The sequence below is a fragment of the Bordetella muralis genome, assembly GCF_054781015.1.
Genome location: NZ_BAAGVF010000008.1, coordinates 570992 through 627855, shown reverse-complemented (window position 1 = coordinate 627855; position 56864 = coordinate 570992). Strand labels below are relative to the sequence as shown.

General features: G+C 57.2%; 53 protein-coding genes and 2 pseudogenes (1 of these 55 cut by a window edge). 32 read left to right on the top strand and 23 right to left on the bottom strand.

The window, feature by feature from the left end:
- Positions 1–22 precede the first annotated feature (22 nt).
- Both ACYVIT_RS20640 and ACYVIT_RS20635 read left to right on the top strand, forming a co-directional pair.
- Positions 23–628, top strand: a complete 606-nt coding sequence (locus tag ACYVIT_RS20640) for a TetR/AcrR family transcriptional regulator (RefSeq protein ID WP_415804346.1) — start codon at positions 23–25, stop codon at positions 626–628.
- Between the two features lie 88 nt (positions 629–716).
- Positions 717–1403: a type 1 glutamine amidotransferase domain-containing protein gene (locus tag ACYVIT_RS20635; RefSeq protein WP_415804345.1), complete on the top strand. Its 687-nt coding sequence runs from the start codon at positions 717–719 to the stop codon at positions 1401–1403.
- A gap of 150 nt (positions 1404–1553) precedes the next feature.
- Here ACYVIT_RS20635 and ACYVIT_RS20630 read toward each other — a convergent pair whose 3' ends face one another.
- The 3 genes from ACYVIT_RS20630 to ACYVIT_RS20620 form a co-directional block, all read right to left on the bottom strand.
- Complete coding sequence (locus ACYVIT_RS20630) at positions 1554–4646, bottom strand: efflux RND transporter permease subunit (protein ID WP_460478286.1); 3093 nt, start codon at positions 4644–4646, stop codon at positions 1554–1556.
- The gene (locus ACYVIT_RS20625) at positions 4643–5740 is read right to left on the bottom strand and encodes an efflux RND transporter periplasmic adaptor subunit (RefSeq protein WP_415804343.1); all 1098 of its coding nucleotides are present in this window, start codon (positions 5738–5740) and stop codon (positions 4643–4645) included. The genes ACYVIT_RS20630 and ACYVIT_RS20625 overlap by 4 nt, the downstream gene beginning before the upstream one ends.
- Before the next feature lie 75 nt (positions 5741–5815).
- On the bottom strand, positions 5816–6433 hold the full coding sequence (locus ACYVIT_RS20620; RefSeq protein WP_415804342.1) for a TetR/AcrR family transcriptional regulator: 618 nt from the start codon (positions 6431–6433) through the stop codon (positions 5816–5818).
- Between the two features lie 97 nt (positions 6434–6530).
- On the opposite strand from ACYVIT_RS20620, the gene ACYVIT_RS20615 reads away from it, so the two are divergent.
- From ACYVIT_RS20615 to ACYVIT_RS20600, 4 genes are all read left to right on the top strand, one after another.
- Positions 6531–8021 carry an efflux transporter outer membrane subunit gene (locus tag ACYVIT_RS20615; protein ID WP_415804341.1) on the top strand — a complete coding sequence of 497 codons (1491 nt, stop codon included), beginning with the start codon at positions 6531–6533 and terminating at the stop codon, positions 8019–8021.
- 165 nt (positions 8022–8186) lie between these two features.
- A complete protein-coding gene (locus tag ACYVIT_RS20610; RefSeq protein WP_415804340.1) occupies positions 8187–8891 on the top strand; it encodes an SDR family oxidoreductase in 705 nt (234 codons plus the stop codon).
- 12 nt (positions 8892–8903) lie between these two features.
- A complete protein-coding gene (locus tag ACYVIT_RS20605; RefSeq protein WP_460478285.1) occupies positions 8904–10166 on the top strand; it encodes a multidrug effflux MFS transporter in 1263 nt (420 codons plus the stop codon).
- A gap of 31 nt (positions 10167–10197) precedes the next feature.
- Positions 10198–11382 (top strand): acetyl-CoA C-acyltransferase, encoded by a 1185-nt coding sequence (locus ACYVIT_RS20600; RefSeq protein WP_415804338.1) that lies wholly within the window; start codon positions 10198–10200, stop codon positions 11380–11382.
- 309 nt (positions 11383–11691) lie between these two features.
- Here the strand turns inward: ACYVIT_RS20600 and ACYVIT_RS20595 are convergent, their stop codons facing one another.
- Entirely contained in the window at positions 11692–12618 is a 927-nt protein-coding gene (locus tag ACYVIT_RS20595; RefSeq protein ID WP_415804823.1) for a LysR family transcriptional regulator, read from the bottom strand.
- Between the two features lie 140 nt (positions 12619–12758).
- Between ACYVIT_RS20595 and ACYVIT_RS20590 the strand changes: the two genes are divergently transcribed.
- The 4 genes from ACYVIT_RS20590 to ACYVIT_RS20575 all read left to right on the top strand — a co-directional run bounded on the left by ACYVIT_RS20590 (position 12759) and on the right by ACYVIT_RS20575 (position 16111).
- Positions 12759–13772, top strand: coding sequence for a zinc-binding alcohol dehydrogenase family protein (locus ACYVIT_RS20590; RefSeq protein WP_415804337.1), 1014 nt, complete (start codon positions 12759–12761; stop codon positions 13770–13772).
- 24 nt (positions 13773–13796) lie between these two features.
- A complete protein-coding gene (locus ACYVIT_RS20585) occupies positions 13797–14219 on the top strand; it encodes a GlcG/HbpS family heme-binding protein (RefSeq protein WP_415804336.1) in 423 nt (140 codons plus the stop codon).
- A gap of 281 nt (positions 14220–14500) precedes the next feature.
- Positions 14501–15691 (top strand): L-dopachrome tautomerase-related protein, encoded by a 1191-nt coding sequence (locus tag ACYVIT_RS20580; protein ID WP_415804335.1) that lies wholly within the window; start codon positions 14501–14503, stop codon positions 15689–15691.
- 135 nt (positions 15692–15826) lie between these two features.
- Complete coding sequence (locus tag ACYVIT_RS20575) at positions 15827–16111, top strand: DUF1330 domain-containing protein (protein ID WP_415804334.1); 285 nt, start codon at positions 15827–15829, stop codon at positions 16109–16111.
- Positions 16112–16428: 317 nt separating this feature from the next.
- Here ACYVIT_RS20575 and ACYVIT_RS20570 read toward each other — a convergent pair whose 3' ends face one another.
- The 4 genes from ACYVIT_RS20570 to ACYVIT_RS20555 all read right to left on the bottom strand — a co-directional run bounded on the left by ACYVIT_RS20570 (position 16429) and on the right by ACYVIT_RS20555 (position 19760).
- Positions 16429–17136 carry an alpha/beta fold hydrolase gene (locus ACYVIT_RS20570; RefSeq protein ID WP_415804333.1) on the bottom strand — a complete coding sequence of 236 codons (708 nt, stop codon included), beginning with the start codon at positions 17134–17136 and terminating at the stop codon, positions 16429–16431.
- Positions 17137–17157: 21 nt separating this feature from the next.
- Positions 17158–18069 (bottom strand): DMT family transporter, encoded by a 912-nt coding sequence (locus ACYVIT_RS20565; protein WP_415804332.1) that lies wholly within the window; start codon positions 18067–18069, stop codon positions 17158–17160.
- A 62-nt stretch (positions 18070–18131) separates the two neighbouring features.
- Positions 18132–18749, bottom strand: a complete 618-nt coding sequence (locus ACYVIT_RS20560) for a TetR/AcrR family transcriptional regulator (protein ID WP_415804331.1) — start codon at positions 18747–18749, stop codon at positions 18132–18134.
- A gap of 123 nt (positions 18750–18872) precedes the next feature.
- Entirely contained in the window at positions 18873–19760 is an 888-nt protein-coding gene (locus ACYVIT_RS20555; protein ID WP_415804330.1) for a LysR family transcriptional regulator, read from the bottom strand.
- A 225-nt stretch (positions 19761–19985) separates the two neighbouring features.
- Between ACYVIT_RS20555 and ACYVIT_RS20550 the strand changes: the two genes are divergently transcribed.
- Positions 19986–20645 carry a glutathione S-transferase family protein gene (locus tag ACYVIT_RS20550; RefSeq protein WP_415804329.1) on the top strand — a complete coding sequence of 220 codons (660 nt, stop codon included), beginning with the start codon at positions 19986–19988 and terminating at the stop codon, positions 20643–20645.
- Positions 20646–20938: 293 nt separating this feature from the next.
- On the opposite strand, the gene ACYVIT_RS20545 is transcribed toward ACYVIT_RS20550, so the two are convergent.
- Positions 20939–22177, bottom strand: coding sequence for a zinc-dependent alcohol dehydrogenase family protein (locus ACYVIT_RS20545; protein WP_415804328.1), 1239 nt, complete (start codon positions 22175–22177; stop codon positions 20939–20941).
- A gap of 118 nt (positions 22178–22295) precedes the next feature.
- Here ACYVIT_RS20545 and ACYVIT_RS20540 point away from each other — a divergent pair, with 118 nt between their 5' ends.
- The 3 genes from ACYVIT_RS20540 (at position 22296) to ACYVIT_RS20530 (ending at position 25454) form a co-directional block, all read left to right on the top strand.
- On the top strand, positions 22296–23057 hold the full coding sequence (locus tag ACYVIT_RS20540; protein ID WP_415804327.1) for an SDR family oxidoreductase: 762 nt from the start codon (positions 22296–22298) through the stop codon (positions 23055–23057).
- 34 nt (positions 23058–23091) lie between these two features.
- Positions 23092–24018 (top strand): SDR family oxidoreductase, encoded by a 927-nt coding sequence (locus ACYVIT_RS20535; protein ID WP_415804326.1) that lies wholly within the window; start codon positions 23092–23094, stop codon positions 24016–24018.
- Between the two features lie 65 nt (positions 24019–24083).
- Positions 24084–25454, top strand: a complete 1371-nt coding sequence (locus ACYVIT_RS20530) for a lactonase family protein (RefSeq protein WP_415804325.1) — start codon at positions 24084–24086, stop codon at positions 25452–25454.
- Positions 25455–25641: 187 nt separating this feature from the next.
- Here ACYVIT_RS20530 and ACYVIT_RS20525 read toward each other — a convergent pair whose 3' ends face one another.
- Positions 25642–26607 carry a LysR family transcriptional regulator gene (locus ACYVIT_RS20525; protein WP_415804324.1) on the bottom strand — a complete coding sequence of 322 codons (966 nt, stop codon included), beginning with the start codon at positions 26605–26607 and terminating at the stop codon, positions 25642–25644.
- Between the two features lie 311 nt (positions 26608–26918).
- Between ACYVIT_RS20525 and ACYVIT_RS20520 the strand changes: the two genes are divergently transcribed.
- The 6 genes from ACYVIT_RS20520 (at position 26919) to ACYVIT_RS20495 (ending at position 32067) form a co-directional block, all read left to right on the top strand.
- Positions 26919–27515, top strand: a complete 597-nt coding sequence (locus ACYVIT_RS20520; protein ID WP_415804323.1) for a TetR/AcrR family transcriptional regulator — start codon at positions 26919–26921, stop codon at positions 27513–27515.
- Positions 27516–27880: 365 nt separating this feature from the next.
- On the top strand, positions 27881–28474 hold the full coding sequence (locus tag ACYVIT_RS20515) for a cupin domain-containing protein (RefSeq protein ID WP_415804322.1): 594 nt from the start codon (positions 27881–27883) through the stop codon (positions 28472–28474).
- Between the two features lie 154 nt (positions 28475–28628).
- A complete protein-coding gene (locus ACYVIT_RS20510) occupies positions 28629–29159 on the top strand; it encodes a cupin domain-containing protein (RefSeq protein WP_415804321.1) in 531 nt (176 codons plus the stop codon).
- 66 nt (positions 29160–29225) lie between these two features.
- Positions 29226–30215, top strand: a complete 990-nt coding sequence (locus ACYVIT_RS20505) for an NADPH:quinone reductase (RefSeq protein ID WP_415804320.1) — start codon at positions 29226–29228, stop codon at positions 30213–30215.
- Between the two features lie 285 nt (positions 30216–30500).
- Positions 30501–31415 (top strand): LysR family transcriptional regulator, encoded by a 915-nt coding sequence (locus ACYVIT_RS20500; RefSeq protein ID WP_415804319.1) that lies wholly within the window; start codon positions 30501–30503, stop codon positions 31413–31415.
- 148 nt (positions 31416–31563) lie between these two features.
- Positions 31564–32067 (top strand): nuclear transport factor 2 family protein, encoded by a 504-nt coding sequence (locus ACYVIT_RS20495; protein ID WP_415804318.1) that lies wholly within the window; start codon positions 31564–31566, stop codon positions 32065–32067.
- Positions 32068–32166: 99 nt separating this feature from the next.
- On the opposite strand, the gene ACYVIT_RS20490 is transcribed toward ACYVIT_RS20495, so the two are convergent.
- A complete protein-coding gene (locus ACYVIT_RS20490) occupies positions 32167–33132 on the bottom strand; it encodes a Bug family tripartite tricarboxylate transporter substrate binding protein (protein WP_415804317.1) in 966 nt (321 codons plus the stop codon).
- A gap of 636 nt (positions 33133–33768) precedes the next feature.
- Between ACYVIT_RS20490 and ACYVIT_RS20485 the strand changes: the two genes are divergently transcribed.
- Entirely contained in the window at positions 33769–38955 is a 5187-nt protein-coding gene (locus tag ACYVIT_RS20485; RefSeq protein ID WP_415804316.1) for a trifunctional serine/threonine-protein kinase/ATP-binding protein/sensor histidine kinase, read from the top strand.
- Positions 38956–38957: 2 nt separating this feature from the next.
- Here the strand turns inward: ACYVIT_RS20485 and ACYVIT_RS20480 are convergent, their stop codons facing one another.
- The 7 genes from ACYVIT_RS20480 to ACYVIT_RS20450 all read right to left on the bottom strand — a co-directional run bounded on the left by ACYVIT_RS20480 (position 38958) and on the right by ACYVIT_RS20450 (position 44484).
- The gene (locus ACYVIT_RS20480) at positions 38958–39392 is read right to left on the bottom strand and encodes a response regulator transcription factor (protein ID WP_415804315.1); all 435 of its coding nucleotides are present in this window, start codon (positions 39390–39392) and stop codon (positions 38958–38960) included.
- A 35-nt stretch (positions 39393–39427) separates the two neighbouring features.
- Complete coding sequence (locus ACYVIT_RS20475) at positions 39428–40162, bottom strand: response regulator transcription factor (RefSeq protein WP_415804314.1); 735 nt, start codon at positions 40160–40162, stop codon at positions 39428–39430.
- Between the two features lie 108 nt (positions 40163–40270).
- Entirely contained in the window at positions 40271–41113 is an 843-nt protein-coding gene (locus tag ACYVIT_RS20470) for an alpha/beta fold hydrolase (RefSeq protein WP_415804822.1), read from the bottom strand.
- A gap of 265 nt (positions 41114–41378) precedes the next feature.
- A complete protein-coding gene (locus tag ACYVIT_RS20465) occupies positions 41379–42824 on the bottom strand; it encodes a catalase (RefSeq protein ID WP_415804313.1) in 1446 nt (481 codons plus the stop codon).
- 63 nt (positions 42825–42887) lie between these two features.
- Complete coding sequence (locus ACYVIT_RS20460; RefSeq protein WP_415804312.1) at positions 42888–43526, bottom strand: HD domain-containing protein; 639 nt, start codon at positions 43524–43526, stop codon at positions 42888–42890.
- Positions 43527–43556: 30 nt separating this feature from the next.
- Positions 43557–43712: a hypothetical protein gene (locus ACYVIT_RS20455; protein ID WP_415804841.1), complete on the bottom strand. Its 156-nt coding sequence runs from the start codon at positions 43710–43712 to the stop codon at positions 43557–43559.
- 34 nt (positions 43713–43746) lie between these two features.
- Positions 43747–44484: an SDR family oxidoreductase gene (locus ACYVIT_RS20450; RefSeq protein ID WP_415804311.1), complete on the bottom strand. Its 738-nt coding sequence runs from the start codon at positions 44482–44484 to the stop codon at positions 43747–43749.
- A gap of 331 nt (positions 44485–44815) precedes the next feature.
- Between ACYVIT_RS20450 and ACYVIT_RS20445 the strand changes: the two genes are divergently transcribed.
- The 4 genes from ACYVIT_RS20445 to ACYVIT_RS20430 are packed head-to-tail and all read left to right on the top strand — an operon-like array spanning position 44816 to position 46215.
- A complete protein-coding gene (locus ACYVIT_RS20445; protein WP_415804310.1) occupies positions 44816–44989 on the top strand; it encodes a hypothetical protein in 174 nt (57 codons plus the stop codon).
- Positions 44990–45030: 41 nt separating this feature from the next.
- Entirely contained in the window at positions 45031–45450 is a 420-nt protein-coding gene (locus ACYVIT_RS20440; RefSeq protein WP_415804309.1) for an ester cyclase, read from the top strand.
- Positions 45451–45509: 59 nt separating this feature from the next.
- On the top strand, positions 45510–45734 hold the full coding sequence (locus ACYVIT_RS20435) for a DUF2798 domain-containing protein (RefSeq protein ID WP_415804308.1): 225 nt from the start codon (positions 45510–45512) through the stop codon (positions 45732–45734).
- Positions 45735–45783: 49 nt separating this feature from the next.
- A complete protein-coding gene (locus ACYVIT_RS20430; RefSeq protein WP_415804307.1) occupies positions 45784–46215 on the top strand; it encodes a hypothetical protein in 432 nt (143 codons plus the stop codon).
- A 46-nt stretch (positions 46216–46261) separates the two neighbouring features.
- Here the strand turns inward: ACYVIT_RS20430 and ACYVIT_RS20425 are convergent, their stop codons facing one another.
- Positions 46262–47167 carry a LysR family transcriptional regulator gene (locus ACYVIT_RS20425; RefSeq protein WP_460478284.1) on the bottom strand — a complete coding sequence of 302 codons (906 nt, stop codon included), beginning with the start codon at positions 47165–47167 and terminating at the stop codon, positions 46262–46264.
- 196 nt (positions 47168–47363) lie between these two features.
- Here ACYVIT_RS20425 and ACYVIT_RS20420 point away from each other — a divergent pair, with 196 nt between their 5' ends.
- The 4 genes from ACYVIT_RS20420 (at position 47364) to ACYVIT_RS20405 (ending at position 50926) form a co-directional block, all read left to right on the top strand.
- Entirely contained in the window at positions 47364–47918 is a 555-nt protein-coding gene (locus tag ACYVIT_RS20420; RefSeq protein ID WP_415804305.1) for a 2,4'-dihydroxyacetophenone dioxygenase family protein, read from the top strand.
- A 76-nt stretch (positions 47919–47994) separates the two neighbouring features.
- Positions 47995–49293, top strand: a complete 1299-nt coding sequence (locus tag ACYVIT_RS20415) for an MFS transporter (RefSeq protein WP_415804304.1) — start codon at positions 47995–47997, stop codon at positions 49291–49293.
- A gap of 212 nt (positions 49294–49505) precedes the next feature.
- Positions 49506–50276: an SDR family NAD(P)-dependent oxidoreductase gene (locus ACYVIT_RS20410; RefSeq protein ID WP_415804303.1), complete on the top strand. Its 771-nt coding sequence runs from the start codon at positions 49506–49508 to the stop codon at positions 50274–50276.
- 29 nt (positions 50277–50305) lie between these two features.
- Entirely contained in the window at positions 50306–50926 is a 621-nt protein-coding gene (locus ACYVIT_RS20405) for an NIPSNAP family protein (protein ID WP_415804302.1), read from the top strand.
- 151 nt (positions 50927–51077) lie between these two features.
- On the opposite strand, the gene ACYVIT_RS20400 is transcribed toward ACYVIT_RS20405, so the two are convergent.
- Positions 51078–51545, bottom strand: a complete 468-nt coding sequence (locus tag ACYVIT_RS20400) for a MarR family winged helix-turn-helix transcriptional regulator (protein ID WP_415804301.1) — start codon at positions 51543–51545, stop codon at positions 51078–51080.
- A 220-nt stretch (positions 51546–51765) separates the two neighbouring features.
- Between ACYVIT_RS20400 and ACYVIT_RS20395 the strand changes: the two genes are divergently transcribed.
- Entirely contained in the window at positions 51766–53142 is a 1377-nt protein-coding gene (locus ACYVIT_RS20395) for an MATE family efflux transporter (protein ID WP_415804821.1), read from the top strand.
- A pseudogene (locus ACYVIT_RS20390) lies at positions 53139–53254 on the top strand (2-dehydropantoate 2-reductase N-terminal domain-containing protein); the annotation flags it as partial. The gene ACYVIT_RS20395 and the pseudogene ACYVIT_RS20390, both read left to right, overlap by 4 nt.
- Positions 53255–53467: 213 nt before the next feature.
- Here the strand turns inward: ACYVIT_RS20390 and ACYVIT_RS20385 are convergent.
- Positions 53468–55036: a sulfatase-like hydrolase/transferase gene (locus ACYVIT_RS20385; protein ID WP_415804300.1), complete on the bottom strand. Its 1569-nt coding sequence runs from the start codon at positions 55034–55036 to the stop codon at positions 53468–53470.
- 16 nt (positions 55037–55052) lie between these two features.
- A complete protein-coding gene (locus ACYVIT_RS20380; RefSeq protein WP_415804299.1) occupies positions 55053–56018 on the bottom strand; it encodes a Bug family tripartite tricarboxylate transporter substrate binding protein in 966 nt (321 codons plus the stop codon).
- Positions 56019–56150: 132 nt separating this feature from the next.
- On the opposite strand from ACYVIT_RS20380, the gene ACYVIT_RS20375 reads away from it, so the two are divergent.
- A complete protein-coding gene (locus ACYVIT_RS20375; RefSeq protein ID WP_415804298.1) occupies positions 56151–56675 on the top strand; it encodes a MarR family winged helix-turn-helix transcriptional regulator in 525 nt (174 codons plus the stop codon).
- Positions 56676–56779: 104 nt separating this feature from the next.
- Here the strand turns inward: ACYVIT_RS20375 and ACYVIT_RS20370 are convergent.
- Positions 56780–56864 (bottom strand): annotated as a pseudogene (locus ACYVIT_RS20370) (DNA/RNA helicase domain-containing protein); its annotated part runs 26 nt beyond the window's last position; the annotation flags it as partial.

Here is a 56864-nt window from a genome sequence, read left to right as displayed (position 1 = left end):
TAATTGGTGCTACATTACGCCCATGAACACTGTACGCACCACCGAAACCAACGACGTTCGCGAGAACATCCTTGCTCACGGCCAACGCATCATGGCCGGCAAGGGCTTTTCCGCTGTCGGCATCAACGAGATCCTGGTCGCCGCCGGCGTTCCGAAGGGCTCGTTCTACCACTACTTCGGCTCGAAGGACGCCTTCGGCGAAGCACTCCTCGAGAGTTACTTTGAAGACTACTGGGCCGAACTCGATGCCACCTTGAGCGCGCCGGGCCTGACCATGGCACAACGCCTGATGAACTACTGGAAGAACTGGCAGGACACCCAACTGTTCTACGACTGCCAAGGCAAGTGTCTGGCCGTGAAGCTGGGTGCGGAGGTGGCCGACCTGTCTGAGGCCATGCGCCTGACGTTGCAGCGCGGGACCGCCGGCATCATCGATCGCCTGGCGGGCGCCATCGAAGCTGGTGTAGCAGAAGGCTCGGTGTCCATAGAGGGGGCGCCCCATGACGCCGCCCAAAGCCTCTACCAGCTATGGTTGGGTGCCAGTGTGATGGTGAAGATCGTCCGTACCCCTCAGCCCTTTGAAATGGCCATGGCGACCACTCGCCAGGTCCTGCACCCTCCTTCCTGATTGGGAAGAGGCATTGCCCTCCGTAGGGGGGCTATTTTTGCGTCTCTTATTGAGACGACCGGTCTAATAACTCTCTTTGGAGAATGAAATGAAAGTCCTAATGGTTCTGACCTCGCATGACCAGCTCGGCAACACAGGCCGCAAGACCGGCTTCTGGCTCGAAGAGCTGGCAGCCCCGTACTACATCTTCAAGGACGCCGGTGCACAGATCGTGCTGGCTTCGCCCAAGGGTGGCCAGCCGCCGCTCGACCCCAAGAGCAACGAGCCTGATTTCCAGACCGACGCGACCCGCCGTTTCGAGGCGGATGCCGAAGCCAAGAAGGTACTGGCGAATACCGTGAGGCTGGCCGACGTGTCCGCGGATGACTTCGACACGGTTTTCTATCCTGGTGGCCATGGTCCGCTTTGGGATCTGGCCGAAAGCAAGGACTCGTCCGACCTGATCGAGCGCTTCATCGCGGCGAACAAGCCGATTGCACTGGTCTGCCACGCGCCGGGCGCACTGCGTCACGTGAAAACTGCCGAGGGCCGCCCGCTGGTGGAAGGCAAGAAGGTGACGGGTTTCGCCAATACCGAGGAAGCGGCAGTCGGTCTTACCGAGATAGTGCCGTTCCTCGTCGAGGACGAACTGAAGGCCAAGGGCGGCATCTACTCGAGCGGCCCCGATTGGAGTTCTTACGTGGTGCAAGACGGCTTGCTGATCACCGGCCAGAACCCGGGCTCGTCGACCGCCGCCGCGCAGCGACTGGTCGAAGAACTCGGTGCATCGAAATGACGCGTATGTCGTCTTCGTCCGTGAAACGGTGACCGATGACAAGGCGCTCGATCGCTGTCGGGAGCAGACGCCCAGCCCGAGAGCAACGAATAGTGTTATCGACGTTGGCTGAAGCATGTGTTTGTTGCCGGTCACAGCCAATTTGGTCACCTACTCTTCTTCACGGATGTCCTGATCCGACAGATCCTTGACCGTGTCCTTTCGAATCCTGAACCACAAGGCGTAAAGGGCCGGCAAGAAGATCAGCGTCAGGATGGTTCCACCAATGGTGCCACCGATCAGGGTGTAAGCCATCGACCCCCAGAACACCGAGAGGGTGAGCGGAATGAAGGCGAGCACGGCCGCCAACGCCGTCAGGATGACAGGACGCGCGCGTTGGACAGTCGCCTCCACGATCGCGTCGTACGGACGCATGCCCTCATGCTCGTTGAAGTGGATCTGCCCGATGAGGATCAACGTGTTGCGCATGATGATGCCAGCCAACCCGATGATGCCCAGAATGGCGTTGAAGCCGAACGGCTGGTTGAACAACAGCAGCGTCGGGACGACGCCTACCAGTGCGAGTGGGGCGGTCAACAAGACCATCAGCATCGCTGAAATGGAGCGCACCTGAAAGATGATCACGATCATCATCAATGCCAGCATTGCCGGGAACACGGCTGCCAGTGCCGTGTTTGCCTTGCCGGCTTCTTCGAGCGCCGCGCCGGTCTCGATCCGGTAGCCTTCCGGCAACTTGTCCACCAGCGGCTGCATTTCGGCGATGATCTGCATGGCGACGTCAGGCGGCTGGAGCGCGGCATCGATGTCGCCCTGTACGGTGATCGTGATCATCCGGTCACGCCGCTTGATGATTGGGTTCTCGAATCGCACTTCGAGCGAGCCGATCTGATCAAGAGGCACCCGCTGCCCGTTACGCCCCATGAGGGTGAACGCCTGCAGCTTGGCCGGGTCAAGGCGCTCGGTGCCGGCAGAGCGAGCGATGATCTCGACCGAACGGATATCCTCGCGCACTTGAGTTACCGGGATGCCCGTCAGCAGGAATTGCAATTGCTGAGCAGCCTCCTGGGACGACAAGCCAATTGCATTCAGTCGATCTTGGTCCAAGACAAAATGCATGCTCGGCACGCGTTCGCCCCAATCGTTATTGACTTGGCGCATCGCCGGATTGTTCTGCATGATGGTTTTCAACTGCCCGGCGATCTCACGTACCTTTCCTTCCTCGGGGCCCATCACTCGGAAGGCCACTGGGAACTGCGAGTACGGGCCGAACACCAGGTAGTTCAGACGGATGCGGGACTGCGGTGCAAGACCATCGGCAGCGGCGCGCCGGGTCTTGTTGATCAAGGTTTCACGTTCCTTCTCGCTGTCGGTGAGGATCACGATCTTGGCAAAGGAGGGGTTGGGTAGCTCCGGTGCCATTGCCAAATAGAAACGTGGTGCGCCAGCGCCGATATAGCTGGTCACCAGCTTGGATTCGGGCTGCTTGCGCAACCACGCCTCGACTTCCTCCACGGCCTTGCTGGTCTCCTGGATACTGGTGCCCTGGGGCATCTGAACCTCTACCAGGACCTCCGGACGATCCGAAATCGGGAAGAACTGTTGCTTGACGAAGCCCATGCCGAAGAAGGCAAAAAGGAAAATACCGATGACGGCCAGTACAACCTTCTTTTTGTGATCGACCATGCGGCTGATGAAATCGCGCAACCTGCGGTAGTTGGGCGTTCCGTAGATCGCTTCGTGGCCGCCTGCGATCGGCTTGATCTTGGGCAGCAGCTTTACGCCGAGGTAGGGTGTGAACGCACCGGCGACGACCCATGAACATAAGAGTGAGAACATCACCACCCAGAAGATGTTGCCGGCGTACTCGCCGGCAGTCGACTGTGCGAAACCGACCGGCATCAGCGCGATCGCCGTGACCAACGCGCCGGCCAGGCGAGGCGCCGCGGTCGTCGTCCACGCTTGCGCGGAGGCATGGACTCGATCCAGGCCCTCCTCCATCTTCACGACCATCGTTTCGACCACGATGATGGCGTCGTCCACCAAAAGGCCAAGCGCCAGAATCAGGGCCCCAAGGGTAATGCGATCAAAATCCCGTCCCGAAAGCAGCATGACGATGAACACGGCCGCCAGCGTCAGCGGCACCGCCGCTGCCACCACGATCCCTTCCCGGAACCCGAGGCTGAGCAAGCTCACGGCGATCACCACCACCAAGGCCACGAAGAACTTCATCATGAATTCGTCGTAGGCTTCACGGATATTGACGGACTGATCCGTGACCTTGGTGAAAGTCATGCCCAAGGGCATCTCGTTCTGGATGGCGCCAGCCTCTTTTTCCAGCGCGGCGCCCAGGTCAAGACCGTTGTACCGATCCTTCATGACCACGCCGAGCATCACCGCGGGCTCGCCTTCGCTGCGCAACAGGAATGACGGCGGATCCTCGTATCCACGGCGCACGTCGGCAATGTCGGACAGCTTCAGCGTTCGTCCCGCCGCGACGATCGGCGTTGCGCGAACTTTCTCCAGATCGTCCAGGGCACCATCCAGGCGCACGAATACGGACGGTCCGTGGGTTTCGACGGTTCCTCCCGGCGTCACCACGTTCTGGCGATTCAGTGCCTCGAATATGTCAGGAACGGAAACGCCCAGATTGGCCAGCTTTTCATGCCCGAACTCGACGAAGATCTTTTCCGGCTGCTCGCCGATGATGTTTACCTTCTTGACCCCTGGGACCTGCAGTAGCCGCTGGCGCAGTTCTTCCGCTTTGCGAGCCAGCAGGCGCAGGGGTTCGCCCGGCGCCTTGAGTGCATACAGGGCAAAGGACACATCGGAGAATTCATCGTTGATGAAGGGGCCTATGACGCCAGGCGGTAGTCGCAGCCGTTCATCGCCGAGCTTCTTGCGGGCCTGGTAGAACTCCTCTTGTACATCCCCCGGCGGCGTGCTGTCGCGCAACGTCACGGTGGTAAACGCGAGGCCCGGACGGCTGAACGTCTCGGCGCGTTCGTACCACTTGAGTTCCTGCATGCGCTTTTCGAGCGGCTCGGCAACCTGATCCTGCATTTCCTGGGCGGTTGCGCCGGGCCAAACGGAATAGAACGTCATTACCTTTACGGTAAAGCTCGGATCTTCCGCACGTCCAAGTTTCAGGAACGCGTAGGCACCTGCGATGACGATGGCGACAATGAGAAACAGCGTGATCGAGCGCTCACGGACCGCGAGGGCGGAAAGGTTGAAGCCGCTCATTTGCGATCACCCTGCGGCTGGCCAGCCAGGCGGACACGATCGCCCTCGTGCAGCAGATGCGCACCCAGAGCAACAAAGCGCTCGCCCGGCTTCAGACCATCTTGAACGCGCGCGGTTTCCTCGGAGATCGAGAGCAGATGGATGGGGCGCCAGGTCACCTTCAGCGGTTCGCCGCCGATCACCCAGACGCCGGGCCCTTTGCCTTGCGGGTCATGTACGGCCGCCAGCGGGATGGACAAGGACGGTGAAGCGTTGCGGTCAGGCAATTGCAACGTCACCGTGGTGCCCAACGGGGCCTGCGCGGCGACGCCGTCGAGGACATAGCGGGCTTCGAAGGTCCGCGTGACCGGGTTTGCGCGGTCGGACAACTGCCTGAGGCGGGCGGCGACATCCACTTTATCGCCGGCATACAACGTGGCCCGTGCGCCGCTGCCGATAGCCGGCCGCATGGTTTCCGGCAGATCAATGCTCGCTTCGCGGGGACCGGAACGCGCCAGGCGCACGACGATCTGGCCTGCCGTGACGACTTGACCAGGTTCTGCCATGGCTTCCATCACCACGCCGTCGGCGTCTGCCCGTAGCTCGGCGTAGTCCATTTCGTTGCGTGCAATCTTTGCTTGCGCCTCGGCGGCACGCAATTGCGCCCTGGCCGATTCGGCCGCCGCCTTTATCTGGTCATACGAAGAAGCCGATACGGCACCAGCAGAGACCAAGTCGCGAAACCGTTCTTCGTCCGCCGACGTTTGCAGAGCGCGTGCTTTTGCGGCAGCGACTGCCTCTTCCAGCGCCCTGTTGGCCAGAACGAGATCGGAAGAGTCGATGCGCATCAGCGCTTGGCCCTTGCGAACACTCTGCCCGGTGTCGACCAATCGCTCGACGATCTTCCCTGGAACACGGAAACCCAAGTCGCTTTGAACTCGGGCAACAACTACTCCGGTGAAGGAGCGGGATGCCTCTGTAGGCGTTTCGACGGTCGCCACACGCACGAGTTTGGTTTCTGTGCGTGGGTCGTCTGAAACCGATGGTGTGCATGCGGATAAACCGAGCAACGATGCAGATAGCAATACGAACGAAAACTCGCGATGACGACGCACAGGAGGACCTCTCAGGAACGCAAAGAGGGGCCATTCTGTACCTAATGACCAAAAACGTCAATGGTCACTAGTTAATTACGGAGCCAAACTTCGCAGGACCAGGCCCGCAATTTCTTTCGGTGCTTCGTCGATGAGATCCAGGTTGTGCTGCAGCAGCAATGGCTTCACGAAGGGCTGCATGACCAGGAAGATTGCTCGCGCCGTTTCATCCAGGGGCGTCTTGCGCTCGAACTCGCCGCTCTCCCTGCCTTCGCGCAAAATCTCCAGCAAGATACCCCGGATCTGCTCTTCATAATTCCGCGACGATTGCCAACCTTCAGAGCTGGAGTAGGCGGCAACCTCGTAGAGCTGCCGATCATTGAAGAAGAGCTCGGACGTCCGCGCAACCAGCGTCTGGAAGAGGCGGCGGAACTTGTCCGTTGCGGACTTTCCCTCTGCGACCGAGGTGTGAACCGACGCCAGCACGGTGCCTAGGCACTGACTGCAGATGGCCTCGCCGATAGCCTGCTTCGAGTCAAAGAACTTGTAGATGTAGGCCTTGGAAAAACCGATCGCCTTAGCGAGATCGGACACAGTGGTTTTGGCATAGCCGAAGTGACCGAAGTGCTTGTTGGCAGCAGCCACGATCTGGTCACGAATATCGTGGTCAGCCGGCCCACGTTGGCCGGCTGAGGAAGATGCAATTTCATTCATTTAAATCTTATACCCCGTACGGCACGAGTTGACAATAAGTGACCAAATTGTATACTCGTCACTAGTCACTTTCGTTTTACTTTCTCGGATGGTCTTCATGCGCGCCTGCAAAAAAACGTCTGTCTTGCTGCTCACGCTTTTCATGAGCGGCTGCGTCGTTGGGCCGGATTACGTCAAGCCGGCAGCGCCCGAGTCGAAAGAATACTTAGGCCAAGCCGCGATCGATCAGCGTCAGAAGGCCGGTGCTCCCAACTTGGAGACCTGGTGGCTAGGGTTCAATGATGCGCTGTTGAATCGTTTTGTGAAATTGGCGCTTGCGCAGAACTTGGACATTGCCCAAGCAAGTGCTCGCCTGGAGCAATCAAGAGCGTTGTTGGGGGCGGCCAATGCGGCCCTATTGCCCTCGGGGAATGTCAACGCGCAAGGCGTCAAGTCGTACCAGTCCGTACAAACGCCTTTGGGCAAGCTGCTCAATGCAACGCCTGATTTCGACCGCAGCGGCGAGTACTACGAAATAGGTGCCGGCGCGAGCTGGGAACTTGATCTCTTCGGTGGCCTTCGACGCGGTAAAGAAGCGGCTTCGGCCACATACGAGGCGTCGGAAGCAGGAGCTGTCGCAATCCAACTGGCCGTGACCGCGCAGACTGCCGACACCTACGTTGCGATCCGTGGATTACAGGCGCGCCTGGAGATCGCAAGGCAGCAGGCTGCGAATCGGCGGCGGATGCTGTCCATCGTCGAACTCCAATACCAAAAAGGCGTAGCCCCCGAGTTGCACGTGCGGCAGGCGCAAGGTGCACTCGCTCAGGTCGAAGCGAGCGTGCCGGTTTTTGAGGCTGCGCTGGACTCGGCAATGAACTCATTGGACGTGCTGCTTGGCGTTCAACCTGGAACCCATCGCGAAGACTTCCGCGAGGTCATAGCGATTCCTGATGCCCCCGCTATCGGCCATGCGGGCACGCCCGCCGACCTGATTCGTCGACGGCCAGACCTCATCGCTGCCGAGCGCCGGTTGGCGGCAGCAAACGCTCGCATCGGTATGGCCATATCCGAGTACTTCCCCAAGTTCTCGCTTGGCGCCTTGCTGGGCACGGCCACCACTGCTTCGGGCAACCTTTTCACTGATGGCGCATCGCAAGCCCAAGGAGTGCTTGGACTGCGTTGGCGCTTGTTTGACTTCGGTCGTGTTGACGCACAGATCGCCGCAGCGCGTGGACAGACTGCCGAGGCGCTGGCCGCCTACCGCCTCGCTGTACTCCGAGCATCGCAGGATGTCGAAGATGCCTTCATAGCTTTAGTCAAGCGCGAGGAGCAGGAACGCACCTTGGCGCAGGGGGTCGACTCCTTCGCACATGCCAACAGAATGGCTCTCACAGCCTACCAGAGCGGCGCGGCAAGCCTGATCGAAGTATTAGACACAGATCAGAATCTGCTGCAGACACGTGATGCATATGCCCAAGCTCAGACAGAAGCTGCACGAGCGGCCATCGCGTCATTCCGAGCTCTCGGCGGTGGGTGGGAATTGCCAGAAGACGTGGCAGTTGCAAGGGCGCAGGCTCGCACTCTTGACGAAGAGGTAGCCCGATGATCGATAGAAGCAAGCGCGTCGTCGTGACAGGCCTCGGCATCGTCGGAGCATGTGCGCGCAAAGGCACACATCCCACCGACATGCCAGCGGAGGCGGAGTTTTTCACGGCCGTAAACATTACGTCCGTCATATCAACGAGAAGCGCTCAGCGCAGAAGGATTTCCCATGAAGCTCAAAGGTTCTGTTGCTCTGGTCACCGGGGCCAATCGTGGTCTCGGTCTTGAGTTCTCCAAGCAATTACTGGAACGCGGTGCCGCGAAGATCTACGCTGCGGCGCGCAATCCAGCCTCGGTCACGCTCCCCGGCGTGGTGCCGATCCAACTGGACGTGACCAAGCCGGAAGAGGTCGCGCAAGCCGCACGTGCTTGTGGCGATGTCACCGTGTTGATCAACAACGCAGGCATCGCCCGGTTGGGGGGGCTCCTAACTGACAACTCCGACGCGCTGCTGCGCGAGCAACTGGAGACGAACCTTTTCGGCGCGCTGGACACGAGTCGCGCTTTTGCGGGCATCCTGGGGCGCAACGGCGGCGGCGCGCTGGTGAATATCCTCTCCATCGCGAGTTGGATCAATTCGCCGGCAATCGCCGCCTATAGCGTCTCGAAGGCAGCCGCCTGGTCGTTAACCAATGGATTGCGCCACGAGCTGCGGGCCCAGGGTACCCAGGTCTTGGGGTTTCATGGCGGCTTCATCGACACCGACCTCGTGCGCGATTTTGACGTTCCCAAGGCCAAGCCCGCGGACGTGGTGTGCCGCACGCTGGATGCGCTCGAAGCAGGCGAGGAAGAAGTCACCGTCGACGAACCGTCCCTCCAGGTCAAGCACGGCCTGTCGCATGGCGTCTACCTCAACGACATGGCTGCCGGCTGATTGGAGATGCCCATGCCCGGACAAACCACGGAGAGTCCCAATCTGCAGACAGTGCCGAGCAGTACGGGCCTCGACGCTCACCGATTACCAACCCAGCGTCACTTGACCGGTTCGCTGCTCTTCCTGCTGGCCGGCTTGGCCGCGCTGGGAACGTTGTCGACCAACATCATCCTGCCCGCGTTTCCAGACATGGGGAGCGCGCTCGGTGTCTCGACCAACGATCTCGGCGCCACTCTCAGCAGCTTCTTCGTCGCCTTCGCGGTAGGGCAGCTCTTTGTTGGGCCGCTGTCGGACCGCTTCGGTCGGAAATGGCTGGTGTTGGGCGGGCTTGTTGTGTTCCTGGCGGGCAGCGCGTTGTGCGCGCTGGCGACGAGCCTACCCTGGCTCGTCGTTGGCCGCGTCGTGCAGGCTCTGGGCGTCTGCGCAGCTTCCGTATTGTCACGCGCCATCGCACGTGATCTCTTCGAAGGGGAAGCGCTCGCTAAGACCCTGGCACTGATCATGGTGGCAATGGCTGCCGCGCCGGGCTTCTCGCCGCTGCTCGGTGGTGCGCTGAACAGCGTGGTCGGCTGGCGCGGTGCCTTTATGTTGGTAGGTGCGCTCGGACTCGTACTCGCGGCGCACTACATCATCAGTACCGGCGAGACGCACCCTGCTGATCGACGTGCGGCAGTCTCGATGGCCGCCATCGTGAAGGGCTATGTGCAGTTGCTGCTCGATCCCCTGTTCATCGTGCCAGCTGTATCGGTGAGCTTTGTCGTTGGCGGGCTTTACGGCTTTTTCGCGACGGCGCCAGCGATCCTGATGGACGGCCTGGGCTTCTCTTCGCTCGGGCTTGGGATGTTCTTCGCCACAACCGTGTTCGTGGTATTTGCCGCCGGCCTGCTGGCGCCGCGGCTGGCGCATCGCTGGGGTCAGAAGCCAATGGCAACGGCGGGTATCGTCATCGCGCTTGCCGGAGGCACCCTGCTGCTGGCAAGCCCGCAGACCGTCACGATGTTCAGCCTGTCGCTCACGGTCTTCCTGTTCGGCATGGGCATGGTGAACCCGCTGGGCACCGCGATCACGCTGCAACCATTCGGCCACCAGGCGGGGACGGCCTCGGCGCTGCTCGGCTTCCTCCAGATGGGTAGCGCGGCACTCACCATCAGTATCGCCAGCACGTTCGATGTGACGGCTTACACCGCGCTGGGCCTCGTCCTTGCCGGCTGCACCGCACTGTCCCTCATCGTCTTCGCCGCTGGCTTTCGTCAACGGCACTCGACCGCGCCGTAGGGCACGCGCAACCCTTACCAAGGAATCAACCATGTCTGACCCCATCGTCATCGTCGCTGCAACACGCACACCGCTTGGCCGCTTTCTTGGCGACCTGGCGCCCGCATCGGCCGCGCAGCTTGGCGCACACGTCATCCGCGCCGCCCTGGAGCGCTCTGGACTGCCGGCCAACCGCGTGGAGGAAGTCTTGATGGGCTGCGTCCTGCCCGCTGGCCAGGGGCAGGCTCCAGCCCGCCAGGCAGCGCGTGGCGCGGGCCTTCCCGATGCGACGGGTGCGACCACCATCAATAAGGTCTGCGGCTCAGGGATGAAGGCCACGATGCTGGGGCACGACCTGATTCTGGCCGGAGCCGCCGAAGTCGTCGTCTCTGGTGGCATGGAGTCGATGTCGAACGCGCCGTACTTGCTTGCACGTGCGCGCAGCGGCTACCGCGCCGGGCACGACCGAGTGTTCGACCATATGATGCTCGACGGCCTGGAAGATGCCTACGAGCCAGGCCGGGCGATGGGCGATTTCGGGGAGGCTACAGCTAAATCCTACGGCTTCACCCGCGCCGACCAGGATGCCTATGCCGTGCAGACGCTGATGCGCGCCCGCACGGCCATTGAGAACGGCGCCTTCGCCGGCGAAATTACTCCGATCACGATCGAGGCCAAGGGTGGCGCCAGAATCGTCGCGAATGATGAGCATCCGCTGAAGGTCTCGCCCGACAAGATCCCGACGCTCAAGCCCGCCTTCCGCGCCGACGGCACGATTACGGCCGCAAGCGCGTCGGCCAACGCCGATGGTGCTGCGGCGCTGGTTCTCATGCGTCGCTCGCGGGCCGAGCGGGAGTCCTTGCCGATCCTGGCCGAGATCAGGGCGCACGCCACCCACAGCCAGACGCCGGCCTGGTACACGACGGCGCCAATTCCAGCGATCCGCAAGCTGCTCGACAAGACGGGCTGGACGTTGGGTGACGTCGATCTGTTCGAGATCAACGAAGCATTCGCCGTGGTCGCCATGGCTGCGGCCAAGGAGCTCGGCATCGAGTACGAGCGCCTCAACGTCAATGGTGGCGCCTGCGCGCTCGGCCATCCCATTGGTGCGACCGGCGCCCGCTTGATCGTCACCTTGCTGCATGCTTTGCGTCGGCGCGGCCTGCACCGCGGAGTGGCGTCGCTGTGCATCGGTGGCGGCGAAGCGACAGCCATCGCCATCGAGATTCCGCGCTGAATCGGGCCCAACCACCTTGCACAGGAGGCGAAGGGGGCGTGGGAGGTTGGAGTGCGGCGAGGGCTGTCAGTGGGTAACTGAAGAGGTGGCATGGCAGCGCCGGACCAGCGCGACGCGCAATGCGGTAGCCTATCTGGCGTTCAATCGTCCGCAGGATGGGCGGGCTTAAGGGCCGCGCGGCTCAACTAGCGTGCTTTGACCACATGATCCAGCGACTGGTCGAAGAACTCGGTGCATCGATATGACCGCGTATGTCGTCTTTCCAGAACGGCATTTGCTTCCGGTATAGCCCCTTGCCGCTCGGCCAACTCAGCCAATCTCGTCTTGGGGTGGGTGGCTGGCCAATAGGGCGGCGCAACGTTCCCGCAGGAAAGCATGCAATTGGCTGATCGCGGGTGTCAGTCGTGAACGGTGGGCACAGATGAGGTGCAACGGGGCAGGCTCGCAATGCGTGTGGGGAAGCAGCTCCACCAGCCGGCCCGCCTTCAGATCGTCAATGAGGTCCAACCGCGATTTGTAGACCACACCTTCGCCGGCGACGCTCCAGCGACGCACGGCATCGGCATCATCGCTGACTCGGTTGCCCGTGACCGCCACGGTGCGATCTCCACCGGGCAATGTAAAGCGCCATCGATCATAGATCTGTTCACTCCAGACATACCGGAGGCAGTTGTGACGCCGCAGGTCGTCGAGCTTGATCGGGGTGCCGTGCCGCTCCAGGTATGCCGGTGCGGCGCACAACGCACGCCGGTTGTGACTGGCCAGAGGCAGCGCCAGAAGCGACGAGTCGGCCAACGTGCCGTAGCGGACGACGGCATCCAGCGGCTGGCGGATGAGGTCAGCAGGGCGGTCGCTCATTCTCAGGTGCAGCGACAGCCCCGGGTGCTCGTGCTGGAATTCGTCCAGCCACGGCAGCAGCACGTTGCGCCCGCAATCGGAAGGCATCGACAGCCTTAGCGGGCCGCTCAGTGCCGAGCGGCCGTCGGCCAAGGCCTGTTCGCCTTGTTCCCGCGCGTCAATCATCGCCCGCGCATGGGGCAGGTAGCGCTCGCCGGCCTCCGACAGTTGCATGCTGCGTGTGGAGCGTGTGAACAAACGGGTATCGAGCGTCCGTTCGAGCCTTTGTACAGACGCGCTAGCCACGCCGGGCGCGATGTTCAGCTGACGTGCCGCTTCCGAGAAACTGCCGGCGTCCGCAGTGCGTACAAAGATTTGAACGTCATCGAGTCGAATGATTTTCATCAAATCAAAGAAAGTGTTTAGGTTTTTAGCGGATTTATCTGGAGATTGAAGAAAGTTAGCATGAAGTCCGTCTTCCCAGTTAGCCAATGACCTTCTGGGATCCCATCATCTTCAGCTATCCCAGGAGTCCTCTCATGAAGGCCATAGGCTTACACCAAAATCATCCCGTCACGCACCCACAGGCCCTGCAAGACATTGAGGTGCCGGTGCCGGAACTGCGTGACCACGACCTGCTGGTCGAGGTCAAAGCGGTATCGGTCAACCCGGTTGACACCAAGGTTCGGCTCGGTGGCGATATTCCCGCGAATGGCGCTCGCATCCTTGGTTGGGACGCCGCCGGCATCGTCCGTGCCACCGGGCCGCTGGCTACGCGCTTTAAACAGGGTGACCGCGTGTGGTACGCCGGTGACATCACGCGTCCGGGCAGCAACAGCGAACTGCACGCTGTCGACGAACGCATCGTTGGACCGATGCCGACCTCGCTGGATTTCGCCGAAGCGGCATCGCTGCCGCTGACGGCCATTACCGCTTGGGAATTGCTGTTTGACCGCCTGCGTGTGCAGGAGGCAGACCCCACGGACAACAATGTCCTGTTGATCGTTGGCGCCGCTGGCGGCGTCGGCTCCATCCTGACGCAATTGGCGCGCACCTTGACGGGCCTGACCGTCATCGGCACAGCGTCGCGCAAAGAAACCCGCGACTGGGTATTGGCGCATGGCGCGCACCACGTGATCGATCATAGCCAGCCCTGGGCACCGCAATTGGCCGAGCTCGGTATCGAGCACGTCTCTCATGTCGCCGGTTTGACCCACAGCGCAGCCTATGTGCCACAGATCGCCGCGGTGCTGCGCCCCGAGGGTCAGTTCGCGCTCATCGACGATCCCGTGGATCTGGATATCGGACCATTCAAGGGCAAGTCCATTTCGATCCACTGGGAACTGATGTTCACGCGAGCCATGTTCTCCACCAAATCCATCGCTCGCCAACATGCCTTGCTGCGCCGGGTGGCTGATCTGGTCGATCGAGGTGATATCAAACACACCCTCACTCAGCGCATCGATGGCATGAACGCCGCGAGTCTGATCCAGGCGCATGCATTGGTCGAGGCCGGCAGCATGATCGGCAAAGTCGTGATCGTCAACTCCTGAACGCTATTGAAAAGAAGCACGCAAATGACATCGCAAATCATCAATACGGCGACGATCAGCTTGGATGCCGCTCAAGCATTGCTGGCAGAGGCGCGTCGCGCTTGTGCCGAGCGTGGATTCGCCGCGACCATCGCCATCACTGATGCAGGAGGGCATCTGCGTGTCTTTGAGCGCGCAGATACGGCCCCTTTCCTCACCGTTGGTGTGGCGACGGACAAGGCCTGGACGGCTGCCTCGTTTGGCCTGAGTACACATCAATGGAACCAGCACATGGCAGACCCCACTGTGGCCGCGCTGGCGCATCACCCACGCATGACGCCGGTCGGCGGTGGCGTACCCATCATTCACGAAGGACAGATCCTGGGCGGCATCGGTATATCCGGCGGGACTTCCACCCAAGACCACGAGGCTGCCGAGGACGCTTTGCGTCACGTCGGTTTTCTGTAACGAGGCCAGTGCCTGGCAATCCTGAATGGCGCGAATAGATACCGGGCCGTCTCTCTATCCACATGAAATAAAAATGAAGAAAACACTTTCTTGCGCGCTGTCCCTCGCGATCGTTGCGACCTCTACCCTGATCGAACATAGGATAGCCAGTTAATCTCGTTGCCGTCGAAGGACGAGGCGCTGGCCCGGGAATACAGCGTGGCCGAGCTGTCGCCGGTCTTTGACCGTTCGCCACGCTAATTACTTGAATAACCTATTACTGCAGGCCCAGGAGGCCGCTCATGTCCTTGACGTCTCGCTTTTTTTCATCATCCTTGCTCGCCTTGGCGATTGCAGCAGCAAGCCAAGCCAGCTTCGCCACCGAAGCCACGCCGTTGCCTGCAGATGCGCCGGCAGATAAATCCATTGGCCAGCTCGATCAGGTGTTCGCCTTTCATGACGCGATGCCCACCGGTATCACCGTCACCGATAACGGACGCCTCTTTGTCAATTTCCCGAAATGGGGCGACGACGTTGCATTCACGGTCGGAGAAATCCGTGAGGGTCAGGTCTTTCCTTATCCCGATGCCGCGTTCAACCGGGAGGATGCTAGCGATCCCGCCAAAGGCCTGATCAGCGTGCAAAGCGTGGTCGCCGATGGCAAGGGTCGCGTCTGGCTGCTCGATACCGCGGCCCCCGGCTTTGCGGCGCCGAAGCCAGGCGGCGCGAAACTGGTGGCAGTGGATCTGGCCAGCAACAAGGTCGTCAAAACCCTGGTGTTTCCGGCTAACGTGATGCGGACCAGCACCTATGTAAATGACATGCGCTTTGACTTTCGCGTCGGCAAAGAGGGCACTGTATACGTCACCGACTCGTCCGTCTCCGGTCCTGGTGCCATCATCGTTATGGACATCGCCAGCGGCAACGCTGTACGACGCTTGAATGGCGCCAAATCGACTTCTCCGGATCCGGATTTCATTCCTGTGGTCGAGGGGCAGCAAGCACTGGTCACCAAGGGGCCGGACGGCAAGCCGAAGACGCTGACCGTGGCATCTGACGGCATTGCGTTGTCCGCCGATGGCAAGACGCTGTACTTCAGTCCTTTGTCCAGTCGCCACCTGTACTCTGTGTCTACCGCGCTGCTGCGCGACCCGAGCGTCAGCGAGGCTCAACTGTCAGCCGCGGTGAAAGACCTGGGGGAAAAAGGAGCCTCCGACGGCCTGGAAGCCGACGCCAATGGTGCCATCTACGCCGGTGATTATGAACACAACAGCATCCGCAAACGATTTGCTGACGGACGCTGGAAGACCATCGTTCATGATCCCCGGGTCCTGTGGCCGGACACGCTGTCGATCGGGCCTGACGGTTACTTGTACTTTGTTGCCAACCAACTCCATCGTCAGGCAGGTTTCCATGATGGCGAGGATCTGCGCGATAAACCCTACAGCCTGCTGCGCGTGAAAATCGACGCCGCCCCGGCTCCAACTCACTGATACCCGAGGCCACCATGAGAAAGGGGAAGGAAGCAGCGTTTTCTGAGGGCTCGATTACGGACTCGCCCTGCATTGCTCCTGCGGCCGTTCTACTAGTGGCGACACCTTTGGCCATATCATCGAAAGGATATTGAATTGTCAGCCTATATCATTTTCACGAGAGAAGAGACGCTCGATCAAACGGCGTTGGATACTTATTCAAAGATTCCCGACAAACTACAAGGACACCCCGTCACTGTGCGAGTAGGCTATGGCGAGATTGAGGTGCTGGAGGGACCTCCAATCGAGGGTGTGGTCGTTCTTGAGTTCCCCGATACAGATGCGGCCCGTAACTGGTATCACAGCCCGGCCTACCAGGCGGCCGCACAGCACCGATTTAAAGGGGCGCGTTATCGCGGCTTCATTGTTCAGGGAATGTAGATTGAACAGGCGGCGTGAGGTGCTAAAAACTCATAACGCCTCGCCATTCCAGTCGACTGACATTGGCAGAGACGTCTGTGGGCAGCATTAACGCATTCACGCCATATCGCCACATAAGCGTGCTCCAGCCCGTTCGGGATGTTCAACCATTACCTATTCCTGAGTGCGACCGCGTCACGCGGCCGCCGTCATTCTTATCCGCGATCAGTCAGGCATGAGACGCGCCAGCTAGGTTCGGCTACCTGAAGGACGGCTGATTAGCGTTCACATTCAGGGCACACGCCACCCGGTCCAAAGGTGGCGTGTGAGGGTCCCTCTCAATTCGTCGCTTCAGCCGCTAGCAACGCCGCCAGTTCATCGGGGCGATCCAGCATGATCGAATGCCCACACGCAATGTCGTGAACAGTCCACCTGGGGTCGGATTTCAGACGAGCGTGCGTCTGTGCAAACCAATCGCCACCATTTTTTGTCGCAAAGACATAAGTGCGATTGGCTACCTGTAATGAATCGACGCCTACCTTCACGCCCTGTACAAACGTGGCCAGCGGCTGTGGCACCGACATTTTGTCAACCCAGGCGGCGTCCGCGTCATTCACATTGAATGCTGCGGCCGGAATAGGGGGGATCATTCCGGCATTCCGATTTGCCTGCGAGAGAAAGGCCAGTGCGGTTTGGTTGCCCGTGATATCGATGAGAGACTGTCCGTCGTCGGGCGCATAGGCATCCAGGTAGAAGAGCGTGCGGATACGTTCACCGATTTCATTCGCGACGCCAGTGATCACTTGTCCGCCATACGAATGACCGCATAGTATTGCGTCGGAGATATCCTCGCACCTGAATACGTTCACAATGTCTTGAATGTGCGTGTCCAGATTGATTGCCCGGTCGGCCAGGTGAGCGCGTTCTCCCAGGCCAGTCAGCGTGGGTGTGTAGACGTCGTGTCCTGCGTCACGAAGCTTGCGGGCCACCCTTGCGTACACCCAGCCGCCCTGGAAAGCCCCGTGAACTAGAACAAATTTGGCCATGATTGATTCCTGTTGTTTGCGTTAAACCTGCTGCGTGGCGCTATCCGGCGTTGCGCGCCGGGCTTTATCTCTTGCACGCCGTCCAAAGGGTGCGGACCACTGACTGATCGCGACTCCTGATACACAGATCACGGCACCCAGAATCAGCAACAGGGTGACGGGCTCGTGCCTGAAGATGACGCCAGCGGCTATCGCGAAGAAGGATTGAAGCAATGCATAGGGGGCGACGCGCGCCATTGAGAACCGGGCGATTAGCCAAAGCCATGTGACGAAGGCGACGATGCCCCCTAACAGGACCGTGAAAGCGAAAGCCAGCCATTCAGAACGTGATGCGCTTTGTAGCGCCTGCATCTGGTGGCTCTCCATGATCAGCGAAAGCCCGAGAAGCTGAAATGCCGTGAAAAAGGATATCCAGGCGAAAAGCCTCACCGGCTCGAATGGTCCGAATTTCTTGGCGAGTACGTTTCCGATCGCCAGGCCGACGGCAGAGGCAAGCACAAAGAGCATCGGAACGACCGGGATTTTCAGCCCAGGATCGACCACCGCAATTGCGACACCAAACAGGGCGATGCCGACACCGAGTATCACCCGAGCAGAGGGCTTCTCGCCCAGCATGGGCCATGCAAGCACCAAGGTAAAAGGGGTCCAAAGCTGGTTGGTAATCCCGGCAACGCCCGCTGGCGCCTCGGTCAAGCCAATGAATGCGCCCGCGAAGTTTACGCCGCCCATGAAAAGAGAAATCAGAAAGATCGGCTTTATCTCCGACTTCCGAATGCGACCCGCGAATGGGATAAGGATCGCCGCGATTACCGCAAAGCGCAGGCCGGCAAAGAGCAACGGGGGCAGCACAGTAAGGCCGGCTTTGATGACGACATACTGAGCCCCCCACAGCAGCGGAACAAGTAGCGCCGCTGCGATGTGAATTAAATTCATTTAAAAACCATTCGGTCCAAAAATAATCAAAAATGAATGCCTCGCGTCATGACCGTCAGTGATCAAGCTGCGAGGCAGCTAATAAGCGTTTGCGCGGCAGCCCGGGCTTTGTGGGGTGCGCCCTTTACCTTGCGAACGACACGCAATCCCTCGAGAAAGCAAACCACCATATAAGCCGCCGCATCTGGGCTGACATGCTCGCCCAAATGTCCTTCTTTTTGAGCACGCGACAAGGCTTTGCTTATGCGAACCCGCATTGATTCGAAAAAATGCGCAATCCGGGTCGACGTCTCCTGATCCCAAGCCGCGATTTCCATGGCCGTTGCCACCAGCAAGCAGCCGCGTTGGCCCGCAACGCCGTCGGTGCGCGCGATATAGCCGTCTACGCAGGCTTTGAGTCCCTCCAGGGCATTCACGCCCGAGGTGAGTTCGTCATCCACGCGCTGGAGTGATTGAGCGATGTAACGATCAAGGGCGAGCAAGAAAATGCCATGCTTGTCGTTGAAAGCGGCGTATAGGCTTCCTCGGGATAGCCTGGTTGCCTCCATGAGGTCCGGTAGAGATGTGCCTTGATAGCCCTTCGTCCAGAAGATCTGCATCGCCTGTTCGACAACCTGGTCGGCGTCGAACTCACGGGGGCGACCTCGCTGCCGGTCGGAGAGGGTGGTCGTATTAGCCATTTTCGAATTATAGACTTATCAGTTTAAAAATGGCAATGTAAATTGCAATCAGCGAGTACTCGATTTGCAGATCCGTCCAACAACTGCGTATCGCCGCATCAACGACATTGCGGTGATCGTGAGCTAATTCGCCAGCGCGAATGTGAGGTGATTGACCAGCGCGCGGACCTTTGTCGACGGTCTGGGGCCCGACGGAAATACAGCGAACGCCTTCAAGGGCTCAAGTTCGTAGTCGGGTAGCAACTGTACAAGCTTGCCTTCACGCCGCTCTTGTTCTGACATGATTGTGGTGACGTTGGCTATCCCCAGGCCTGCCAATGCAGCAGCCAGGACGCCTGGCGCCGCGTCAACCTTGACTTTCCCACGCAGAGTCACCACCTGCGCCGTTCCTCCTTTCAGCATCTTTAACGTGCTTTTTTCCGGGAAGCTTTGTTCGTGCAAGATCGTATCGTGGCTTGTTAATTCTGCTGGCGCTCGAGGTGTGCCTCGCTTGGCCAGGTAGGACGGCGAAGCGACTAATAATCTTTCCACGGACGCTATTTGTTTGGCACCGAAAGTTGAGTCTTCGAGGGTGCCCATCCGGATGGCCATGTCGACGCCGGCGGCTACGAGGTTCTGACGCTCATCTCGCATCGTTATTTCGACTCGCAGATCGGGATAGCGCTCCAGAAAGCTGGCTAGCGCGGGAATGATCGCCCGAGTGCCGAACACAATAGGCACCGCGAGGCGGATAGTGCCGCGCAGAGAATCGATTCCCCGAACCGCATCCTCGGCCTCCTCCAGATCGGCTACCGCTTGGCGAGCTTTATCTAGAAATGCAGCGCCTGCCTCAGTCAAGGTCACATTTCTGGTCGTGCGAAGCAGAAGCTTGACGCCCAACCGTGCTTCCAAACCCGTGATGATTCTGGAGGCGGAGGGCTGTGACAGCTCAAGCTGCTGAGCCGCGCGAGAAAAGCTCCCCGACTCGGCCACGCGCGTGAAAACCTCGATTTCAAGCCATCGGTCAGTCATTTGCTTTCCAAATAAGTGTTCTGCAATTTTAGGGCATTATTTTCTTTGAAGAATCAGTCTACGATGGCCTCCTTGCTAACAGCCTGCTCCATGCGACAACCCCGTCACATGGCACGACTGGGGCGTCTCGAGCCCGCCGCTGGCCCTCGCTTTCTATCGAGGAGGGGGAGGGAAGCCCCAATTGCAGCGCTGATCACCCCCCTGCATCTACATGAGAGAGCAACTATGACCATTAAAATCTACGGCGACCCGGGCTCGGGTAGCCTTCGTCGTGTAACGACTGCTGCAAAGATCATGGGCGTCGACATCCAACGGATGAATGTCGATTTGTTCAAGGGCGAAAGTCATACCCCTGAATTTTTGCAGCTGAATCCGCACGGACTGACTCCCGTGCTTCAGGATGGCGATACGGTTATCTGGGAAGCCTCTGCCATTAATCTTTATCTCGCCGAAAAAGCGAACTCCGACCTGCTTGGCCGCACTCATACAGAACGGTGGGAAGTGCTGCAATGGATGTTCTGGTCCGGTGAGCAATGGCGGGTCTTTTCAACCCTGCTCTTTAACGAATGGGCGGGCGCGACGCTCATGGGCAAGCCTCGGACCGATGCCATCGTGGATTTGCTTACGACGAACATCCGCAATGCCGCCGCTGTCCTGAATGCACACCTAGAGAAACGAAGCTTCATTGTCGGCGATGCGTTGACCCTTGCCGATATCGACATCGCTGCGCCATTCTCGCAGTACAAGCGAACTGGAGCGCCGTTCGACGAGTTCCCCAACCTCATTGCCTGGCAGGAGCGGCTATTGCAAACCGTGCCGGCGTGGGCCGCTACGAGGGATGAAGTTGAGCAACGCATGACAGGTGTACTTAACGCCGTGGGCTGAAGCATGTGCTGTAAAAATTGAGGGCCCGTCGAGAAACTCTGGGACCACCGAGGGTGGAGTTAGTCGACGCCCTATGGAGCAAAAAAGCCGCTCTGCGATGCAGTGGCGGCTTTTTCTATTGCTGGTGCCCGGGGGCCGGGATTGAACTGGCACGCCTTGTGGGGGATTTTGAGTTGGCGGTTTACAGTGTTTGTACAGGGGAATGAGGCGAAGTCAATGAAAAGTATCGGCCTCCCCGGCGACATCCAAGGCCTGTACATCTTCGTGAATGACGATAGCGACCGATCTCCCTTTCATTCCGCAACCTTAATAACGACCTTGCCAAACGGGCCACGTGCCAGATGTGCATATGCCTGACACGCCTCGCCGAACGAGTAAACCTGGTCAATAACCGGCGTGATGCCGTGCTGGTTCAGGAACACATTCATGCGTTCGAACGAAGCTCTGTGCCCCACCGCGATACCCCGTATCGTCGTTTGGCGAAACAGTAGGGGTATGACATCCAAGGTAGCTTGTAGGCCGCTCAGGAAGCCGATTTGAGCAATGAGGCCACCGGCTTTCGTTGCCGCTACAGACTGATTCAGGCCATTTCCGCCTGCGACGTCAAGGAGCAGATCAACGCCCTTGCCATCAGTCAGTTCGAGAACGGCTTTATCCCAGTCGGGTCGCTGTCTGTAGTTGATACCCTCATGAGCGCCAAGAAGCTTAATCTTCGCCAAGTTTTCATCACGACTCGATGTAGCGATGACGCGTGCACCAAGCGCGGCGGCAATTTGCGCGGCAAAAATGGACACACCGCCTGTGCCCTGGAGCAGTACTGTTTGGTCAGGCTGAAGCTTGCCAAACTCCATCAGAGAGAACCAAGCGGTCAGCGCAGCGATCGGAAGGGTAGATGCTTCGACATCGGACATACTGTCTGGCGCTCGCACAGCACTTTCTTCATGGATGATCATGTACTCCGCAAGTCCGCCGGGTAGAGGCGCACCAAAACAGTAGTCTGGTTCATTGGGACCGGGAGCACCGTCAATCCATCGGGAATACAGGGTCGAGTTGACACGGTCGCCTACCTTAAAGCGACTCACGCCCGTGCCTGTGGCGACAACCGTACCGGCGGCGTCGCTGACGGGAATCAAGGGTTTGGGAATCATGGCCGGCTCGTAGAGTCCATCGACAATAGCCTTATCGCGGTAGTTCAGCGATACGGCACCGACTTTAACTAGTAATTCACCGGCCGAAGGTACCGGAGTCGGGACGTCGTCGAGTTGTAGATTTTCGAGACCAAAGTCTTTGAGGAGCCAAGCCTTCATGTTGTGCCTATCAGAGTGCGAGAAAAGGGGATGTTCCGAGATGGATAGATCCCGGCGAAGATCATCATTCTCCACATCAAGGGCGTCGCAATAAATACCAAATTTCAAGCCAAACTGTTGCCTGGAAGAGAAACAATAAATTGAGACTGGTTCGCCTGCGGCCTCGGTAAGGTTGCCAAGTTCCACGATGCGAGTGCAGAGCTGTAAAGCATCAAAACGGTCCACAACAGCCGTATTGTTGATGATTTTTGAATTAGTAAGCCAATTTCGCCCTGTTTAATCATGGTGGGTCAAGTGTCATTATGGTTCGACGCTCTCACCCGCCTCCTTGAGGGAAATCATCATGAATATCAGTACCTCCGCTTCAGCACCATCGATCGTTCGAACTGCCATTGTTACCGGGGCATCCAGAGGCATAGGTCGCTCCATTTCTCTACGCCTGGCCGCCGATGGTTTCAAGATCGTCGTCAATTATTCGGGTAATGCCGCCAAGGCAGAGGAGGTTGTCGCTGCTATCCATGCCGCAGGGGGGCAGGCTATCGCCGCGCAGGCGGATGTATCCAAAGCTGAAGATGTGCAGCGGCTTTTTGCCACGGCGCTTGAAACCTTCGGAACCATTGGCGCGGTCGTACACAGCGCCGGAATAATGCCGTTGGCGCCGATTGCTCCTGAAAGCATCGAAGCTTTCGACCGCACCATTTCTACTAACTTGCGGGGCGCATTCTTGGTACTAGGTCATGCCGCTCAGCACTTGCAGGCCGGTGGGCGCATCGTTGCCGTGTCGACAAGCGTGATCGCCAAATCCTTTCCCAACTACGGGGCCTACATCGCATCCAAGGCGGGGGTAGAAGGCCTTGTGCGTGTGTTGGCAAACGAACTTCGTGGCCGGAGCATCACAGTCAATGCAGTTGCGCCGGGGCCGGTTGCGACTGAGTTGTTTATGGAAGGCAAGACCGAAGAACAGATCGCGCAGATGACAAAAATGGTGCCTCTCGAGCGTTTGGGGCAACCCGACGATATCGCCCGCGTGGTGTCGTTTCTCTTAAGTGCGGATGGCGATTGGGTCAATGCCCAGGTCGTGCGCGCTAACGGCGGCTTCGCCTAAGTAGACGCATTTTTTCACTTTGTTGGAGAAAACGATGAGTCAGACCATATTGATCACCGGAGCATCAAGCGGCTTCGGCGCGCTTAGCGCGAGAGCACTCGCATTGGCGGGCCATACCGTCTATGCGGGGATGCGCGAAACGCTCGGAAGAAACGCGCCACAAGTCGAGGCGTCGCTGAACTATGCCGCCACGCACCAGGTGAAGCTGCATGCGATTGAACTGGACGTGCAATCAGAAACATCCGTGCAGGCTGCCGTGGATCAAGTCATCGCGGCCCAAGGGCGGATCGATGTGCTGATCCACAATGCCGGGCACATGGTGTTCGGGCCTGCAGAAGCATTTACCCCCGAACAATTTGCCTATCTCTATGACGTCAACGTGCTGGGCACTCAGCGTGTGAACCGCGCTGCACTACCCCATCTACGCAAGCAGGGCCAAGGATTGGTGCTGTGGGTCGGTAGTAGCAGCCACAACGGTGGTACTCCCCCTTACTTGGCACCGTATTTCGCTGCCAAGGCCGCGATGGATGCCGTGGCTGTCAGTTATGCCGGCGAATTGGCCCGCTGGGGCATCGAAACCTCCATTATGGTGCCGGGCGCCTTCACGAAAGGCACCAATCATTTCGCACATAGCGGCCGCCCTGCTGACACGGCGCGTGAGCGGGAGTACTCGGAAGGCGCTTACGCAGGCTTTGAGCAGGAAATCCTGACGGGATTGGCCAATTGCGAGCCCGCGGATGCCGACGTTTCCATGGTGGCGCAGGCCATCGTTAATATCGTCGGATGTCCATACGGCCACCGCCCATTCCGTGTTCATGTAGATCCGTCTGACGACGGGTGCGAAGTGGTGGATAGGGTTGCAGGCCGCATTCGCGCGGAATTCCTGCGCCGCATCAACCTGGCCGATCTCTTGTCGCCCCGTCAAGTCTCATCTTCCGCCGGAGGCGTCCATGGTGCATAAGTTCGGATCGACACATTTGAAAGTGGTGGTTGGCGAGGCGTAGATCGCAAACTCAAGATTTCAATATGAATTCTGCAAAATTCAACTCGCGACTATTCAGGCTAGCCGCGATTTTCTGGACGGTAGCCTCCATGGCGTCTGCAGGCGCCCAAACGGCGCCACGCAACGCACCGATGGACTTTCAAGGGCGTGTGCTCGTCTCCATATCGGATGCGGATATGCTAGCTTCGGCCTACGTAGACGGCGTGCTCGGCCCGCGTGAGGGGCGCGACGCGATTTCCGTGATTCCGCTGACCGAGGGTGATCGCGTAATCGACGTGCGCACCTTGCGCGCCTACGAGACCGAGGTTAGCAACTCGGTTGCCGGTGCCCCAAGCGCTGTAGCCATCTCGCCAGATGGCCGCTATGCCTTCGTTGTCGAGACTTTCAAGCAAGCTGAACAGCAAGCACAACGCTTTTCCGATTTGCCGGCGGGCATGACGCTTACGTTAGTTGATATCGCTAATCCCAAAACGCCGCGTGTGCTTGAGAAGCTTGAGGTGGGCAAGCGCTTGGAAACGGTGGAGATCAATCCCGCAGGCGACATGCTGGCAGTGGGATTGCATCCGCGTGACGGGCGCGGCGTGGCATTTATCCCGTTTCGTGAAGGACGCTTCGGCACTCCGAGTTATCAGCTTCTACCAGGTGTCGACAAGGACACGCGCATCACGCACGTAAGCTGGCATCCTTCCGGACGTTTCATCGCCGCGGCGCTAAGCGATGCCGGCCGCATTGCATTTGCGCGAGTGCAGCGCCAGGGCGATGAAATCAGTCTGCAACCCTGGGGTGGGTCCGTGCAGGTAGGTAAGTATCCTTTCAAGATCGTGTGGACCCCGGGCGGAAAATATGTGCTGGCCAATAACTTGCAATGGGGGCCGGATGTTGGTGGCTTCTGGACCGAGGCGCCGCGCGGCAGCGTAGCAAGCATACGGTTCGCCGACAAGTCAGCGACGGACCTGCAGGGTCGTACAGTCGTGCAGCATGCACTAGTTGGCGTCGCCGAGACCGGTGTCTCGCCGGAAGGCCTGACAATCAGTCCCGACGGCCAGCTCGTGGTGACCACCAATCTTGAGCGCAGCTTCCTACCCTATGACGATTCCAGGATAACCTGGCATGCTTCGCTCTCTCTGCTGCGTTTCGATTTGGCCAGCGGACAATTGCAGCATGTTGCCGACTACCCATTTGATGGCATTCTTCCGGAGTCAGCAGTGTTCGATAACTCTAGCCGTTACCTAGCTGTAGCGAATTTCGATCACTTCGACGATAACCGGGCAGGTGGTAGCATCGATTTCTGGCGTGTCGATCGCGATCCACTCAATCCACATCCCCTGCTTGTGCGCACGGTGCATAACGTGCCGGTGACGCGCGGGCCGCACTCCATCGTCCTGGCGCGCTAAATCATCGGGGGGCATGCTGAAAGGACTCAGTCGTTAGATAAGCACTATAGTGACTAGAGCACTGAGTATTGCGGCATTGCGGACGCTGCAGCGTCCGCCGCGACCGAAGCTCGTCAATGCGCCTCCGTCTTGAGCCCTGCGAATCTGAAACCGAATCGCATCCTCCTTATCAGAGTCGATTATTGAGCTAGCCATCGCCTTGGGACCGACTAGCCTTTTTTACGGAAGACTGTGGCAGTGCGATAGCAGTTGGCCATTGCCCATCCTCGACCAGTCGCTGTGCTTGGGATATCACCATCGTAAGCAGATGCTGTGCAGCATTGGAAAGCGTACGTTCGCGCGAGTAAGCCACAATCCACGAGATAGTCAAACCTTTTACTGGTGCTGCAGAGATCTGTTTAGCGCGCAGGAGATCGTGTACGGCACAGTAGGGCAACACGGCACACCCAAGACCCTCCGCGACAAGGTCGAGCATCAAAGCAGACATGTCGACTTCCATACATACTTTAATATCCACGCCGGCTTTCGCCGCAGCTTTTTCGATGAGCTTGCGCAGACTATTAGGGTAAGAGGTCAGTATCAGGGGAGAGCGACATAGTGTGCGCATATCTACAGGGCGATCCAGACTCAAGCCCGCATTCGTAGGCATGATGGCCAGTAGCTTCTCAGTCAATAACGGCGTGCAATGGAATTGGCTAAAAGGTTCCTCAGTGGAAAAAATCGCAATATCTGTCTTACCGGAGGCGACGCTGTCGCGAATGTCGCGCGAGGAACCTTCATGGATGCGCAGAAGCACTTTGGGAAACGCACTGGCATAACGAGCGGCCATCCGCTTTGTGAGCATGCCACGCAGGCTAGATGGCACTCCTATAGTCACTGTGCCGGTAGGCTCTAATGCCTGCGAGCTCATGTCCTCCTTGATGGCCGTAATGTCCTTCATCACGGCAAACGCTCGCTGCCTCAACATCTGGCCGGCCTCGGTGAGCGCCATGCCGCGGGCTTTACGCTCAAAAAGCGAAACCTGCAATTCGTCTTCGAGCAGTTGTATCTGCCTCGACAGGGCCGGTTGCGAAATCCAGACCTTGGTAGCTGCGCGGCTGACGTTAAGTGTCTCAGCGACCGCGAGAAAGTACTGGAGCTGGCGTAGGTCCATTAGATGTTTCCGATAAAAAATGGCCGTTCAAGGAGCCCGGTTGAACCATAACCTAATTACATAATTAATGTCATGAATATGTATTTTATATATTACTAAGCCGTTCTTGACGATAAGCTAGCCATTAGCTCGCGCTGAGTCGCACGCTGGCGAAGGTACTCGATCCATAAGCGCCCCATGGCTTTGGGGAGCAGTTCGCCTCAAGCAGGCAAGAAGGTGGGTTAGCATTTTTTTGACATAAATGTCAAAAAAATGATCCACTACTCTCGCTGCCTGGTGCAGCACCGCAATGGAGCGAATGGAGTACTTATATGGCTGGAGTGCGTCAGTTTGATGAGAGCGAAGCCTTTGACAAGGCGTTGGCCTTGTTCTGGAGACAGGGATACGCTCGTACGACGATGCAGGAGTTAGCACAAGAGACCGGTGTTCAACGGGGGTCGCTATATCACGCATATGGCGACAAAGAAGCGTTGTTCCTGAAGGTTTTCGAGGTGTACCGCGATCGCTACGTCGGTCAAATGCGTGAGGCGTTGAATCATTCCGACCTGGAAACGGCAGTTCGGGATTTCTTTAACTTTGCGATTAGCTCCATGACGACCGGCAATCCCAGCCGAGGGTGCCTGAGCACCAAAACCGCGGTGGGAACCGAAGACATGAATCAGTCCGTGCGCGCCGTGATTGAAGAAATGTTAAATGAGATCGAGCGCGCACTCCATGAACGTTTCACTCGTGCGGACGCTAAAAGCAGGCTGACGACATCGCCGCGCAAAGCGGCTCGAATGATCGTCGCCATGACGCGAGGGCTGGTCGTACTCGAGCGGGTTTACCAGGACGAGAAGCGCCTGCGCGAGATGGCAGACCTTGTGATCGGGTTGCTGATGCTACCCGGACGCAACGGATCGCCCTAACTGGCGCATATATCCAGAAGCCCACCATGTAGAAAGCAGATTTGCTTCTGACTGCGCAAGCCAGCGCTTCGGGTCGAGCAAAGAGATCTGCCGAGATGACGCCGAGCCGGAAATCCAATCGGCGCCGCTGGCCCTCTCGCTCGCTGAGCTTGCGAGTCGCGGTAACCGCTAGCGTTTGGCGCATTCCCTCATATCTAAAGATGCGGCAGATGCCGATCAGCATCAACTCGACCTGCATCAAAAGCATGCTTTTAAAACATCAATGCAATGCGAAATATGTATTTTACATATCGATGTCTGATTCTTAAAGTTTCATTGTCGAATGAGTGTACGACCCGCAGTTAACGCTACTTTTGGATGAGACTATGAAGCAGAATAATTTGCCGCCTACTAAAACGCTTTCTCCTGCCGAGATGGAAAAGTTTGTTGCCCGATTTAGTGCTTTGCGGCCACAGAGCGAGTTTTATTCCAAGGATCAGGGCATTCCTGACGCGGCATATCAGGCGGTGACCGCACGCACGCTCTACACCTTAATGGCACCGTCTCAAAAGGCCGGTCCTATGTCTGCGCGGCCAATCATCGAAGCTACGGAGAATCTCTCCGTCATCATCGCCGAATGTCCCCCTGGCGATAAGCCAATGCTGCATGCGCATTTCCACACTGTGGAGCATTTCTTTTGCCTCCAAGGACAATTCCGTATTCGGTGGGGCGACGAGGGCGAGCATGAGATCGTGCTCAACCCGTTTGACATGATCCGCGTGCCTAAAGCGGTATGCAGAGACTTCACCAACATTGGCGACGAGACTGCCTATCTGTTGGTGTTGATCACAGGCAAGAATGAGTCGGACTATAACGACATTGGGTTCGCTCCCAGTGAGTCAGAGAAGTTCAAAGACGAGTTCGGCGAGGAAATCGTTGGGAAGATGGAAACGATTGGGTTCAGCTTTCTCAAAAACTAAGCGCCGTTCGACTGAATTACGTCCTTGCCGCCCTTGAATCCGTTCGATTACGAGCGCCAGACATGTGACTGCACGGATCGACCGGGCAGAGACCCCACCGACCCCTGTACCTCGACTACGCGGTGCCCACTTACTAGAACAAAGGAGATTGATCATGGCATGGGACATTGGTGATTTACTCATCAGACGCGTAATTACTGGAGTCAGTCGATCCGATAGCGTAGTGCCGATTACATCAGCGTTGCCAACGTTTCACGTCACCGAACTTTGGAAAACCGACTCGACGCCGGCAAGCCTTTCGCAGGAGGACGATTTGTGCGCAGGGCCGCTTGAGTTGGAGCCACCTCCATGCGGCACGTTGCTACGGTATTTGGAGTTTCCTCCCGACAGCGTCTGGCAAGGGAAAGTGGTGGGAAGTGAGGTATTCGGTGCAATGGGAGACTCAGGGAGGGCCGCGATTGATACGGACGCGCAACGTCATGAATTGATGCACCAGACGCATACGCTCGACTACATCATTGTGCTCGAAGGCGAGATCGTGGCAATCCTAGACGACTCGGAGACTGTGCTCCAGGCTGGCGATGTGTTGATTCAGCGTGGTACACGACACGCATGGAGCGTGCGGGGAAACGAAAAGTGCCGGATGGTTGCCGTGCTGATTGATGCACGAAAGCCTGAGCTTTAAGAATGGGAACAACGCGCTCAATAGCGAATGCGCTTGTTGAATCGTTCACAGTACACTAGGTAAAAAATGAAAGCTGCCGTCTATCGTAAGTTTGGTGCCGCGCATGAGGTGTTTGCCATTGAGCAGTTCGCACCAGTCAAACCTGCTGCTGGTGAGCTACTGATCGCCGTCAAGGCATCGGGAGTCAATCCATCAGACGTCAAGAATCGTGCGGGCGTGGTCATGAACACCATGCCTTATGAGTTTATCGTGCCGCATAGTGATGGCGCTGGGATCGTTAGCGAGGTGGGCGAGGGCGTCGATAAGAGTTGGCTCGGCAAACGCGTGTGGGTTTGGAATGCGCAGTTCCGTAGGCAACTTGGCACTGCGGCTCAATTTGTCACGTTGCCCGTTGGCCAAGTTGCCGAGTTACCTTCGCGCTCGCACTTCGCAATGGGTGCGTCGCTCGGCATTCCCGCGATGACTGCTTACCGCGCCGTGACTTGTGGCACCCCCATCGCAGACGCCAATGTCCTTGTCAATGGCGCGAGCGGCAACGTCGGTAGACTCGCAGTCCAGATGGCCAAATTGTTGGGAGCGAAGCGCGTGATCGGTCTAGTCGGTGATCCGCAGCGTGCACAGCATGTACATGAGGCGGGCGCTGATCATGTGATTGGCTATAGGGATGATGACCGTGAGAAGCAGATCGAAGCACTGGTAGGCCCACGCGGTATAGATCGGATCATCGAGGTTGAATGGGGAAGCAATTTCGAGTTCGACTTGAGTGTGATCCGGCCGGAAGGAGAAATCTATGTATATGGTTCTGCTGGTCAGATGAAGCCTGCTATCAGCATCCAGCAATTGATGCTCACTGGCGTGACAATGCATTTCCGCTCGGTCTACCTCCTTCCCGAGAGCGTACGCCAGGAGGCTGCTCAACGCATCAACATTTGGCTAGGGAAAGGCTTGTTGAATGTGCCTGTGGTGGACACTTTTAGTCTGGAGGAAATCGCTGAAGCCCACCGCGCGGTCGAACAGCGCCGGGTGCACGGCCATGTTGTCCTGCAGATCGATTGATCGATCTGCGCTCTTCCAAAAGGCGTGGACGTCATTACGCACGTTCCGCGCTGCGCGACCTGCCGGGACCGGCGCTGTAGGCGAACTGCTAACAACAGTCTTGAATACGGTATTCATGACGAACCTCCTCGTGAGTGTTGGGGGCGAAATGGCTTATAGGTATTCTGCTCGTTCATTCAAGACTATTGGTGATATAAAACTTAGCAGGGCGATAATATCGCGACCGCTGCCGTGCTAATTGCGTTCATTTCCGTCGCAGTTTCCGTCGGCAGTATCGGAGGCTTCATGGAATTACTTCAGACAATGCAGATCTTTGCCACACTGGCGGAGCTAGGCAGCTTTACCAAAACTGCTGACGCAGCGCAAATTGGCCGGCCCCAGGTCACGCACGCAATTCAGGATCTGGAAGCAGCGCTAGGCGTGAGATTGGTTCAGCGCACGACTCGAAAGGTGAATCTCACGGCCGAGGGCGAAGTCTTTTATGAGCGCGTCACCGAGATTCTCGGCAATATTTCTGAAGCTACATCACTCTTTTCCACCAACGGCGAGAACGCCCGAGGGCGCTTGCGAGTCGATCTGCCAGTCGCCCTGGCTCAGCCGCGCTTCATGGCAAGCCTGCGTGAATTCAAGCGGGCTTACCCCGATATCTCGCTGGTTCTGGGCGTAACTGATCGGACGCTCGACTTGGTCGCCGAGGGTGTCGATTGCGTGGTACGGATCGGAGAGTTGCCAAACTCAAGCATGATCGGCCGCCGCATAGGCACGGCGGCCATGGTCACGTGTGCCGCGCCGGACTACCTGCGCGAGTATGGCCATCCCGAGAGCCTTGAGGATCTATCTCGGCACCATGGAGTGAATTACTTTTCGGGAAACGCACGTAAGTCGATGGATTGGCGTTTCTTGATTGATGGCGAAGAGAAAATTTTCAACCTTCGCTCAGGGATTCTGGTGAACGATTCGAACGCATATGTAGAAGCTGGATTAGCCGGCTTTGGCATTATGCAAGCGCTCGGTATTAGCGTTGATCACCACCTTATGAGCGGTTCGTTGGTAGAGGTTTTGCCACAATGCCGACCGCGTTCACGCCCTGTGTCGGTGTTGTACCCGAGTAAAGTCCATCTGGCACCTCAGGTGCGCGTGTTTATTGATTGGGTCGCAGAACACTTTCCACAGTTGCATGGCGATTGGTTCGAGGCCTAAACCTAAAAATTCTCCAATCGTTAGGCACCAATGAACTAGACCATGGAATGTTGCGTCGGGAGGGAACAATCTATTGCCTCTCACGGCATCGATTGCTGGGGCGTAAAGCCCTAATCTGAACCTACTCCAACCAACAGAGGTACATATCATGTCTCTTGAAAAAGATGTCCGTTATTTGCTCGATCGCATTGAGATTGAAGATAAGGTTTCCCTTTATGGCCTTGGTCAGGACCTTCATCAGGCTGGTGCGGAAAACAAGAATGTTCTGGAACAATGGAACGACCTTTTCACGCCGGATGCGAAAATCGATTTGAGTAGCCTGGGCCTGAAGACCTATGACCTTCAAGAATATGGCGAGCTCATGCGCGGTAAGGGTATGAAGGGTGGCGGTCTTGAAGTGAAATTCAAGGCTTGGCAACATATCGAAGGGCTGGCCCGTGTAACGATTGATGGCGATACTGCCAAGTCACTTTCGTTCCACTTCCATAGTCATGAAGCTCGCGATGTAAAAGCAAATCTGATCGATGCTGGCTATTGGCACGACGAGTGGGTGCGGACGCCGGCAGGATGGCGGATCAAGGCCCGCCGGCACCAGTCCTTGTACACGAACACCTACGCGGTGATCGACGGTCCGGATTTCCTGCAGGACTAAAGGACTCTGCGGGATCCTCGGACGTGCTACGTACGAGGTCGAGTTGATCCGGGCGAAACCTGTACTTTTGGTGTTCGTCGGGATCGCTCACAACGAATTCTACTGTACGGTTACGCCCGTATCCTTAACAATCTTTTCCCACTTTGCATTTTCTGAATCGAGGAAAGTTTTTGCGTCTGCACCGGTCAGCAGGCCAGGAACGAGAAATTGCTCTTCCAGCACCTTTTGCATGCGCGCTGATTGCATGGCCTTTCCTACCTCAACCGATAAGCGGTCCACGATATCGCTCGGCGTACCTTTGGGCGCCGAAAGCAGTGCCCATGCATTGACTGAGAAGTCGGGTAAGAAATCGGACATAGCGGGCAGATCGCCGAAGGACGCTAACTTATCCTCGCTCGCTACAGCAAGTGCTCGTAGCTTACCCGCTTTCACTAGTGGCATTGCCGCATTCGCATTGTCAAACATCCACTGAATTCTTCCCGCAACAAAATCGGTCGACAGCGCCGTCGAGTTATAGGGGATGTGTTGCATATGCGTGCCGAGTCGAAGATTCAATAGTTCCCCAGCTAGATGGAGATTACTGCCTTGCCCGTAGCTCGCGAACATCATTTCGTCGGGGTGGGCTTTGGCGTATGTCAGGAACTCGGGGACCGTTTTCGCTGGAATTGAGGGGTGAATGACGAGAATGTTCGGCACGCGTGCAACCAGGGCGAGTGGAACGAAATCGTTGATCGGGTCATAGTCCGGTGCGGGGAGGACGTGTGGGCTTACGACATGTGTAGCGCTGGCTCCCAATAACAGGGTGTACCCGTCAGGTTTAGATCTTGCCACATACGCAGCGCCGATTTGGCCGCTGACCCCTGGCTTGTTCTCCACAATAACCGGACTGCCTAACTGCTCGGTGAGTTCTTGGGCCAATGCACGACCCGCTACATCCACGGATATGCCTGGCCCGTACGGCACTACGATCCGAACCGGCTTGTCTGGCCATTGTGCAAAGGCGGCGCCCGCCGTACCCATCAAAACTAGCGCCGTCGCGCAGCTGATTAATTTTTTCAACCTCATTATCTGTCTCCTGGTTGTTATATGACTTAGTTGGCAGCATTACACAAATTTGTTCGACTATCGCAACCATACGTCGCTACTGTAGATGGCGAGAGATGATATGAAAAATACATAATACCTATCTCAGTCATGCCTATTACGCATGGATAATGTTGGTTGATGAACGGCGGATGCTAGAAGCGACGAAATATGGAATAAATCGAAAGCCCTGATAGGAGCATTTACGGCGGATCCACGGCAGCTTTATTACTTTCTGGCTGTGGCGGAAAGCCAGAAAGTCAGGTCAGCATGGAAGCGGACATGTCCGCACATATGATCGATCTCGTGATTCAGGGTTCGAGGTATCCCGCTATGTTCACAAAGCATGACAGCCATGTGAATTACAAATTTCACTGCGGGTTCAATACTTCTTAGAATCAGGTGAACACAAACCGAATGCGAAAACGTCAAACGTCGTTTAGGTAGCAGACATCACGCTGCAAACACCGGAGAGGGCTTTAAGCCTTTATGCCTATGCCAAACAGCGGCGACCGTAATGCGACGCTCATCCACAAAGAGGGAGTGCCATTGTCTGATGGCATAGGGCATACGGCTAGAGGTGTGCGACTCCGCGACCTCATTGACGGCCCGATGGGAATGGATCGCTTTCTGCCATTCGCCATCGACATTACACGGGCATTGGCGGAGATACACCGCCTTGGCCTCGTTCATAGCAATCTGCAACCCTCCACCATCGTTGTCCATACCGATGATGGTATTCGACTAACCGCCTCGCGCGAGACGGAGCATCGAGTCGCTTGCCCATACGCCTCGGCCGTGTCGGAAAATTGCGATAGCACGCTCGCCTATATAGCGCCCGAACAACTGAGCGGAACGGGCTGGCCGACTGACCGACGTAGCAACTTCTATTCGTTGGGCGTGATTTTCTATCAAATGGTCGTCGGCGCGCTACCTTTTAATGCTGAAGATCCAAGTGGGTGGATTCACTGCCATGTTGCCCGTAGGCCGATAGATCCATGCCAAAGATTGGTAACCGTCCCGTCGACGGTTTCTACGATCATCATGCGGCTGCTAGCAAAGACACCACAAGAGCGGTATCAAACCGCGGCAGGTATCATCAGCGACCTGGAACGCTGTCTCAAGGCCTGGATCGCGACGTTCGATATCATGCCATTTGAGCTGGCCGCTGACGACACTCCCGATGAATTAGCTATCCCGGATAAGCTCTATGGGCGTGATCGCGAATTAGCGACGATGATTGACTGTCTGGATCGGGTAGCACGCACCGGTATTCCTGAGCTACTGCTCATTGCAGGCTATTCGGGTACTGGTAAATCGGCACTGGTCGAGGCCATGCGTAAGGCCGTCACGCCCTCGCGTACGCTTTTTGCATCAGGAAAATTCGAACAGTACCAAGAGAACGTTCCCTATGCCACGCTGATCCAAGCACTACAAACGCTGGTTCATTCGCTGTTGAGCAAGAACGAGTCAGAGCTAACACTATGGCGGAGCCAATTCCTACAAGCATTGGGCGTACATGGAGAACTGATCACCACGCTCATCCCAGATTTGGTACTCATTATCGGCACACAGCCCCCTGCGCCGACGCTACCCTTGCTACAGGCGCAAGTTCGATTTCACTCAGTCTTTCAACGCTTTATTGGTGTTTTTGCTCAGCCTGAACATCCCTTGGTTATCTTTCTGGACGATCTGCAGTGGCTCGATACCGCCACGCTCGAACTATTGGAAGATCTCGTGCTGCGGGCAGAGTTAAAGCATCTGCTACTGATAGGGGCTTACCGGGATAACGAGATTGCCTCGAATCAAACTTTGCTCAGCATGCTCGAAAGGGTCAAAGCAGGCGCAACCCGTGTGAGCGAGATCACACTGGGGCCATTGAAGCACGATCCCCTGGTGATGATGCTGTCGGAAACCCTGCGGACCGCGAGCCGAGAAGTAGGCAAACTAGCGGAGCTCATACGCAGTAAAACCGGCGCAAATCCATACTTTGTTATTCAGTTCTTGACGATGCTGGCGGAGAATTCGCTCATCGCGTTTGATCACGATCGGATGCGATGGGTTTGGGATGCAGATCGTATCAGTACCCAGCGGCACACCGAGAATGTCGTCGAGCTCATGATTGCCAAGCTGGGACGCTTGCCTGACGCATGCCACGACGCACTACGCCTACTTGCCTGCATCGGCAATGCTGCCAACATGACCACACTGTCGTGGATATTCGAAGTCGATATCGAAGGAGTGGATGCCTTGCTATGGCCCGCCAGGCGCCAAGAATTAGTACATCGCAACGCCGAAGGCTACCGCTTTTCCCATGACCGGGTCCAGGAAGCCGCGCTCTCGCGTGTGCCAGAGCCGATGCTAGCGCAAGCAAAGCTGCGCATCGGCAGGCTCCTGCTGCGCCATACGCCGACGGACCAGCGCGAAGGCTCGATATTCGATATCGTCAACCAACTAAACTATGCGGTCGAGTTGATCGTCCGTAGCGACGAACGCGTGAAACTCGCCGAACTGAACCTAATCGCTGGAAGGCGTGCGAAAGCCTCGGTAGCCTATGCATCGGCCCTGAACTATTTCCAGGCGGGTTCCGCACTTATCAATGCGCAAACCTGGGCTACACACAGAGAGTTATCCTTTGCACTGGAGTTTCATCTCGCCGAATGCGAGTTCGTGACGGGTGAGCTGGCCTATGCCGGCCCACGCCTAGCGGCGTTGCACGAACGCGCATTGACCAACGCTGAGTCGTCGGCAGTCACGTGCCTACGAGGAGAGATCTATGTTACCAAGGGACAGCACGGCCGTGCCGTGGCAGTGGCGGTCGACTATCTACGGCACACGGGTTGTGATTGGTCCGACCACCCCTCCAGTCAAGACGTCTGGCGCGAGCACCAGCGATTACGTCGGCGACTGCGGACCCGTCCTATAGACACGCTGCGCGAATTGCCGCCGATGACGCAATCGACAGCCTGCGCCACGATGGAAGTACTGCTGCAGTTGGCGCCCGCAGCACTGGCGTACGATGACAACCTGCTATGTCTCAGCGTATGCCGTATGGTGAATCTGAGCTTGGAGTATGGGAGCAGCGATGGAGCCTGTGCAGCGTATGTCTGGGCGGGGGTGGTGCTCGGCCCATACTTGGGCGACTACAAAACGGGATTCCGGTTCGCCCAACTTGGCTTAGATCTGGTGGATCAACGTGCGATTGAGCGGTTCAAAGCACGTGCCTATCTTCTGTTTGGCGCCCATGTCAACCCATGGACACGTCATTGCCGCGACGGTCTGCCCTTGTTAGAGCAGGCATTCAAGCAGGCTAACGACATCGGCGATGTGACCTTTGCCGGTTATAGTTGCTGCAACTCTGTGTCGACTCTTTTGGCCTGCGGCGAGACGCTCGACTTTGTCGAGCGCCGAGCGGAATTCGGCCTTGCGTATGCGCGGGAACACGGGTTCCGCTACGTGGCCGAACTGATCATTCCACAGTTGCAGTTGATCCGTATGTTGCGGGGTGCCTTACCCGTCTTGGGGCACTTCGATAGCATTGAGTTTAATGAGCCGGCCTACGAACTCCAGCTGCAAGGACACGCTATCGCCAGTTGTTGGTATTGGATACGCAAACTGCAAGCGCGTTATCTAGCTGGCGATTTTCATGCGGCCTTGCATGCAGCCTCGAGCGCCGCCCCTTTACTCTGGACCTCCACGTCGTCCTTGGAAAGAGTCGAGTACCATTTTTACTCGGCGTTAGCTCACGCCGCCCTATCCTACAACGATGACACTGCCGAGAGCACCCAACACAATCAGTCTGTCTTGCAACACCACCACCAACTTGCGCAATGGGCCGAAAACACGCCTGAAAATTTCGAAGACCGCGCGGCGTTGGTTGCGGCCGAGATTGCCCGGAGCGAGGGACGTACGCTTGATGCCATGCACTTGTACGAGCGATCAGTGGAATGCGCACGGGCACATGGCTTTATTCACCACGAAGCGATTGCCAATGAGTTGGCGGCCGATTTCTATACCGAAATCGGCTTTCAATCGATTGCACGGACCTATATTCGTGAGAGCCGACATTGTTATTTGCGGTGGGGTGCCATGGCAAAGGTTACACAGCTCGAGGCCCGTTTTCCTGAAACGCTGGAGCGACTGGAAACCACAGGCACACGCTCCCCGTCGCCAACAGCCCGACTTGAACTCGATACCGTAATCAAGGTCTCCCAAGCGATATCGGGTGAGACCATCCATGATCGGCTCATCGACACGCTAATGCGCACCGCCATGGAGCACGCAGGGGCTGAGAAGGCCGTACTGTTGCTGATGGATGCCGAGAACTATCAGATGGTCGCGCATGCCACGATCAGAGAAGAAGCTATTGAGGTTCAGACCGAGCACCCCGCTGGCGTCCTTAACGCTGTTCCGGAATCCGTGTTGCGATATGTCACGCGCCTGGGAGAAAGCGTAATTCTTGACGACGCGAGTGCTCCTAACACGTTCTCGGACGATCCATACCTCAACCAGAATCGCGTACGATCGCTGCTGTGTCTGCCATTGATTAACCGTACACGGTTGATCGGACTGCTTTATCTCGAAAACAATCTAGCAGCACGAGTATTTACCACTGACAAACTGGCCATTCTCAAACTTGTCGCTTTACAAGCTGCGATATCGTTGGAGAATACGCGCCTGTATCGTGATATCGAAGAACGCGAATCGAGAATACAGCGGTTGGTGCAATCAGACGTTATATGTATCCTGATCTGGGACCTTGACGGTCGTATCATAGACGCGAACGACGCATTCCTGAACATGTTGCAATATGACCGCGCAGATCTGCAGGCAGGACTCAGATGGTTCGATATGACACCTCCAGATTGGCAAGCGGTCCACTTGCAATCTGAAGCTCAAGAACTGCAGTCAACGGGTGCTATGCGGGCACGCGAGAAAGAGTTTTTCAGAAAAGATGGTAGCCGCGTACCTGTACTTATCGGTGCTGCGGTGTTTGAGAGCACGCCGAACCAGGGCGTAGCCTATATTCTTGATCTGACGGACTTGAAGCACGCCGAAGCACGGGCACGCGAGAACGAGCAGCGCTATAGAAGCGTGCAGATAGAATTGGCACATGCAAACCGGAGGTCTACCATGGGCCAATTGGCTGGCTCCATCGCGCACGAAATCAATCAGCCTATTACCGCGACTGTCATTAATGCTCAAGCTGCGTTGCGCGAGATGCAAAACGCAAAACCCGATCAACGGGAAATCTCAGATGCGCTTAAAAGCATTATCAAAGATGGAAATCGGGCCGGTGACATCATCACACGCATTCGCAACCTGATCAAGAACTCGCCCGCCAGCGACGATTTGCTGGAGATCAATGAGCCCATTCAAGAAGTCATCGAATTAACGCAATCCGAGGCAAAGTACAAGACCATCTCGATATTGGCCGAACTCGGCGATAGCTTGCCGATGGTCAGGGGCGACAAGGTTCAACTACAACAGGTCATGCTGAATCTCATTGTTAATGCATTCGAGGCAATGAGCACGAGCGAATCTGGCCCACGGCATTTGTTCATCCGCACGGTGGCGACTCAGGAACCAGGAGTTTCGGTGACAGTTCGAGACACTGGCCCAGGTTTAATGTCCCAACTGTTTGACGAGGCCTTCGACGCGTTTTTTACGACCAAGCCCTCTGGTTTGGGTATGGGCCTTTCAATCTGCCGTTCCATCATCGAATCTCATGGCGGAAAGATTTGGGCGAGCCCGAGCCAGCCGCACGGCGTAACTTTCCAATTTACGCTACCTGCCGCAGAATAGCCTTATGCCTCGCCCAACGCCTCTTCGATCAGTTGGATCAGCAATGCGCCGTCAAACGGCTTTATCAGAAATCCCCGTGCGCCGGCAGCCAAGGCGCGTTCGCGTGACTTATTTTCGGGAAAGCCTGTCATGAAGATCGTGGGAATGTGGTGGCCCAAAGCGAGTAGGCGAGCGTGGAATTCCAGGCCGTTGCTACCCGGCATTCGGATGTCCGATACCAAACACTGGGTGCGAAAGATCTGAGACGATTTCAGAAAATCGGCGGCGGTGGCGAAACCGTGCACCTCATAGCCCTCAAGCCGTAGCAACTTGCTCATGGCACTGCGCACAGAATCGTCATCATCAACAATGGCGACAACACTTTTTTTCGGTATGTCGTGCAAGGAACCTGCCCCATTGTCATCCGACGAAAATCCGGATTGTGGTTGCACCACCATTGCTGCAAGGTAATGGAAGCGATACTTTGATAGGCTTATTCACGTCGCATCGAACGACGGTCACAGTCTGTTGTCTTGACGCTATCATACATACGGACCAGTTCGGCGAGCGATCGCGCTCCCATTTTCTTCATCACGCGCGCTCTATGAATCTTCACCGTGATCTCGCTAATGTTGAGTTCCCACGCGATTTGCTTGTTCATGAGTCCGTCAGTTGCCAGCCCCATCACCTCACGCTCACGAGGGCTGAGCGAGCCAAATCGCAGTTGCAGCCCTTCATTGACCTTCATCGCCGTTCGTCGCTCTTGGTCGCGGCCCAACGCCGCAGCAACGGCGTCCAACAGCTCCTGGTCGCCAAACGGTTTGGTCAAAAAATCTGACGCTCCAGCTTTCATCGCCCTTACCGACATCGATATATCGCCATGACCTGTCATAAAGATGATGGGAATCTGGCTGCCGGCTTTTTCAAGTTCTAGCTGCAAATCGAGACCACTTCGACCGGGAAGGCGAATATCGAGAACCAAGCAGCTTGCTTCGTCCGGCAGTTTGCTCTGGAGCAATTCGGTCGCTGAGCCAAAAGTCCGCACGTCCACCCCGACCGCCTGAAACAGCCGCCGCAGCGCATCTCGGATCGAAAGATCGTCCTCGACAATGAGGACGACCCCTGTCGGCGCAGTGGCTGACGATAGCGACCGGTTATCATTCGGCATATCGGCATTGGTGCCGCGAGCACATTCCGATACCAAACTTGTTTCGACAATTTCCACCACGCTCGTTCCTTTATCGGGAAGCGGTGCGTCTCGCCCGCCGTAACCATCGCTATCGCTATGCCTTCACAAGCTAAGCGGATCTCGACAAGCCGTCAAGACCCCGCGCGCTTATGCGCGCACAAACGCCAAGAGATCGGGATTAATCGTATCCGCATTGGTCGTCAGCATGCCGTGCGAGAAGCCCTTATATATCTTCAACGTCCCATTCTTGACCAGCTCGGCCTGCTTGAGCGCGGCATCCGTGTACGGCACGACTTGGTCGTCGTCTCCCTGAATAATGTACGTCGGAACAGTAAGCGCTTCGAGATCAGCGGTCTGGTCGGTTTCGGAAAATGCTTTGATACCTTCGTAGTGAGCGAGCGCGCTGCCCATCATGCCCTGCCGCCACCAATTGTCGATGATGGGCTGAGAAACGGCCACGCCAGGTCGGTTAAAGCCATAAAATGGACCAGACGCCACCGCGCGAAAGAATTCTGCTCGATTGGCAGCCAATGCTGTGCGAAAGCCGTCAAACACCGACCGCGGGGTTCCTTGCGGATTGCTATCAGTCTTGACCATCAATGGCGGAACCGCACTGACCAGAATGGCCTTCGCAACCCGCCCCTGCGGCTGGCCAAACTTTGCCACGTAGCGTGCGACTTCCCCCCCGCCCGTAGAATGGCCAATATGGACGGCATTGCTCAGTTTAAGAAATTCGACGACCGCCGCTGCGTCGGCGGCGTAGTGGTCCATATCATGCCCAGTCGCGATCTGTGACGAGCGACCATGACCTCGACGATCATGGGCTACGACGCGGTAGCCGTTGGCCAGGAAGTACAGCATCTGAGTGTCCCAGTCGTCCGACGAAAGGGGCCAGCCGTGGTGGAAAACAATAGGCTGTGCCGTCTTCGGGCCCCAATCCTTATAGAAAATCTCGGCGCCATCTTTAGTGTGAATAAATCCGCTGGTCATGGTTACCGCTCCCTCTGAGGGTTGATGATGAGATGTTGTCTTTGCTACCGCCATCGTTGGAAGGTAGGCACCGGCCAAGACGCCTACCGTTCCCGCTATAAAGGCCCGCCGCGAAAGATCCATGGACGGCACTGAATGGTCACTTGATAAAGGTCCGCTCATGGCATGCGGCGGATGTTCTAATAAGGCTGTGTTCATTCCTCTGACTCCGTAATCAACGTGAACGGGCTAAGAGTCCGGGCGGCTTTCAACCAATCTACCGGTATCAGGCGAGTCGCGATAAGGCTTCGCGGACACCGGCGCCATAGGCGGGATCTGCCTTGGAACAGTTAGTGATATGCCGCTCTTGAATATCTTCTGCTACGCCTTCGAGTGCTCGGGCGGTATTCTCAAACAGGCACTGTCTTTCATTAGCACTCATGATTCGAAACAGGTCCCCGGGTTGACGAAAATAATCGTCATCCATGCGATGGTCCCAATGATCAGCCGCGCCGTCGATATCCAATGGTGGATCATTTAGCGCCGGTTGGTCGGTCCATTCACCTGCGCTATTGGGGTAGTAGCTCGGCGTACTCCCCATATTGCCGTCGGTGCGCATCGCTCCATCGCGGTGATAACTGTGGTAGGGACACCTCGGCGCGTTGACAGGGATCAGATGATGGTTCACGCCTAAGCGATAGCGGGCAGCATCACCATACGAGAACAATCGGGCTTGCAGCATCTTGTCGGGTGAAAAACTGATGCCGGGTACTACATGTGCCGGCGAAAATGCCGCTTGCTCCACGTCAGCAAATACGTTTTCAGGGTTGCGGTTGAGCTCAAAATAGCCCACCTCAATCAGCGGATAGTCCGCCTTCGGCCAGACCTTGGTCAAATCAAACGGGTTATAGGGAAAGGCCTTGGCTTGCGCATCGGTCATCACCTGAATAAACATGGTCCATCGCGGAAAGTTGCCCGCTTCGATGCTCTCAAACAGATCCCGATGATGTGATTCACGATCCTTGCCGACCAGGTCCTGCGCCTGTCTATCGCTTAAGTTCTCGATGCCCTGCTGCGTGCGAAAGTGATACTTGACCCAGACACGTTCATTAGCGGCATTGATAAAACTATACGTATGGCTGCTAAAGCCGTGCATGTGCCGGAAGCTTTTCGGGATACCACGATCGCTCATCACAATGGTGACCTGATGCAAGGCTTCGGGAAGAAGCGACCAGAAATCCCAATTATTGTTCGCACTGCGCAGTCCGGTGCGGGGATCCCGCTTAATCGCGTGATTCAGGTCAGGGAAACGCAGAGGATCTCGGAAAAAGAACACAGGCGTGTTGTTGCCCACCATGTCCCAGTTTCCCTCCTCCGTATAGAACTTCAGGGCGAAGCCACGAATGTCGCGCTCGGCATCGGCAGCGCCACGCTCACCAGCGACGGTCGAGAATCTCGCGAACATTGGCGTCTGCTTGCCTATCTCGGAGAAAATTTTCGCTTTGGTATACCGTGTAATGTCATGCGTGACCGTAAACGTACCAAAGGCCCCGGCCCCCTTTGCATGCATTCGGCGTTCCGGAATCACCTCGCGATCAAAGTGAGCGAGCTTCTCGATCAGCCAGACGTCTTGCAAGAGTGCTGGGCCGCGCCGACCTGCCGTCTGGATATTAAGGTTGTCGCTAACAGGCGCGCCCGTCGCATGGGTCAGATATTTGGATTTGTCGTTCATGGAGATTACTCCTAACAGCTCTGTTGAGCACGTCGCCGCAGAGCGAAGATGGGGCAGGGTGCGTCAGCCATGCCAGTGCGAACATCGGATGAGGTTGCAAAAGTTGGCAGGCTTGAACTGCGGGTCTTTATCGGCGAGCACATCGGCCTTGACGTTGCCGAACGTCGTGTGCGGCTTATGTTTGATACCGTCGTAGAAAGCCTGAATAATGTCTTCTTTGAAATGTACTGGCCTGGGAAACGCATGCACAATTGCATCTCGCTGGGCATCAGAGTATTCATCGTACGCAAAGCCCAGAACGTCCATTTCTACGCCAGCGGTCAGCAGCGCAATAACGGGGTCCATATATTCAGGGATGCCAGGCGTCGTATGTAATGCTATGGCAGTCCATACCGTGTCCACATCGGATTTCGCAATGCCGTGACTGCTTAGAAAATCGCGGGCGACATTGGCACCATCGACTTCAAAGCGTTTATCGATACTGCTATGAGCAGGTACCAAGCCCATATCATGAAACATCGCGCCCGCGTAGAGCAGCTCTTCATCGAATTTAATGCCGCGGCGTTTTCCTGCCAAAGCAGCGAATTGATAGACTCGGCAGGAATGATTGAACAACAGGTCATTTTCGGTGGCACGGACGAGTTCTTTGATTTCCCGAGCGAGCTGGCTGTCGGGGATTCTTGCAAAGTTGATATCGGACATGTGACGAATCCTATGAAAGATAGGTGAGACTTAAAAGGACCACTTAATCCCAAAGTGGTTGGTGCCGTTGGTGAAGGCCCCAGGCACGACGACCGTCGTCTCAATGCCCCAGAGGGCGAGTGCTTGCGCGGCGAGTAGCCCGAAGCCGCTGGATGCACCCGTAATAAGGATGATGTTCTTAGACATGGACAGACTCCTTGCACAACAAAGATCTCGGTAATCAGATGATTCCGCCATTGGCTCGCAATGTCTGCCCATTTATCCAGGCGCCGTCAGGCCCCACGAGGAATGACACGACATTGGCAATTTCCGCTGGGCTGCCAATGCGCTCCAGCGGAGCCAGTTTTGCGAAATGATCGATGACTTCCTGGGGCCGATCGTCAAAAAACAGCGCGGTTCCCGTCGGGCCGGGCGCTACGGCGTTGACGGTGATGCTCCGTCCCCTCATTTCCTTCGCGAGAATGGTGGTCATGGCTTCAATCGCGGCCTTTGTCGCGGCATACACGCCATAGGTAGGATGCAACATCGCCGTCTGACTGGTAGACAGATTGACGATGCTTCCGCCCTGATTCAGGCGCCGTGAGGCCTCACGGAGCATGTTGAACGTGCCCTTCAAATTGATTGAGATTTGCTGATTGAAGAGGCCATCGTCGCTCTCGGCGATCGTAGCTAGCCTCATGATGCCGGCGTTGTTGACCAATACATCAACCCCCCCGAACGCCGCTTCCGCCACATCCCACAACCGAGCGACGGCGACAGGATCGCTCACATCAGCCCTGAAGCTCCGTGCCTTGCCCCCTTCCTTCTCAATCTTTGCGACCAGGTTCTCTGCCGGGGCCGGACTCCCGGAAAAATTGACAATGACATTGAAGCCGTCTTTTGCTAGACGCTCGGCAATCGCAGCGCCAATCCCTCGCGAGGAGCCCGTCACAACTGCGGTCTTGCAATGATCAGCCATTTCCGTTGCCTTCTCAGTTTGGAGTCAGTGAAGGCATTCTGCCTATAAGGCCGAACCCGCGAAATCATACATGCGTATATCAATGCTGGATCAGAGACCCGAGGTAGACCAACAAGTGTCGTAACGGGATGGAACTCAAAGTGCCATCGGGTCCGCACAATACGACGCACCTACTAATCGGAATTTAGTAGTTTCGAAGAGTAGTCCATGTGATTTACGGAAGGCACCTCGGGGGTCACGGCAGCTAAGGTGCGGAAAATTCATGTCGCTCAAATATTGATTGACATATCTGTCAAAAATAATTAACGTTTGATCGTTGACATGATTGTCAATGATGATTTTCCAGCTTTTCCAGCTTTTCCAGCTTTTCCAGCTTTTACTGATCGAGATTAACTATGAAAAAACAGTTGTTAACTTTGTCTGTGATGCTGGCCACGATGAGTGCCAGCTCACGGGCGCCGGTCTTCCCCTGGGTGGACGCGCTGGACGGAAATGGCGCACCTGACCTTTATCTGAGATCCAAATCAGCGCAGCGGGAGAAATAATATGACTGTCCGGAAACCCACCGAAATCGTTAACGAGTTTTGGCAAAAGGTATGGAGTGAGAAGAATCCAGCGGCCGCCGACCATCTGGTGGCAGAGGATTTTCACATCACGTCTGGTGGCGTGGTGATTGGCCCACGCGAGGAGTTCAAAGCCTGGGTACGTCAGTTTCTCGACTCGATTAACGACTTTAAATTTGAAGTGCTCGAGATTTTTCAGAATGAAGAAGGAAACCGCGTTGTGACCCGGTGGGTTGTGACGGGCAAGAACAATGGGCTCATGGGATTCGAACCCTGTCAATCGCCCATTCACATGACGGGTACTGCGATCATCCACGTTCGAGATGATGGCCTGCTTCAGCATAACTGGGTCGAGCGCAACGCGCTCGAAGTCCATAGGAATTTGGCTTCCAACAAGACCTGATACATAGCTCGACCCTATAAGGTACGCCGGATGGACATTGCCCAGGAAGCCTCAGTGCCATGTTGAAAGTCCCCAATCGATACAGCCACTTCGTATTTAGCGCAATACAGTCAGGACTGACGTGCTGCATTGCTTCGGCCATCTCCAGTGCTCCATTCTATTCAGAGGGGAGCTTCGTCAGTCATTGGGGACATGCCTATGTGGTTTCCTGGACGGTAATGCTTCCTCTTGCATTAGTGGCCTCCCCCGTTATCCGTAAGCTTGCTCATTGGATGACGAACTGAGCCTCGGCGAATTATGCCGGCTGCGAAGCCATACAACAGGGATAGACGAATGGGACACACAATCACCGAGAAAATACTTGCGCGTGCGGCGGCGCTTCCAGCAGTCAGCGTTGGCGACGAGATCATGGTCAAACCAGATTTTGTGTTGGCGTATGATTTCCCCGGCTATACCGACGTGTACTTTAAGCAGATTAAAGTTATTTCTGGGTCGCGGAAGCTGGCCGAACCTGAGAGGTTCGGAATTTTCATCGACCATATGATTCCGGCCGCCACCCCACAGGAAGCAGACTTTCACGAAGAGACCCGCCAATGGGGCAAAGAAAACGAGGTCAACGTCATCGAACGCAGAGGCATTGGCCACCAAGTCGCGGCTGAAATAGGTTATGCCGTACCAGGTGCGCTGGTGCTCCATTTCGATCCACATGTTTCGCAAGTCGGCACGTTTACCCAGCGAGCGATCAAGTATTCTGCACTGTTATAGACGCGGACCCGACGGCCTACCCGGATCATCAGATGGGGCTGGTCGGCTATTTGGCCCAGTTTTGCTGGGCGACTTTACTTTGCAAAAAATCGCAGAATGCCCGAATCCTCGGGCTAATGTTTTTGCGGCTGGGATAGATCAACTGGATGGGCTCTTTGCACGGGTCCTGATAGTCGGTTAGCACGGGGATTAGCCTGCCGTTCAGCAGATCAGTGCCAATATGGAACTCAGCTAGTCGAACGATCCCGAAACCGTCCAGGGCGAGGTCGCGTGCGACCTCGCCCTGGGTAGTGGTAATGGCGTAGGCGGGCCGCACATGAATGGCTTCAGCCATGGGATTGGTAAATGGCCACACGTTCCAATCGCTTTTGAAGGTGAATCCTATACAGCTATGCGAACTCAGATCTTGAGGATGTCGCGGTATGCCGCGTTTAGCTAGATAGGATGGCGAGGCACAAGTTATCCAACGGCTCGCGGCAATGGTTCTGGCAATTAATGTGGAGTCGGGCAGGGGGCCGCTATGAATCGCAATGTCCACGCCGTCGTCAAAGACATCTACATACTGTGGCCCAATCATCAAATCCACTTTGAGATTTGGATAACGCTGGAGAAATTCAGGCAGCCATGGAACCACCTGATGCCTAGCAAAAGTTAGCATGGTGTGGATACGAAGCGTCCCCGATATCGTGTCGCGCAACGCGGTCCCGTGTTCGAGCGCTGCTGCCATGGCATCCACAGCGGCCTGCGCAGTGGGCAGGTAAGACTGCCCCTCCTCTGTGAGCAAAACTGCCCGCGCCTGTCGTGTGAACAAGCGGACTTCAAGGCGATTTTCCAAACGCGAAACGAGTTTGCTGACCGCTGATGGCGTCAGGTCAAGGTGTCGCGCCGCAGCAGAAAAACTTCTATCGCGTGCGGCCTGGACGAACGCGGCGAGCTCGGCGTGATGATCCAATTCTAGCCTCCGAAAATAGATTTCTTGTTGTTCGGCGCTCGTTGATAGGGGAGAGCTGTGAACAAACGGAATACATACTTTTCCACACGAATGTAGAGTTTCAGGGCGATTAAAAACACACTTATGTCTCTGTCAATGCGCGCTCAGAAAATCGAGCGGCGTTCAGTTACCCCATCAATCTCAAGAATGTAGAGACATGACTTATCCCGTTACTACAACATCAAATTTTTCGCGAGAATTTCACAACCCCCGGGGTGTGGTGGCCGCTGTCGATCCAATGCCCCCGGACGCACGACACGACATTTTCATTCAGGATCCTATGCATGTCCATGACGCGTACTGGGTACCTCAGGCCGAAGGCGTTTGGTTTCTTCCGCTCTGTCTTGGTGTGACCCAGGGCTACTACGTTAACTTGCTACGCGTACGCAAATCCGGCGTACTGTCCTGCCATAAACACCTCGGCGCGGTCCACGCGCACGTTTTGAAAGGACGTTGGTTTTATCTCGAGCATCCAGAGGTCTACTCCGAAGGTTCATTCATTATGGAGCCGCCGGGAGAGACGCACACCCTGGTGGTGCCCGAGGATATTTCCGAGATGATCACGTGGTTCCACAACACATCTGGATATATCTATCTGGACGGTCAAGACATCATCGGTCATGAGGATGTCTTCACCAAGCTTGCAGCCGCTCGTCAGCATTACGAAGAACAGGGGCTGGATCAACGTATTTTGGATCGAATTCTCCGATAAGCCGGCCGGGACGGCTTAGAACACGCATGGCTCCGTGAATGGAGCCCTTTACTACCATAAAAAGCAGAGACAACAAATGGACGCCGAAATCGGTTACTTGACGCCCGGACGAACGCGCCGGCGCAGTATAGCCAGAACAATATTTGCCGGCAGCATTGGCAATACCGTGGAATGGTTCGACTGGACAATCTACACGGTATTCGCCATCTATTTCAGCAATCAGTTCTTCCCCAGCCAAGACACAACCGTCGCACTTCTGGCCACTTTCTCGGTCTTTGCCATCGGGTTTTTCATGCGTCCACTGGGTGGGTGGCTGATTGGCACCTTCTCTGATCGCCATGGAAGACGTAGTGCGCTCACCCTGTCGATCCTCCTGATGGCGGTGCCATCATTGGTTATCGCATTGCTGCCGACATACAGCCAGATCGGCGTCTTCGCGCCGATTCTGTTGGTACTGGCACGAATGACCCAGGGGCTATCCGTGGGCGGAGAGTATGGCGCTGCCACTACTTTTTTAACTGAATCAGCACCTGCTAAACGCAGAGGATTCTATGGCAGCTTTTTATTTCTAAGCATCGCCCTCGGCCTGCTCATAGCCTCAGGTATCGCATGGGTGCTGACAAATAACCTGAATCGCACCCAGATGGAGTTATTTGGCTGGCGCATACCGTTTCTAATTGGAGGGCTCGCGTCACTCATTGGACTGTGGTTGAGGCGAAACGTCGACGAAACGCAAGCGTATAAGGATATGGCGAACAAGGGGGAAATCCCCAAGCGATCACTGCGATGGATATGGCGCCATCATCGACCAGCGGTGCTGCGGCTGATCGGTACCAGCGTGTTGCCTGCATTTAGTTTCTACCTGTTCGTCAGCTACCTTCCTATTTATGCCATTCAACGTGGCGGCGCGACGCCGGAAGTCGCCTTCAGGGCGAGCACGGTCAGTATCGCCATCTTCATGTGCGCGTTGCCCTTCTTCGGCAGATTCTCCGATCGTTTTGGACGCAAACCACAGTTGATCGCGTTCGCTTGCGCGTATCTTTTCTTCCTGTACCCCGTAGTGAACTCGGTGGGGTCCGGATTCTGGTCAGTGCTCCTGGTCGAATGCTTCGGGTTGTTAGCTTATGGTTTGTACGCCTCCATAGCACCGGCGATGATGGCAGAGCTGTTCAACACCGAGGTGCGCGCGGTCGGTATAGGAGCGTTCTATAACGTTGTCATCGCACTTCTCGGTGGGACGACGCCATACCTGATGGCTTGGTTGCAGAGCATTAATTTAGAGTCCTGGTTTCTAGTTTATGTGTGCGCTGGGGCCGCAATCAGTCTGTACTCGTTCATCGAAATGCCCGAAACGCGAGGAAAGACGTTGGACTGATGGAGTCTATGCGAAGCGGTGCTATTGTCCGTGAGTTAAGAGATATGAATTTCAGAGGAGAATCCATATCGAAAGAGTATGGCTGATATACAAATTATCGATTTTACGGATTACGAAGGCTGTCATACAGTTCACTAGCGATGCCGCATGGGCAGGTACGTGAGGCATAGGAAGAACAGCGCAAGATAAACATAAAGAGGACGGACATAAGGATGACAACACTTGACGCGCTTTTCACAGTTAAAGGCAAAGTCGTAGCCATCACGGGCGGTGGCGGCGCAATAGGGCAGGCCTCTGCGCTCTTGCTATCGAGCGCGGGAGCAACAGTCGCCCTGCTTGATAGAAATCTCGCCGCTGCACAAGAAGGGCAGCGGAAGGTGGAAGATCAAGGCGGCAATGCCATGGCCCTGGAGTGCGATATCACGTCGCCCGAGCAAGTCAAACAAGCATTTGCCAGCGTGCTCACCCAGCATCAACGTCTTGATGTCCTGGTAAACAATGCCGCGCTCGTCCGAAGGGTGCCGGCGTTGGATACCACACTGGCGGAGTGGAGAGAGGTCATGGACGTCAACCTCAATGCCGCCTTTGTCTGTTCAACCGAAGCCGCTCGTCACATGCGCGACGGCGGTGCGATCATTAATCTGGCCTCGATCATGGGGGTTTCAGGCGGCGGGGCTTATCCCATTGCGTCCTATCACGCCAGCAAAGGCGGCTTGATCAATCTCACGCGGGCTCTCGCGGTCGAATGGGCGCACATGAAGATTCGCGTCAACGCCATCGCACCGACGTGGGTAAGAACAGAGTTCACCAAGGCCTTGCTGGACGATCCCAAGGTTTCGTCGGAACTGCTGAAACTGATGCCGATGCGGCAATTCGCCGAAACACAGGATGTGGCGGCAGCCGTTCTTTATCTGGCCTCACCCGCGTCTCGAATGGTGACTGGGCACGTCCTTGCGGTCGACGGCGGCTATCTGGCCAGCTAGACGCAGATTCAAATAAATAGGAGACAAAAGTGATTCATGAATATCGCACTTACACCTTACATCCAGGCAGCTTGGCGCGCTATCTGGAATTGGCGGAATCTGTCGTCCAGCCTATTCGGCAGGACAAATACGGCCGATTAATTGGATTCTGGTATAGCGAGTTCGGCTCGCTGCATCAAGTACACCACATTTGGGAATACTCCTCTCTTGATCAGCGCCAGGCTGATCGAAAGGAATTGTTCGAGCGCAAGGACTGGATGGGGCAATTCATTGCGCACGCCTGGCCCACCATGCAAATCCAGGATGTGCGATTCATGATTCCCCTAGTGGATTACGACTTTGTCGAGAAACCGCACAAGCTCTATGAGGCTCGGCTCTATCGCACCGAAGTTGGTAAATACAGGGAAGGGGCAGAGGCCGTAAGTCTGCGACCACTCTCCGATGGCGCCTCCCGGATAGGGCTGTGGCGCTGTGAGACGCCTCAGCCGAACGAGATTTGTGAGCTGGTGGCGTACGCAACCTATGAAGATCGATTGGCCGATGCGATGCAGACAAGCCATCAGCAGCACTGGTGGAAAGAATTCGGCGCGACGTTTATTGCAACTGATTCGACGCTGCTGCTGCCGATCAGTATTTCTCCCGTGAAATAAACCCGCTCATCGAGACATCCATGACCACTCAAAAAACGACTCCACAGACTTAAACGATCTCGGCCGAGGCGATGAAGCAGTTGCCGATTGGTCTGCGCGCTCTGCATCTCCGCGGACCCCGTCCGCGAAGTAACTGGTGTCACTGTACGGCTTACAGGGGCGTCCGGTTAAACGCCTGAGCGAATTCATCCGAGTAGATCTTGGCCAGCGCGACGCGCAATGCGGCAGCCTGGTCGAACCCGTAGACTTCCTCGAAACGTCGCTGCGCCTTGCGCCACAACGCGTTAGATTCGGCCAGCTTGGCAAGCCCGCTCGGCGTGGCCTCGATCAACCTGCTGCGTCCATCGGCCGCATTGGGCTTCTGCATGACGTAGCCGTCGCGCTCCAATGGCTTGATATTGCGGGCCAACGCTGAGCGGTCCAATACCATTGCCTGAGCCAGTTCGCTCATGGTCGGACGGCCCCCGAGCCGCTGGATGTGGAGGAGGACGGAGCGTTGCGAAACCGTCAGCCCGCAAGGCGCCAGCGCGGCATCGTAGAGCTGAGTCACGCGGCGAGTTGCCTTGCGCAGCGCAACGCCATTGCAAACGAGGGGATCCTTGGTACTGGCCTGAGTCATGTTGAAGTCTGTTCGCCCGTGCGTTAGCCCGGAAACGTTAAGGGCCGCAACAGGCCCGGTCACATGTCACTGTAATTCATCTTGATCATACGGGCATATGCAAGTAAATTATAAATAATTGCATATACAAATAGTTGGTGGCGAATGCGATAGCGCGCTGCCCATCGATGCCGTGACCTCGATCCATCCACCTCCCGCCGCCAATCTTCGACTCCAGCGCATTCTGCATGCGCCTATCCTTCCCACATTGGTGCGGATGAGCTGGCCGAATATCCTGATGATGCTGGCGCAGGCATCGACCGGGCTTGTCGAGGTATGGCTGCTGGCCAAGCTGGGTACGGATGTTCTGGCCGGGGTTGCCGTCGTCGTGCCAGTGCTGATGCTGATGCAGAACATGTCGCAGGGCGCCATGGGTGGGGGCATCTCGGCTGCCGTTGCCAGAACCCTGGGCGCAGGCAACGCGGCCATGGTGGATTCGCTCGCGCGTCACGCGGTGGCGCTCAATGCGCTGATCGGGTTGATCTTCACAGTGGCGCTGTTGTCGTTCAGCCAACCGCTGTTTCACTTTCTGGGCGCTCGGGACGCCGCATTGCAGGCCGCGCTTGACTACGGGCATGTGTTGTTCTTCGGGCTGCCGCTGATGTGGATCATGAATGCACTGGCCAGCGTGGTGCGCGGCACCGGCAATATGCTGGTGCCTGGGGCCGTCATTTGCGGCGGCGCGTTGGTGTTGATACCGGTCTCGGCTGTGCTGATCTTTGGCATCGGTCCCTTGCCGCCGCTGGGCGTTGTCGGTGGCGCCTGGGGACTGGTTGCCTACTATGCCGCCGGTACGCTGTTGCTGGGGTGGTACTGCGCTAGTGGACGCAACGCTGCCCGGCTTGCATCGGGGCCGCTGCACTGGGGGCCGATGCGCAGCATCCTCACTATCGGTGGTCTAGCCTGCCTAAATCCTGTGCTAACCAACAGTCTGATCGCGCTCACGGCTGCGATCGTTGGTGCCCATGCGGGAACGGCAGCGCTGGCAGGCTACGCCACCGCCGCCCGGCTGGAGTACCTGCTGATCCCAATTGCCTTCGGACTAGGAGCGCCGCTGGTGGCCATGGTGGGAGCCAATATCGGTGCCGGCCAACACGAACGGGCGCGGCGGATCGCACTGACCGGCGGAGCGATCGCGTTCGGCCTGGGTTCCCTCCTGGGCATCGTCGCCGCGTGTTGGCCTGAGGCCTGGTTGCGTCTGTTCGGCACGGACGCACACCTGTTGGAGACCGGAGCACAGTACTTGCGCATCGTCGGTCCTTTCTATGGCTTTTTCGCGATGGGCTTCTCGCTCTACTTCGCCTCGCAAGGTGCCGGACAGTTGAAATGGCCGCTGCTCGCCGGCGCAGTGCGTCTGCTGATTTTTGCAGGCCTGGGCTGGGCACTGCTGGCCTGGACCGGGTCCCTGGCAGGGTTCTTCGCAACCGGCGCGATCGCCATGACCTTGTATGGGGTGTGTGTCGTCGGCTCGGTGTGGCGCTGGTACCCCCGGTTCGCTGGAGGTGGCAAGCAGCCGGCAGCGGCACAGACGCCACTCAATCCCTGGAGAACATCATGAGAATTCTGGTCGTCGGAGCTGGCGCATCGGTGGCTACTATGGCGCGCGCCTGCTACAGGCCGGCGCCCTGGTGAGCTTCCTGGTTCGGCCCAGGCGCGCGGCGCTGCTCGCGTCAGGCATTATATTTTTGCGTTAGATAAGCAACTCGCGATCTGCGATCAAACGGACGAGTTTATCGACTCCTTGGGTCGACCTACTGGAATAATCTATGCAGAGGCATTCGGCTCTCTCTTTCAAGGACCCAACTAGTTGTCAGAGTTGACACAATACTGATCCTCAAGCAGTGAGAATAGAATTTTGAGCTGCCTTGTTGGCCGAGGTCATCTCACCACTGCCCAAAGTAAATGCCCGCCCGCTTGTGCGCATTGGTGGACCGCTCAACCGCCTCGTCGGACATGGTAGTGCGCCGCTTGCTACGCAGCGACCAGTCCAGCAAATGCTGCCGCATCTCGGCGCGCACGGCGGCGTGGGACTGGCTGGCGCCCAGGTCCTCGAACTCGTTAGGATCGCTTTGCAGGTCGAACAGTTGCTCGGGCTCGTCGCGCCAGTACACGTAGCGCCATCGGTCGGTGCGCACTGACCACGCACGGCACTGCTGCGGCGTCTTGCTCAGCGTGAGCCGAGCCTGACGGAAGCTGTAGTCCAGTTCAGACACCGCTGCGGCGCGCCACGGCATGCCTTCCGGTGCGCCATGCAGCAGCGGCTGCAGGGCACGCCCCTCGAGCAGGTGGCCGGCTTGCGGCACGTCCAGCGCCTGCAGGATGGTCGGCGTGATGTCCACGCTTTCCACCAGATGCCGGCACACCTGACCGCGCGTGCCCTCGGCCGCGGCGCTCGGGTCCATGATGATCAGCGGCACTCGCTGCACGGTGTCGTAGAACAGCTCTTTCTCGCCGAGCCAGTGGTCGCCCAGGAAATCGCCATGGTCGGAAGTAAACACCACCAGCGTGTTGCGCATCAGCCCGGCGCCTTCCATGTAGTCAAACAGCCGGCCCAGGTGGGTATCCAGTTGCGTGATCAGCCCCTGATAGACCGGCCGCACGGTGCGCACGCATTCCTCACGAGCGAAGCTCTGGCTTTCTTCATGCTGGCGATAGGCCTGCAGCACCGGATGCGCGCTGGCCAGCTCCTGCTGGTTGCGCACCACCGGCAGGCATTGGTCGCTGCGATACATACGATGGTAGGGATCGGGCGCCATGTAGGGCCAATGCGGCTTTACATAGCTCAGGTGCAGGGCCCAGGGCTGCGAGCCGCGCTTGCGCATGAAATCCAGGGCGCAGTCGGTGGTGTAGGCGGTTTCCGAATGCGGTTCGCTGACCCGCGCGGGCAGGTGCGCATTGCGCATGTGCCACCCGCTGACCACTTGTCCGTCGGCACCCACCGCGGAAATCACGTAGTCCGACCACGGATCGGGCGAATCGTAGCCATGGCGGCGCAGGAACGCCGGATACCCGCTTTCATCTCCCGGCTCGTGGTGGCCGTCATAGCGGTCGGCCTCGCGGAAACTGCCGCGCGCCAGCAAGGTGCCCAGTTCCGAGCCGCCGTCGATGGCCAATCGCTGCATGCCGGCCTGATCAGGGATGACGTGGCTCTTGCCGATCAACACCATATCGCGCTCGCGGCTGGCCAGGTGCTCGCCCAGCGTGACCTCGCTCACCGACAGCGGCACGCGGTTCCAGGTCGTGCCGTGGCTGGATGGATAGCGCCCGGTGTAATAGCTCATGCGTGATGGCCCGCACACGCCCGAATTAACGAACGCCTGCTCGAAGCGCATGCCACGCGCCGCCAGCGCGTCCAGGTTGGGCGTGCGCAGGTACGGATGCCCGTAGCTGCCCAAGTGATCGGCCCGCAGCTGATCGGCCATGATGAACAGCACGTTCTGGATCTTGCTCATGGAATACCTGCCCCTGTTACTGAGTTGCCTTGAAGCCGGATTCGCGCACCACCGGCTCCCACTGCTTGCGATAGGCCGCCAGCGCCTGTGCCGTCTGCGCCGCATCGGCCGAGATCGGCTCGAGGTTGATGGCACGCACGGCCTTTTGCAGGGCCGGATCGCTCATCACTGCGGAGATATCTCGCGCCAGGCGCTCGACCTTGTCCTGCGGCATGGCGGCAGGTGCGAAAAATGCGTTCCAGCCGTCCGCCGCCAGGTCAATGCCGGCCTCACGGAAGGTCGGCACGTCTGTGAGCTCCGCCTCGCGCTCGGTGCCGGAGGTGGCCAGGATGCGCACACGCCCGCCCTGATGTTGTGGCAGTAGGGTATCCAGGGTATCGATTGCCTGCGGCAGGATGCCGCCAACCAGTTCGCTGATCAGCGGCGCCGAGCCGCGATAACCTACCACTTCGGCCTGCTGGCCGATCTCGTCGCCCAGCATCAGCGCGAAGAAGTGCGGCAGGCTGCCGGTGGCGGGCACGCCCACCGTGAAGCGGTCGGGATGTTCCTTTAACCATGCTCGCAGCGCCTTCATGTCCTTCATGGGCGAATCGGCCGACACGGCCAGCGCGAATTTGTAGCTGCTGACCAGCGACACGGGCTTGAAATCGCGCTGCGCATCGTAGCCGGGGTCGGCATAGACCAGTGGCGCTACCACCATCACGGCGGGATTGCCCAGCAACAGCACGTTTTGGTTCGCGTCGGCGTTGTGCAGGAGTTGCGCCGAAATGCGGCCACCCGCGCCGGTCTTGTTCTCGACGATGACAGAAACGCCCACTCGATCTTTCAGGCGCTCGGCCACCAGCCGGGCGATGCGGTCCGAGCTGCCGCCGGGCGGATAGCCGACCACGATGGTCAAAGGGCCGCTCAGCGGTGCGGCCGCCCATGCCGAGGTGGCCAGCGTACATGCTGCCAGGGCGGCCAGTATCATCCGTTTAATCATGTCTTCCTCCTGTCTTGCCGTCTTTTGATGAATTGTGGTCAAGATGGAGAGACTGTAGCAACGGACGTGTTTCTTGATCTAATCCAATATCGGCATAAACAAACGTACAAAATCCAGGTAGGAGAGCCTCTGATGCCTTCTGTGCCCGTACAGCGTCCCTTTCATCTGGCGGAGATGCCTATGTATTGCCTGTACCAGGCCTGGTCGCAGGCCAGTCCGATGTTCGTGCGGCTGTGCGAGGGCCGCTTTGGTATTACGCGGCGCGAGTGGCGTTTGCTGGCGGCGGTGGTGGAATATGGGCCGCTGACATCGGCGGAGCTGGCGGCCACTGCTAGGCTGGACTTGGTGCGGACTTCGCGCGCGCTGGGTTCGCTGTGCGGCAAGGGGTGGGTGGACAGGGTGCGTGATACAGACGACAAACGCATCACGAACGTCATGGCGACTGAGTCTGGGCAGGCGCTGTATCACACGATGCTGCCGGAGATTGCTCATCTGAATGACTTGCTGATGGCGGACTTGACTCCGGATGAGGGGCGCCAGTTGTTGCATTTGTTGCAGGTGGTGGCGGAGCGTGGCGAGCGTATGTCTACTGAGAATGTGGTGGTGGATAAGGCCAGTCGTCGGCAGGGTGGGACGCGCCGGTCGCGGGCGCGATAGCCATGTCAGCGTAATGTTGTCAGGCACGGGGCGGCCTGGGGTTCACTTATTTTCTTCTAAGAACGATCATCAACCGGTTGATCTGCCGGATCAGATCGAAACCGCTATATCTCATTGATGCGAGATCGCAAGTACTCGGCGGTTTCTTTGTCAGTGCAATACACATAGCACCCCTTCATTCCACGAGTC

Coding starts and splice junctions, on each gene's coding strand:
- ACYVIT_RS20640 (WP_415804346.1), top strand. CDS start 23: ATGAACACTGTACGCACCACCGAAACCAACGACGTTCGCGAGAACATC.
- ACYVIT_RS20635 (WP_415804345.1), top strand. CDS start 717: ATGAAAGTCCTAATGGTTCTGACCTCGCATGACCAGCTCGGCAACACA.
- ACYVIT_RS20630 (WP_460478286.1), bottom strand. CDS start 4,646: ATGAGCGGCTTCAACCTTTCCGCCCTCGCGGTCCGTGAGCGCTCGATC.
- ACYVIT_RS20620 (WP_415804342.1), bottom strand. CDS start 6,433: ATGAATGAAATTGCATCTTCCTCAGCCGGCCAACGTGGGCCGGCTGAC.
- ACYVIT_RS20615 (WP_415804341.1), top strand. CDS start 6,531: ATGCGCGCCTGCAAAAAAACGTCTGTCTTGCTGCTCACGCTTTTCATG.
- ACYVIT_RS20610 (WP_415804340.1), top strand. CDS start 8,187: ATGAAGCTCAAAGGTTCTGTTGCTCTGGTCACCGGGGCCAATCGTGGT.
- ACYVIT_RS20605 (WP_460478285.1), top strand. CDS start 8,904: ATGCCCGGACAAACCACGGAGAGTCCCAATCTGCAGACAGTGCCGAGC.
- ACYVIT_RS20600 (WP_415804338.1), top strand. CDS start 10,198: ATGTCTGACCCCATCGTCATCGTCGCTGCAACACGCACACCGCTTGGC.
- ACYVIT_RS20590 (WP_415804337.1), top strand. CDS start 12,759: ATGAAGGCCATAGGCTTACACCAAAATCATCCCGTCACGCACCCACAG.
- ACYVIT_RS20585 (WP_415804336.1), top strand. CDS start 13,797: ATGACATCGCAAATCATCAATACGGCGACGATCAGCTTGGATGCCGCT.
- ACYVIT_RS20580 (WP_415804335.1), top strand. CDS start 14,501: ATGTCCTTGACGTCTCGCTTTTTTTCATCATCCTTGCTCGCCTTGGCG.
- ACYVIT_RS20570 (WP_415804333.1), bottom strand. CDS start 17,136: ATGGCCAAATTTGTTCTAGTTCACGGGGCTTTCCAGGGCGGCTGGGTG.
- ACYVIT_RS20565 (WP_415804332.1), bottom strand. CDS start 18,069: ATGAATTTAATTCACATCGCAGCGGCGCTACTTGTTCCGCTGCTGTGG.
- ACYVIT_RS20560 (WP_415804331.1), bottom strand. CDS start 18,749: ATGGCTAATACGACCACCCTCTCCGACCGGCAGCGAGGTCGCCCCCGT.
- ACYVIT_RS20555 (WP_415804330.1), bottom strand. CDS start 19,760: ATGACTGACCGATGGCTTGAAATCGAGGTTTTCACGCGCGTGGCCGAG.
- ACYVIT_RS20550 (WP_415804329.1), top strand. CDS start 19,986: ATGACCATTAAAATCTACGGCGACCCGGGCTCGGGTAGCCTTCGTCGT.
- ACYVIT_RS20540 (WP_415804327.1), top strand. CDS start 22,296: ATGAATATCAGTACCTCCGCTTCAGCACCATCGATCGTTCGAACTGCC.
- ACYVIT_RS20535 (WP_415804326.1), top strand. CDS start 23,092: ATGAGTCAGACCATATTGATCACCGGAGCATCAAGCGGCTTCGGCGCG.
- ACYVIT_RS20530 (WP_415804325.1), top strand. CDS start 24,084: ATGAATTCTGCAAAATTCAACTCGCGACTATTCAGGCTAGCCGCGATT.
- ACYVIT_RS20525 (WP_415804324.1), bottom strand. CDS start 26,607: ATGGACCTACGCCAGCTCCAGTACTTTCTCGCGGTCGCTGAGACACTT.
- ACYVIT_RS20520 (WP_415804323.1), top strand. CDS start 26,919: ATGGCTGGAGTGCGTCAGTTTGATGAGAGCGAAGCCTTTGACAAGGCG.
- ACYVIT_RS20515 (WP_415804322.1), top strand. CDS start 27,881: ATGAAGCAGAATAATTTGCCGCCTACTAAAACGCTTTCTCCTGCCGAG.
- ACYVIT_RS20510 (WP_415804321.1), top strand. CDS start 28,629: ATGGCATGGGACATTGGTGATTTACTCATCAGACGCGTAATTACTGGA.
- ACYVIT_RS20505 (WP_415804320.1), top strand. CDS start 29,226: ATGAAAGCTGCCGTCTATCGTAAGTTTGGTGCCGCGCATGAGGTGTTT.
- ACYVIT_RS20500 (WP_415804319.1), top strand. CDS start 30,501: ATGGAATTACTTCAGACAATGCAGATCTTTGCCACACTGGCGGAGCTA.
- ACYVIT_RS20495 (WP_415804318.1), top strand. CDS start 31,564: ATGTCTCTTGAAAAAGATGTCCGTTATTTGCTCGATCGCATTGAGATT.
- ACYVIT_RS20490 (WP_415804317.1), bottom strand. CDS start 33,132: ATGAGGTTGAAAAAATTAATCAGCTGCGCGACGGCGCTAGTTTTGATG.
- ACYVIT_RS20485 (WP_415804316.1), top strand. CDS start 33,769: ATGGATCGCTTTCTGCCATTCGCCATCGACATTACACGGGCATTGGCG.
- ACYVIT_RS20480 (WP_415804315.1), bottom strand. CDS start 39,392: ATGGTGGTGCAACCACAATCCGGATTTTCGTCGGATGACAATGGGGCA.
- ACYVIT_RS20470 (WP_415804822.1), bottom strand. CDS start 41,113: ATGACCAGCGGATTTATTCACACTAAAGATGGCGCCGAGATTTTCTAT.
- ACYVIT_RS20465 (WP_415804313.1), bottom strand. CDS start 42,824: ATGAACGACAAATCCAAATATCTGACCCATGCGACGGGCGCGCCTGTT.
- ACYVIT_RS20460 (WP_415804312.1), bottom strand. CDS start 43,526: ATGTCCGATATCAACTTTGCAAGAATCCCCGACAGCCAGCTCGCTCGG.
- ACYVIT_RS20455 (WP_415804841.1), bottom strand. CDS start 43,712: ATGTCTAAGAACATCATCCTTATTACGGGTGCATCCAGCGGCTTCGGG.
- ACYVIT_RS20450 (WP_415804311.1), bottom strand. CDS start 44,484: ATGGCTGATCATTGCAAGACCGCAGTTGTGACGGGCTCCTCGCGAGGG.
- ACYVIT_RS20445 (WP_415804310.1), top strand. CDS start 44,816: ATGATGATTTTCCAGCTTTTCCAGCTTTTCCAGCTTTTCCAGCTTTTA.
- ACYVIT_RS20440 (WP_415804309.1), top strand. CDS start 45,031: ATGACTGTCCGGAAACCCACCGAAATCGTTAACGAGTTTTGGCAAAAG.
- ACYVIT_RS20435 (WP_415804308.1), top strand. CDS start 45,510: ATGTTGAAAGTCCCCAATCGATACAGCCACTTCGTATTTAGCGCAATA.
- ACYVIT_RS20430 (WP_415804307.1), top strand. CDS start 45,784: ATGGGACACACAATCACCGAGAAAATACTTGCGCGTGCGGCGGCGCTT.
- ACYVIT_RS20420 (WP_415804305.1), top strand. CDS start 47,364: ATGACTTATCCCGTTACTACAACATCAAATTTTTCGCGAGAATTTCAC.
- ACYVIT_RS20415 (WP_415804304.1), top strand. CDS start 47,995: ATGGACGCCGAAATCGGTTACTTGACGCCCGGACGAACGCGCCGGCGC.
- ACYVIT_RS20410 (WP_415804303.1), top strand. CDS start 49,506: ATGACAACACTTGACGCGCTTTTCACAGTTAAAGGCAAAGTCGTAGCC.
- ACYVIT_RS20400 (WP_415804301.1), bottom strand. CDS start 51,545: ATGACTCAGGCCAGTACCAAGGATCCCCTCGTTTGCAATGGCGTTGCG.
- ACYVIT_RS20385 (WP_415804300.1), bottom strand. CDS start 55,036: ATGAGCAAGATCCAGAACGTGCTGTTCATCATGGCCGATCAGCTGCGG.
- ACYVIT_RS20380 (WP_415804299.1), bottom strand. CDS start 56,018: ATGATTAAACGGATGATACTGGCCGCCCTGGCAGCATGTACGCTGGCC.
- ACYVIT_RS20375 (WP_415804298.1), top strand. CDS start 56,151: ATGCCTTCTGTGCCCGTACAGCGTCCCTTTCATCTGGCGGAGATGCCT.